This window comes from Phenylobacterium sp. (assembly GCF_037189685.1).
GTDB lineage: Bacteria > Pseudomonadota > Alphaproteobacteria > Caulobacterales > Caulobacteraceae > Phenylobacterium.
In genome coordinates this window covers 1-56,224 of record NZ_JBBCIT010000032.1, presented here as the reverse complement: position 1 = coordinate 56,224, position 56,224 = coordinate 1, and the positions used below count along the sequence as shown (strand labels likewise).

Below are 56,224 nucleotides of genomic sequence, written 5' to 3'. Positions count from 1 at the left end.
TTCGCTGTGAACGCCGCGCCACCCGCCGAACTTTCCGCACCGAACCCCGAAGCCGCCGCCGCCGAGCGTGCGCGGGCGAAGAAGCGCGCGCAGCGGCGCGCCGCTTTCCTGCGCCAGGTGATGCGCTGGCACTGGATCAGCGCCGCCATCTGCCTGGTGGGCATGATCCTGTTCGCGGCGACGGGCATCACGCTGAACCATGCCGGCGACATCAAGGCCGAACCCCGGACCATCACCCGCGACGGCGAGCTGCCGGCCGAGCTTCGGCCGGCGCTCAAGGCCGCCGAGGCCGCCGGCGGCGAACTGCCCGAATCGGTTCGCCGCTGGCTGGCCGAGGGCCTGCAGGTCAAGGCTCCGGCCGGTCCCGTGGAATGGTCGCCCGGCGAGGCCTACGTCGCCCTGCCGGGGCCGGGGTCGGACGGATGGGTCACGCTGGAGACGGAGAGCGGCGCGGTCGCCTACGAGCGGACCGATCGCGGCCTCGTCGCCTACCTCAACGACCTGCACAAGGGGCGCAATACGGGGCCGGCCTGGAGCTGGTTCATCGACGTCTTCTCGGTGGGCTGCCTCGTCTTCTGCATCACCGGCCTGATCCTGCTCCAGCTCCACGCCCATGCGCGGAAGTCCACCTGGCCGCTGGTGGGCCTGGGCGTGGTGATCCCTGTTCTTCTGATCCTGTTCCTGATCCACTGAGGAGTGCGTTGCGTATGCGCGTGAAGCCGTCCTGGACCCTGTTCGCCGCCGCCTCGGGCCTGGCGGCCGCGCCGGCTGCGGCGAACGCCGCCGAGCTCTCGGTCAGCGTCGAGATCCCGCGCCTGTCGGTCGCCGAGTATCACCGGCCGTATGTGGCGCTCTGGATCGAGAACGCCGATCAGGCGGCGGTGAAGACCCTGGCCGTCTGGTACGACATCAAGCTGAAGAACAACGAGGGGAACACCTGGCTGAAGGACATGCGCCAGTGGTGGCGCAAGGCCGGCCGCAGCCTGACGATGCCGGCTGACGGGATCAGCGGCCCCACCAAGGCTCCGGGCAAGCATCAGGTGACGTTCTCCGGCGCCCAGGTCGCGGGCCTCGCGCCCGGCCAGTACGCCCTCGTGGTCGAAGCGTCCCGCGAAGTGGGCGGCCGCGAGGTCGTTCGGGTCCCGTTCACCTGGCCGCCCAAAGGGCCCGCCCGTCCGGCCCAGGCCGCCGGGACGGCCGAGCTCGGCGCCGTCGTCGTCACCGCAAAACCCTGATCCTCTGGAGAAATGCCGATGTCCGCGCTCCGCTTCGCCGCCGTGGCCGCCCTTCTGGGCGTCGCCCTGGCTCCCACCGCCGCCCAGGCGCACCGCTCCTGGCTGGCCCCGTCCGCCACCGTCCTTTCCGGCGCCCAGCCCTGGGTCACGGTGGACGGCGCGGTCTCCAACACCCTGTTCTACGCCGACCATGTGCCCATGCGCCTGGAAGGGGTGAAGGCCGTCGGTCCCGACGGCGCGCCCGTGGCGATCCAGAACGGGGCTACCGGCAAGTACCGCTCGACCTTCGATGTGCAGCTCGCCAATCCGGGCACCTACAAGATCGCCAATGTCTCGGAGAGCGCGATGGCGTCCTACAAGCAGGGCGGCGAGACCAAGCGCTGGCGCGGGCCGGTGGGCCAACTGACGACCGCGCTGCCCAAGGACGCGACCGAGGTCCAGGTCACCTACAGCAGCCGCCGGGTCGAGACCTTCGTCACGGCCGGCGCGCCCAACACCACGGCCCTGAAGGCTGAAGGCAAGGGCCTGGAGCTGGAGCCGATCACCCATCCCAACGACCTGGTGGCGAGCGAGAAGGCGCGCTTCCGCCTGCTGTCCGACGGCAAGCCGGCCGCGGGAGTCGAGGTGGAGATCGTGCTGGGCGGCGTCCGCTATCGCGAGAAGGGGCCCGAGCTGAAGGTGACCACGGGCGCCGACGGGGTGTTCGAGGTGACTTGGCCCGAAGCCGGCCTGTGGTGGCTGGAAGCGACGGTGCAGGGCGCCGACGCTTCGGGCGCGCGCAAGAGCTCGGGCTATGTGGCCACGCTCGAGGTGCTGCCGGATTGACCCCCGAGCCGGCGGCTCCGCGGCGTATCGCCGTCCCACGGGTCCTCGGCCGCGAAACGGCGCGGCCCCGCGAGGGTCGCGACGTCGTGCTCGAGGGGCCGACCATGGGCGTCACGTGGCGCCTGCGCGCCCGGGCGCCCGCCGGCCTGCCGGATGCGGCCATCGCGGCCGCTGTCCGGAGTGCGTGCGACGCCGTGGTGGCGGCCGCCAGCACCTGGGAGCCGGAGAGCGAGATCGCCCGGTTCAACCGCGCGCCCGCCGGCGCCTGGGTCCCCGTGGGGGGGCACCTGATGGCGATCGTGCGCGCGGCGGTGAGGCATGCCGAGGAGAGCGGCGGGGCGTTCGATCCCGCCGTCGGCCGCCTCACCGACCTCTGGGGGTTCGGGCCGCCCGGCGCGGTGGCCCGGCCCCCGTCGGTCACGGCCCTCGCTGCGGTGGAAGCCGGCTGGCGCGGCCTGGGGATCGACGCGGCGGGGATGCGCCTCCTCCAGCCCGGCGGCCTGTCGCTCGACCTCTCGGGCATCGCCAAGGGCTACGGCGTCGACCTCGCCGCGGGCGCGCTCGCGGAGCTGGGAGTCCGTGACGCCCTCCTGGAGATCGGCGGTGAGTTGTCCGGCCGCGGGGTCAAGGGCGACGGCGAACCCTGGTGGGTGGAGGTCGAACGTCCGCCGGAGGCGGCTTCGGACGCCGCGCTGGACGAGCCGCCCGTCGTGATCGCGCTGCACGAACTGTGCGTGGCCACCTCGGGAGACTGGCGTCGCACCTTCGAGTCCGGCGGACGCCGCTACAGCCATACGCTCGATCCCGCCACCCGCGCGCCGGTGGATGGGCGGGTGGCGGCGGTGACCGTCGTCCACGAACGCTGCATGGACGCCGACGCCCTCTGCACCGCCCTCATGGTGATGGGGTCTGAACGCGCGCTGGCTTTTGCCGAGGACCGCGACGTGGCGGCCCTGCTTCTGCTGCGCACGGAGCACGGTCATGCCGAACGCCTGTCCCCCGCGTTTCGCCGGCTTCTCGACTGACCGCGCCCCGCGCGCGGGAGGGGGAGCCGGTTCCCTCCGGGGCCGACAGGCTCTAAGGAGATCGAAACATCAAAGGGAGTCGAGGCGATGGAGTTGAAGCCGGGTTCGCGCTGGAGAAGCGCGGTATGCGAGGCCGAGTTCGTGGTGGTCCGCCCGGCCAAGACGCCCGTCAGCCTCGAATGCGGCGGCCGGCCCATGATCCCGCACGCCGAGGCGCGCGATCCGGCGGCGTCGCCGTCGGCCGACCACGCGGCCGGCTCGGCGGCCGGCAAGCGTTACACCGACGCCGATACGGGGCTGGAGGTCCTGTGCTCGAAGGCGGGCGCGGGTTCGCTGTCGGTGGACGGCCGGGCCATCGGCGCCCAGGAGGCCAAGAAGCTGCCGTCTTCGGACTGATCCGATGCATACGGCACTCCTGCTCGACATGATCGCCGACGCCGCGCCGGACCGGTTGGCGCTGGGCCGGCGGTCCGAGGGGCTGACCTTCGCCGAGACCCGACGCCGGGCGCACCACGCCGCCGCCTGGCTGGAGCAGCTCGGCGGGACGAACGTCGCCTTCGTCGGCCTGAACGGGCCGGCGCTGCCCGTGGCCGTTTTCGCCGCCGGGATGCTGGCGCGGCCGTTCGCGCCGCTGAACTACCGCCTGCCCGACGCCGACCTCCGGAAGCTGCTGGCGCGCACCGCGCCCTCGACCGCCGTGGTCGACGACGACATGGTTCCGCGCCTGGGACAGGTGGACGACGTGACCATCGTCAGCCGCAGCGCCTTCGAGGCGGCGTGCAAGGTCCACGGCGACTGTGACGCTCAGTTCCTCGACGTGGATCACGACATCGCCGTCCTCCTGTTTACCAGCGGCACGACGGGCGAGCCCAAGGCGGCGATCCTGCGCCACCGCAACCTGACCTCCTATGTGATCTCGACGGTGGAGTTCCTGGGCTCGGAGGAGGGAGAGGCGGCGCTGGTCAGCGTGCCGCCCTATCATATCGCCGGGATCTCGGCCGTGCTGACCGGGGTCTACTCCGGCCGCCGTATCGTCCACCTGGACGCCTTCACGCCCGAAGGCTGGGTGCAGGCCGCGGCGGACGAGGGGATCACCCACGCGATGGTGGTGCCCACCATGCTGGGCCGTATCCTCGACGTGCTGGAGAAGACCGGGGAGAGCCTGCCGGAGATGCGGGCCATCAGCTATGGCGGCGGGCGCATGCCCCTGCCCGTCATCGAGCGGGCGCTGGCCCTGCTGCCGCACGTGGACTTCGCCAACGCCTATGGGCTGACCGAGACGTCCTCGACCATCTCGATCCTGGGGCCGGACGATCACCGCATGGCGATCTATGCCGACGACGACGCGGGCAAGCGCCGGCTGGGGTCGGTGGGCAAGCCGCTGCCCAGCCTGGAGGTGGAGATCCGCGATCCCGATGGAAATGTCGTGGGGCCGAACCAGCCGGGGGAGATCTACGTCCGCGGCGAGCAGGTCTCGGGTGAATACGCCGGCAAGAAGGTGATCGACGACGAGGGCTGGTTCGCCACCAACGACGGCGGCTTCATCGACGAGGAAGGCTACCTCTTCGTGGAGGGCCGGCTGGACGACGTGATCGTGCGCGGCGGCGAGAACATGAGTCCGGGCGAGATCGAGGACGTCCTGCGCGAGCATCCGGGCGTGGCCGATGTTGCCGTTCTGGGCGTGCCCGACGACCAGTGGGGCGAGACCGTGGCCGCGGCGATCGTCCCCCAGGGCGCGGCGCCGTCGACCGACGAGCTTGCCCAATGGGTGAAGGCCCGGCTGCGCTCCACCAAGGTCCCCGAGGTCTGGGCGTTCCGCGACGCGCTGCCGTACAACGACACCGGCAAGCTTCTCCGCCGGCAGTTGAAGGCCGAGATGGCCAGGGATCGGGCGTCGGCCTGAGGGTTCGCGGGCGCTCGGGATCACGCTCCGGCATTTGCCGTGGCGGGCCTTTGGGCCTACGCCTCGACGCTCGACCTCCAGGATCCGCCGTCCCGTGCGTGACATGGCCCTCATCGCCGACCTGATCGACCTGGGCGGGGCCGGCGTCGCCGTCGAGCCCTTTGGCCCGCAGGACCCGTTCGAGCGCGGGCCCGGCGTGGTGCGGGTCGGTGTGGACCGCGAGGGCGCGCTGGCCTTCGGGCCGATGGAGGCCTTCGACATCCTGCTGACCACGACGGCGGCCGCGCCACGGCCGTGGGTGTCGGTGAGGCCTCAGCGGCTGGATCCGGCGATTGCGGAACTCGAGGCCGCCGTCGCGGCGCAGCCGGCCGCCGCCGCGGCCCTGATACAGGTGCTGCGGGCAAGCGAGGACCTCGCCTTCGACACCGCACTGGCGATGGAGTCCCTCGCCTATTCGATGCTGCTGGCTTCGGACGGGTTCGGGGCCTGGCGGGCCGCGAACCCCGCGCGGGACCGGCCCGACGACGGCCAGCTTCGGGTGCGGGTGGAGGTGGGGCGCGAGATCGCCGTCCGGCTGACGCGCCCGGCCGCCCGCAACGCCTTCGACGCCCGGATGCGGGACGAACTGGCCGAGGCCCTGGCCTTCGCCGCCGATCATCCCGACGCCCTGCCGCTGACCCTGAGCGGAGAGGGGCCGGCGTTCAGCGCGGGCGGCGACCTGGACGAGTTCGGCCGCGCGGGGGATCCGGGCCTGGCGCATCTGGTGCGCACGCTGCGGTCGCCGGCGCTGGCGCTGCACCGGCTGGGTGGACGGGCGACCGCCCGCCTCCACGGCGCCTGCGTGGGCGCCGGGATCGAGGTTCCGGCGGCGGCGGCGCGCGTCGCCGCGGGGCCGGGCGCCTTCTTCCGGCTTCCGGAGGTGGGCATGGGGCTGATCCCGGGCGCCGGGGGCACGGTGACGATCCCGCGGCGCATCGGCCGGCATCGGACGTGCTGGATGGCGCTGACCGGCGCCGAGATCGACCTGGCCACGGCCGTGGCCTGGCGGCTGGTGGACGAGGTGGCGGCGTGAGCGCGATCCAGCCGGCTCTGGACGCGCTTTGCGTCGAGGTGGAGGGGGCGAGCGCCTGTGTGGGCGACCGGGTGCGGCCGCAGGACCTGGGCGTGCTGGACCGGGCCGGCCACCTGGTCCTGGGGCCGCCGGGCGGCCGGGTCTCGCCCAACGGGGCCTGCCGCCTTCTGCGCGCCGCCGATGGCTGGATGGCGCTGAACCTGGCGCGCGACGAGGACCACGACCTGATCCCGGCCTGGCTGCTGACCGGGGATGTGGGCGACGCCTGGGACCTGGTCGAGGCGCACGCGGCGGAACACCCGTGCGCGGCGCTGGTCGAGCGGGCGGCGTTGCTCGGGCTGCCGGCCAGTCGGGTGGGCGAGGCGGCGGGCGCGCCCGCTGTGAGGACGATATGGCGAGGCGACGGCCGGGCGGCGCGCGCCGGGCTCCGCGTCGTGGACCTCTCGGCGCTCTGGGCGGGGCCGCTGTGCGGCGCGATCCTGGCGGCCACGGGCGGAGCCGTGACGAAGGTGGAGAGCGTGCGCCGGCCCGACCCGACGCGGGCGACAACGCCCGGCTTCCATCGGGCGCTGAACGGGGCCAAGGCCGACCTCGTGCTGGACCTGGCGACCGCGGCGGGACAGGCGATCCTGCGCGACCGGATCGCCCGGGCCGATGTCCTGATCACCAGCGCGCGGCCGCGGGCGCTGCCCTCGCTGGGCCTGGACGCGGACGCCCTGTTCGCGGCGAACCCCGGCCTGGTCTGGGTGGCGATCACGGGTCACGGATGGGCCGGCGAGGCGGGCGCGCGCGTGGCGTTCGGCGACGACGCGTCGGCGGCGGGCGGGCTGGTGGGCCGGGTCGGCGACGCGCCCTGCTTCCTCGGCGACGCCTTGGCCGATCCCGTCGCGGGGCTCGCGGCCGCGGCGGCCGCGCTGAAGGCCCTGGCGGACGGTCGGGCCGCGTTCCTGGAGGTGTCGATGGCCGGCGCGGCGGCGTCCGCGGCCGTCGCCAGCGGCCTGGCGCGCGCGGCGTGAGCCTGATCCTGCGCAACGTGGAGGTCGAGGGGCGGGCGGGCCTGGACGTGCGGATCGAGGCCGGCCGTATCGCCGCCGTCGGCGAATGCCTGCCCCGCGCCCGCGACGAGATCGACGGCCGGGGCGGCGCGCTGATCCCCGGCCTGTGGGACCATCACATCCACATCCTGGCGCTGGCCGCGCGCGACGCGTCCCTGGACCTTTCCGACGTCGACGATCCCGGCGAACTGGCGCGACGGATCGCGGGGGCCACCGCGGCGCGGCCGACAGGGCGCTGGCTCCGCGCCATCGGGTGGCACGAGGCGCAGATGGGCGACCTGGATCGCGCGACGCTGGACCGGCTGGCGCCGGACCAGCCCGTGCGGGTGCAGCATCAGACCGGGGCGCTGTGGGCGCTGAACAGCCGTGCGCTCGACGCCCTGCCGGCCGGCGACGATCCGGCGGGGCTGGACCGTGCGGCGGGCCACCTGTGGCGCGGCGACGCCTGGCTGCGGGCGAAACTGGGGTCGGACCCGCCGCCGCTGGCGCCCCTGGGCGCTCGGCTGGCCGCGATGGGCGTCACCGGCCTGACCGACGCCAGCGTCACCACCGACGCCACGGCCGCCGCCCGGTTGGCCGGGGCGCATCGGGTGGGCGATCTGCCGCAGCGCCTTTGCCTGATGAGCGGCGGACCGCTCGCGGCGAAGGACGACGGCGCCTATGCCGTGGGGCCCGTGAAGGTGCTGCTGGACGACGCCGACCTGATCGACCTGGACGACTTCATCCAGCGCATGGCGACCGCGCGGGCGTCCGGGCGCGCCGTGGCCGTTCACTGCGTCACGGCGGCGGAGCTGGCGTTGACCCTGGCGGCGTTCGCGACCGCCGGCGCGCGGCCCGGCGACCGGATCGAGCACGGCAGCGTGATCCCGGCGGACGCCATCCCGACCCTGCGCGACCTGGGCCTGACGGTGGTGAGCCAGCCGGCCTTCGTCCGCGAGCGCGGTGACCGGTACCTGCGCGAGACCGATCCGGCCGACCGCGGAGACCTCTACCGCCTGGCCAGCTTGCGGGCGGCCGGCGTGCCCCTGGCCGCCAGCTCGGATGCGCCCTATGCCGCGCCTGATCCCTGGGCGGGGATCGCGGCGGCCCGTGACCGGCGGACAGCCGGAGGCCGCGCGCTGGGCCCGGCCGAGGCGCTGCCTGCGCGCGCCGCCCTGGAGCTGTACCTGGGCAGCGCGAGCTGTCCCGGCGGAAAGGCGCGGCGGCTGTCGGCCGGGGCTATGGCCGACCTTGTCCTGCTGGACGGTCCCCTGAGGCGGGTCCTGTCCGCACCCTCGGCGGAGGCCGTGCGGATGACGCTGATCGGGGGTCGCGCCGTTCACGGCGCCTAGCTCCCCGGAGACGGGGAGCATCGACCCTCGCCACCGGTGCGGGCCGTGCGCCGGATTGTGTCGGACGGTGTTCTTCGGGTTGGCCCCAAGGCCAAGCTTGGATAACGTATGGCCGAGCTTGGGGGGCGTCATGAAATTCGTTCTGAGTGCTTTGGGGCAGGACCTTTCCTGGCCGGGTCTGGTCGCGGTGCAGGGCGGGGTCGAGGACGCGGTGCGGGAGGCGGAGGCGCTCCTCGCCCTCGATCCGGATTGTGAGGAAGTCGAGATCTTCAGCCAGGGGCGTTTCGTCGCCGACCTCTGCCGACGGGCGGGATAGCGGTTCTCCGTGCGGGGCGCGCGCCGCCGCCCCTGACCTTCATGGAGAAAGCAAAGGGCCTCGGATCACTCCGAGGCCCTTTGCTTTTCCGACGTATCGGCAGCCCGTCACCCCGGATGGTGTTGGCGTCCTCCTCCATGATCGTCGCCGAGCCGGTGGGGCCTGCGCCTGAGGCAGGCCCGGGTCGGGAGGGACGCCGGGACGGGTGGCGTCCCTCCCGGGGGGCGTCGCTCCGGGTCGGGGGGCGGTCCCGGACCGTTCGGGGGCGCGGAGGCCGCGCTAGCCCGAATGCCCCGCGGGTTCGTGGACGATCGTGGCGCCGAGGCGGAGGCCCACCTCCCGCACGCCAAGGGCGACCACGATGCTGATGGAACTCTCGGTGGAGAGCCCGGTCGTGACGATCTGGGTCCGTTGCTCGCCGGCGTCGAGGATGCAGACGACCTGCTCCGGATTGACCAGGACCTCACGGCCTCCGGAACCGGCGACGGGCAGGGCGACGAACTGCATGTGAGAACTCGAGGCGCGAGGGTTAAGACCTCGGCAACGATCCGGCGGCGCGCCTTACGGAAGCGTTTTCAGGAATGTTTAACTCTCGGGCGTCGCCCACCCGCCGGGAGGATGCGGTTCTCGTGCTGGCGGCGCCCCAGGAATGGCGTTCTCGCGGAACGGACCTCGGGCCGGAACATCGGAGATGATAATCCCGACGGCGTGCGTCACCCTGGGGTCTGGCGATCCGACGGAGGGGAGCACGTGTTCAGGGCCTTCACCGACCATCCGCAGGCGATGGGCGAGACCTACGGAGAGCACCTTGCGAAGGCCTGGAGCTTCGCGGGGCCGCTGGCCGCCGCCGCGGCGGCCTGCGTACTGCACGGCCTGTTCCCGTTCGCGTTCCAGACCTCGGCCAGCCGGCGGGTGCGCGACCTCCACGACCGGATGGTCGTGGAGCGTGCGCCGCGGGACTGACGGACCCCGCCGACGGCCTGGGAGGGCCGCCGGCGAGCAAGGCGCATCACCAGATGTCCGCGCGGTCGGCAGGCGCGACATAGAGCTTGTCGCCCGGCTGGATCGCGAACGCCTCGTACCAGCCGGGCAGGTTCCGGATCGTGCCGTTGACGCGATAGTAGGCCGGCGAATGCGGGCCGGTGACGACCCGCTGGCGCAGGGCTTCGTCACGGATCCGCTCGCGCCAGACCTGCGCCCAGCCGAGGAACACCCGTTGCTGTCCGGTGAAGCCGTCGATCACCGGCGCGGGCCTGCCCTTCAGCGAAGCGAGATAGGCGTCGTAGCCCAGGGACAGGCCGCCCATGTCGCCGATGTTCTCGCCCATGGACAGTGCGCCGTTGAGGCGCAGGCCCGGCAGCGGCTCGAACTCGGAGTACTGGGCGCCCAGGCGGGCGGCCTGGGCCTGGAACTTGGCGTTGTCCTCGGCGGTCCACCAGTCGCGCAGCACGCCGTCGCCGTCGGACTTGCGGCCCTGGTCGTCGAAGCCGTGGCTGATCTCGTGGCCGATGACGCCGCCGATGCCGCCGTAGTTGACGGCCGGGTCGGCGTCGGGATCGAAGAACGGCGGCTGCAGGATGGCGGCCGGGAAGACGATCTCGTTGTTGGCGAAGTTGTAGTAGGCGTTCACCGTCTGGGGCGTCATGCCCCACTCGCGCTTGTCGACCGGCTGGTCGAGGCGATCCACGTCGCGGCGCCATTCGTAGGCGGCCGAGCGGATGACGTTGCCGACGAGGTCGGTCGGGTCGAGGCGCAGGTCCGAGTAGTCTCGCCACTCCTCGGGATATCCGATCTTGACCGTGAACTTGGCCAGCTTGTCGAGGGCGCGTTCCTTCGTCTCTGGGCCCATCCAGTGCAGCTTCTGGATCCGCGCCTGCATGGCCGAGCGCACATTCACGACCAGTTCGTCCATCTTGGCCTTGGACTCGGGCGGGAAATAGCGGGCGACATAGACGCGGCCCACGGACTCGCCGATCACGCCATTGGTGAAGGCGACCGCCCGCTTCCAGCGCGGCCGCTGCTCGGGCTGGTCCATCAGGGTCCGGTTGCGGAACTCGAAATTGGCGTCGACGAAGCGTCGGGACAGGTAGGGCGCCGCGTCGTCGGCCACGCGGAAGGCCTGCCAGGCCTTGAGCGTCTCCACCGGCGTGGCGGCGTAGATCTCGGCGAACTTCGGATAGGCCGACTTGGTGGACACCACGATGCGGTCGGCCTTCGGCAGGCCGGCCGCGGTCAGGTAGCGATTCCAGTCGAAGCCCGGCGTGAAGGCGTTGAGCTCGGCCGGGGACATGGGATTGTAGGTGCGGTCGCGGTCGCGCCTCTCCGCACGGGTCCAGGACACCTCGGCCAGCTTGGTCTCGAACGCGACGATCGCCTTGGCGTTGGCGGCCGGCGAGGGCCAGCCGATCATGGTGAGCATCTGCTCGACGTAGGCCTGGTACTTGGCCTTCTTCTCGGCGAAGGCCGGCAGCAGGTAGTAGTCGCGGTCGGGCAGGCTCAGGCCGGCCGTCGTGGACCCCACCGCGTAGCGGGTGGGGTTCTTGGCGTCGATCGTGACGTAGACCGGCAGGATGCTGGAAAAGCCGGTCGCATTGGCGCGGCCCATCAGGGCGGTGAACTGGTCGCGGCTGCGCACCTTGCGGATCTCGTCCAGGCTGCCGGCGATCGGCTTGGCGTCCAGCTTCTCGATCCGGGCCTCGTCCATGAAGGCGGTGAAGGCCGCGCCGATCTTGGCGGCGTCGAGGTCGTCGAGGCGGCCGGCGGCGGCCTCCTGCAGGATGGCGTGGACCCGGTTCTCGGAGAGCTGGCCCAGGATGTCGAAGTTTCCGAACCGCGTGCGGTCGGAGGGGATCTCGGTGCGCTCGGCCCACTTGCCGTTTGCGAACCGGTAGAAGTCGTCGCCGGGCTTCGCGCTGCGGTCCATGCCCGACATGTCGAAGCCCCAGGCGCCGAACCGGGGCGATTCCAGCGATGTCGAGGCGCCCTCGGGAGTATTGGCCGAGGCGAACAACGCTTGGGAAACGCACGTCGCGTCGAGGCAGTCGCGCTCATGCGCCGTCGTGCTCTGGGCGGCGAAGGCGAGGGCGGCGGCTGTGCCGGCCGACAGCAGGATTTTGCGTTTGCGGAAGATCATGGGCTTTTTCTCGACAGCAATTCGGGCCGTTCCGCATCGGAAGCGGCGTGGCCGCGCAAGAAAGGGGGAATATCGCTCCAAGGCAACCTTCGAGCGACGAGCGGCGCCGATGTCAGCGTTGGGCGGGGTCGCTCCGGGGCCGCGGGGGTCGTTTCGGCGTCCCGCCGAGCAGGCGGTGGTAGTGGCCGCGGACCACGCCGTAGCATTCGCAGGCCACCGCCTCGAGCCCGTCGGGGTCGAGGATGTCGACGACGCCGCGGCGGTAGCGGATGAGACCTCTGGTCTGAAGCGTGCGCGCCACCGCGGTCACGGTCGTACGCTGGACGCCCAGCATGTCGGCCAGAAGCTCCTGGGTGAGGGCGATCTTGCTGCTCTGGACGCGTTCGTGACAGCTCAGCAGCCAGCGCGCGAACCGGGCTTCGACCGAGTGCAGCGCGTTGCAGGCCACGGTCTGGATCGCGTGAGCGTAGACCGCCTCGGTGTGGCGGTCCACGAGATCGCGCATTGCAGGGCTGACGGCGCAGACTTCCCGTAGCCGCTCGGCGGCGATCCGCGACGCCCGCAGGGGCGTCTGCGTAACGGCCCGCGACAGCGACTGACGCGGCGCCACGGCCGCCATGAGCCCGAGCGCCCCCTCGGGCCCGATGATGGCGCTCTCGATGGCCGCGCCGCTTTCCATGAGCGTCATCAGCGAGATGACGCCTTCGTTCGGGAAGTAGACGAATTCCACCGAGTCACCCGGATCGTACAGAACGCGGCCGCGTTCGAGCGTCACAGCGACCAGATGGGGGATGATCCGGGCGGCGTCGCCGGGCGGGAGAGCTTCGAGCAGGCGATTCTGCAACGCGGAGACGGGCCTTTGCATCGGGACCTTGAAACGCCGTTCTCCGGCTCAGGTTTCACGCTAGCGGTCGCGAAGGACAAAAACTGTCGACAACTCGACACTGCGAAGTTGTGTCGCGCCAAAACACGCGAATATCGGGATATCCCTTTCCGTGGAGCCCGTCCCTCGAGGCGGGTGTGCCTCGGCTATCCGCGAGAGGTCCGGGTGTATTTGACGGATGTCAGTCTCGGCCCGGCCGATCGGTGTCGACCGCCATCATCGGCCGTCGGAGGTCCGTCTGGCCCGATCCCGGGCGCGTGGGGTCATTGCGCCTGGTGGACCACCTTGCCGTCCACGACGGTCAGGACCGCCCGACCCTTCGGGATCTCGGCTTCGGGCGCGGTCATGAGATCGACCGAGAAGGCCGAGAGATCGGCGCGCTTGCTGACCTCTATGGTCCCGAGTTCGACCTCGGCGAAGCGGGCGTAGGCCGGCGCCGAGGTGAACATCGCCAGGGCGGCCTCGCGGCTCAGGGCCTCCTGCGGCGCCCAGTTGGGCGCGGAAAAGCCGTTCAGGTCCTTGCGCGCCACCGCGGCGTAGAACTCGATCAGCGGGTCTCCACGTTCCACCGGCGCATCCGAGCCACCGGCCACGACGACGCCGGCCCGCCGCATCGATGTCCAGGCGTAGGCGCCGCGCAGGCGGGCGTCGCCCAGGCGGGACGGCGCGAAGTGCAGGTCGCCGATGGCGTGGCTGGGCTGCATCGAGGCGATGACACCCAGGTCGGCGAAGCGCGGGATGTCGGACGGTCGCACGACCTGGGCATGTTCGATCCGCCAACGTAGGCCACGCGCGTTCTCGGCGGCCATTATGTCCAGCACCTCGGCGTTGCCGCGGTCGCCGATGGCGTGTGCGGCCACCTGTATGCCCGAAGCGCGCGCCCGGGCCATGGACGCCCGCATCGCCTCGGGTGGGGTGACCACCAGCCCGCGGGTGTCGGGCGCATCGGCATAGGGCTCGAACAGCGCCGCGCCCCGTGAGCCCAGGGCGCCGTCCTCATAGAGCTTCACAGCCCGTGTGACGATGAGGCCGTCCTTGGTCGCGCGAGGGCCGCCTTCGAACAGCGGCCCGGCCTGGGCGGCGTCCACGGCGTTGTAGACGCGCAGCGGCGTGACGCCCTCGGCGTTCATCCGCTCCAGAAGGTCGACGTCGGCCCATGTGGCGCTCATGGAATGGACGCCGGTCCAGCCGTAGGCGGTCTCGACCCGGAAGGCGGCCTCGAAGGCGGCGCGGCGGTCGGCCTCGGTGGGCGCGCGGCGCAGGGACGCCACCAGCCGCATGGCGTTGTCCACCAGCACGCCGGTCAGCCGGCCGTCGGGCCCCTTGAGAATCTCGCCGCCGGGAGGCGCCGCGGTGCTCTCGTCGATGCCCGCGGCCTTCAGCGCGGCGGAGTTGGCGACCAGCGCGTGGCCGTCGGCGCGGGTCAGCAGGACCGGCTGGTCCGGGGCGATCGGATCGATGTCGCCGCGCTCGAGGAAGCGCCCCTCGGGCCACCCCGTCTCGATCCAGCCGCGACCCCAGACCGGGCCTTCGGGCTTGCGGGCGTCGAGGTGGGCCTTCACCCGCCGCACCGCCTCGGCCGCGGATTTCGCGCCTTCGAGGTTCAGGGACAACTCGCGCTCGCCGACGCCGCGCAGGTGGGCGTGGCTGTCGGTGAAACCGGGGAACAGCGCCGCGCCGGCGAGGTCCACGACCCGGGTCGCCTCGCCCACCAGGACCTGTGCGTCCGCGCGGGGGCCGACGTGGACGATGCGGCCTCCGCGGACGGCCACGGCCTGGGCTGTCGCCGGTTGCGCGCCGGTATAGATCGGCCCGCCCCAGATCACGAGATCGGCCGGCTGGACGTCGGCGGGTCGCGCAGCGGCGGGCGCCGCGAGGACCGCCGCGAGGGCGGCGGCAAGGAGGGACCTCATCGTCATGGGGCCACGCTAGTCGCGGCTGAAGGCGGAAGCCAGGGCCGTGGCCCGGCGATCGCCTCAATGGGCGTCGCCGTCCAGCGCGTGCTCGTAGACCGCCTTCGCCGTGCCTCCGATGGTGTTGGCGGCGGTGCGCAGCGCGGCTTCGCCGATCAGGGTCTCGGCCTGTTCGGACAGGGCCATCAGCTCCTCCGCGACGGCCGACAGCTTGAGGTAGACATCCCGGTCGTTCATCCCCCGCCTATCGCCCCAACGGGCGCCTTCGGCAAGGCGCGCACGAAAAGGCCGCGGCGGGCGGGAGCCGGCCGCGGCCTCGTTCTTCGGCGCCGGGGGCGTTCCGGCGCGGCCGCTAGTAGGCGTTCGCCACGACGCTGGCGATCAGGCCCGTGGCCAGGGCCATCAGCACGAAGTTGCCGTCGGCGTAGACCCAGCGGTGGCCGGGCGGCGGGGCGCGCAGGCCGTAGTAGTAGGGGTCCTGCACGTAGTAGGTGCGGTAGGCGCGCGGCACGTAGGCGCCTTGACGCCAGGTGTAGCCGCGCATCACCGGCCGGTATCCGTAGCCGGGCGCGTACCAGTAACCGGAGCGGGCGCCGCGATAGTCGCGCCACTCGGGCCGGCCGCGCCAGGTATCGGCGCGATGGCGGTTGTAGCGCACCTCGCGCTCGCTGCGGCGGACCTCGGCGGCGTCGCGGCGGATCTCGCGGGCTTCGCGGGGGGTGATCACGCCGTCGCGGCGGGCGTCCCGCACGGTGTCGCGATAGTCGCGGCGATCCTCGCGGAGCTCGCGGCGGTCTTCCCGGCGCTCCTGATGCCAGCCCGGCTGGGCGGAGGCGACTGCCGGCGCGGCGACGGTCGCGAGGGCGACGGCGGCGTACAGCAGATGTTTCATGACAGCTCCTCGGGTTACATGTCCCATGGCCGGCCATAGTCACGGGCCGGACTGAACCCGTCCTGAACCCCCAGCTTCAGATTCGGTTCATCTTGCGCCACCCGGGCGCGGCGTGTGCTGGCGCGAAGCTTGCACGGAAGATGATCGAACCGGCCTTGAAACTTGACGGACGGCCAGGCCGTACTTCCTGCGAGCGATGAGACTCAGACGCGACAGCCTTTCCGACCTCTTGCGCGCCCGCGCCCCGCGGGGGGCGCCCGTCGAACTGCTGCTCGATTCCTGGTCGGATGTGGAAGACGCGCTGGTGGCGGACGGCGGCCGCGCGATGGAGGCGTTCACGGCGGCCAACCGCGACCTGCCGCCCGTGGCCGGAGCCATCGCCGACCGGCGGGCCCTGGCGCAGGCGGTCACGTCCGCGCACGGGAGCCTGTATTTCGCCGAACCCGCGTTCCGCGCACTCTTCACGGACACCGCCGACCTGCGCCCGCTTCTGAAACGCGCCCTGAGCGAGGGGCCTGTCGTCAGCCTGGCCGAGGGCGCGGACGGCGCGGCCTACACGGTCTGGATCGGCGACGAGGCCGCGGCGGCCCGCTGGCCGCTGACGCCCGACGCCTCCGCCGCGCTCCAGGCCGGCTCCCAGCGGCTGGTCGTGGTGGTGAGCGCGCCGTCGCGCTCGTCCGAACTGGCGCGCCGGGCGGCGCGGGCGCTGGACCTTACGGCGCTGGAGGCCCGCCTGGCGGAAGCGCTTCTGTTCGCGCCGAACCTGGAGGTGGCGGCGGCTGACGCCGGCGTGGGCCGCGAGACGGCCCGCGACGCGCTGCGACGCATCAACGCCAAGGCGGGCGTGCGCCGCGCGCCGGAACTGATCGCCCGGCTGATCGGCGTGATGTGCGAGGTCCAGGCTCAGGGTGAGGACGACGAGAGCCTGGCGGAGGAGGCCCTGGGGCTCACGCCGGGCGAGGCGAGGGTGGCGGTGCGGGTCGCGCGCGGCGCCACCACGCCCGAGGCGGCACAGGCGCTGAGCCTAAGTCCCGAGACGGTCAAGTCGCATATGAAGGCCGTGCTCCAGAAGACGGGGGCCAAGGGGGCGAAGGATCTGGCGCGCCTGTTCGCGGAGGGGCGCGAACTGGTCACGGTCGCCTCTGCGGCCGAAGCCGTGTTCGGGGAGGAGGAGGGCGGCGGACGGCTCCGGATCGTGCCGTCCCTCGACGGGGCGCGGCGCATCGCGCTGATCGACTACGGACCTTACGACGGCGAGCCGGTCTTCGTGTTCCACGGCTCTGCGGCCGGCCGTCGGCTGCCCGACGCCTATCGCCACGGCCTCATCCGCGCCGGGCTGCGGCCTATCGTGGTCCAGCGGCCCGGTTTCGGTCTTTCGGACCCCGCCGCGGGCGACTATGCCGCGGCGGCGGCTGACGACATGGCGGCCGTCGTCGAGCGGCTCAAGTTGAAGAGCGTCCGGCTGATCGTGCGGGACACCGGGGCGCCGGCCGGGCTGGCGTTCGCCAGCGCCTACCCGGGCCTCCTCGGACCGTCCGTGTTGATGAACCCCCATCCGCCCATGTCGCGGACCCAGCCACACTCCACCTTCATCGCTTCCGTGCAGAAGCACCTGCTGCGCAATCCGCAACTCGTCTCGGTGTTCGCAGAGTTCCTGCGGCGGCAACTGACCACGCCGACGATCGAACGCGTCATGTTCCGGGCGCTGAGCGAGGTCGCGGTCGATGGCCGCGCCCTGGAAGACCCTGAGGTGCGGGGCTTCCTGGTGCGCGACATCCAGGCCATGTGCGCGCGTTCGACCTGGGGCTTCGCCGGGGAGCACGCCGTCTATGCCGGAGGCTGGGAGCCGCCCGCCGACGTCGGCGCCGGTGCCGGCTGGACGGTTGCGGTCTCCGCAGCGCTGCCGGACCAGGGCGACTTCTCCTGGCTGCCCATCCCGGGTGTGAGGCGCGCCCGGATCGAGGGCGCCGGCGTCCTCCTGCAGTTCACCCATCCCGGCGAGATCGTGAAGCTGCTGGCCTGACCTCGGTCCCGGAATCCGGGCCGGCGCCGGAAGACGCGCGCAGGCACCCCCAAACGGGGGAGGTTTTCCCGCCCGGCCGGACGTAGCTTGCTTGGAAAGCGAGTTCATGGGGGCAACAGTGAAACGTACAATCATCATGGCTGCCGCGTCGGCGGCGCTGATGCTCGCGTCGCCGGCTTCGGCCCAAGGGCTGCAGGTGAGCTATCCGGGCGACGCCCAGATGGACTGCAACGCGATCGCGAACGAGTCGGCGCGGATGGACCAGATCGTGGCCGAGGCCAACGCCCGGGTGGCCAAGGCCGACGGCTCGGCCCAGGGCGCGGGCCTCGCCTCGACCGTGGCGGTCGAAGGCATGCTTCGGGCCGGGGTGCTGGGCCGCGTGCCCGGCGCCGGGATGTTCGCCAACAACGCCGCCGCGATGGCCAAGCAGCGCGCCGCCCAGGTGCGCGCCGAGGCCGAGGCCCAGGTGCAGACCGCCACCACCCGCAAGGCGGTGATGGTGGGCCTCTATTCCGGCAAGGGCTGCGATGCGCCGCCGGCGTATGAGGCTCCGGCCCCCGCCCCCTATGAAGCCGCGCCGGCGGGTGATGCGGCCGGCGGGGATGCGGCGGACGCGCCGACCGGCTGACGGGCCGCGGCCAGGCTCATTTCGGCCATCCGTGATTCCGCGCAGGTTCTTCCGGTGGGGTGACGCCCCCATGCGAAATTCCGCCGGATCGGCCTTCACGGGTGGCCGAAACCAGCCTGGCCGTCCGCCCGGCATGGCCCGTCTCCGGAGGCGGGTCTTCGCGCCGCTCGTGAAGCCGATTGCCTTCGCCCGCCGCGTCCGACAAAGCTGACGTATGGCCGCCTCGCCGAGACCTTCCGGAAACCGGGCGCTTCAGGCGTTGATCAGCCTGGCGGTGGCCGCGGTCCTGGTGGGGGCGGCCACACTTGTCCGCCTCGTGCTCAACGGCGCCCTTGGCGCGCTCTCGCCCTTCATGCTCTACGTCGCGGCGGTCCTGGCCGCCGGGCTGGCCCGGGGGCCGTTCTGCGGGGTGCTGGTGATGGCGGCGGGGGGCGCGATCGGCTGGCGCCTCTTCCTCAGCCCTGGTGGCGTCATTCACCCGGGTGCGGCGCCGGCGCTCCTGACCTTCTGGGCGGTCTCGTCCCTGGTGCTGGTGACGGCCAATGAGCTGCGGGTCCAGCTCAAGGTCGCGATGGACCGGCTCGCGTCGGCGCTGGAACGGAGCGGCCGACGGCCATAGCGAAAAATACGCTTGATACGCGAAAGTGTCGGGCGCCTGACACAACTTTCCAGTGAAGAACGTATAAGGTCGGACATCCGCGCGGGGACCCGCGCACCAAACGATGAGAGCCTGCGCTCCCGTTCGTCGCCGGGGAGTTGCGTCATGCCGCTGTTCACGTTCTATCCCTGTCGTCCCGACGGCTCGTCCACAGCCTTCGAGACCTTCGAGCATGAGGATGACGCCCACGCTCTCGCCCGGGCCGGCCGGGTGCTGTCCGAGCACGACAGCGCCGTCGAGGTCGTCGTGTGGCAGGGCGAGCGTCAGGTGGGCGCCGTCGGACGGCTCGATACCGCCTGCTGACGTCCACCCCCTTGCCGGACGCCTCGGGTTGCGCGAAAGCCAGCACATGGCTGAGATGCGCCGCCGGACCGGAACACCGCTCGCGATCCTCGTGATGGCGGCGCTCTGCGTGGGCCTCGGCCTGATGTGCGCCTGGCTGGCCTGGGCCTGGAGCATCCAGCGCGAGGAAGCCGCATGCTGGCGGGCGGCGGCCGAGTTCCAGCTTCAGCCGGAGGGCGACTGCCGCCGCTCCGAATGGGCCAAGACCCCACCGTCGGCGTTCCGTCCCGCCCAGGCGGAGTAGGCGACCCCTCTCAGGCGGCGAGGGGAACGCCGTCCAGGGTGATCCGGTGCATCAGGCGATAGTGGCCGTGATAGTCGTTCATGGCGAAGTGCCAGGTGCAGCGGTTGTCCCACACCGCCATCGTCCCGGGCCGCCAAGCGTAGCGCGCGACGAAGCGCGGCTGGATCGCATGGGCGTACAGTTCGCCCAGCAGCGCGGAGCTCTCGTCCGGGGCCAGGCCGAGGATCTCCCGCGTGAAGGCCGGGTTGACGAATAGCGCCTTACGGCCGCTGCCGGGGTGGATGATGACCACAGGATGGACGGCCTCGGGCGTGTCCGCGTGGCCCGAGAGGACGGCATGGTCGGTGGCGGCGTAGGCGCCGCCCTCGCCGAAGACGTGGGCCGAGGCGTGCCGCGCCCTCAGGCCGGCGATCCGGGTCTTCGTCGCGTCGGGCAGGGCCTCGTAGGCGGCGTACATGTCGGCGAACAGGGTGTCGCCGCCGGCGGGCGGAGTCCGCACCGCGAGCAGGACCGAGCCCATCGCGGGGGCGGTGTCATAGCTGTGGTCGGTGTGCCAGCCGCCGCCGATGTTGGACTTCTGGCCCTCGGTCTTCTCGACCTTGGCGATCTCGGGCCAGCGCTCGGTCTTCGGGAAATAGCGGTTGACCACGATGGGCGCGATGCGGCGGGCGAAGGCGATCTGATCGTCCGGGGCGAGCTGCTGGTCCTCGAAGAAGACGACGCCGCGACGGAAGACGGCCTCGCGGATGGCGTCGATCTGGGTGTCGGACGCCTTGCGTACGTCCAGGCCCCGGACCCGGGCCCCACAGCCTTCGACCTCCTCGATATCCAGGATGTCGGCCATCATCTCCTCCCTGTCTTTGAACGGATCAGGCCACGCATGCCTAGACGGAAATGTCACGATCGTTACACTAGGGGAGAATGTCGCCGGATGACCGCACCCTTGCCGAAGCGTGCCTGCGTCGCGCCGAATGGGTGCGGCAGGGCGGGGACGACCTCGTGGGGGCGCTGCTGGCCCACGGCCGAGTCGTGGCGCTGGGGCCGGGCCAATGGGTGCAGGCCGAGGGCGACGACGAGACCGGCGTGCTGGTCCTGCTGGACGGCGTGCTCCAGCTCTACTGCCAGGCGCCGGGCGACCGCGAGGTGCTGATCGGCCAGCTTCCGCCGGGCGCGGCCCTGGGCCAAACGACACGCTTCGGGGGCGGGCCGCGACTGGTGACCGCCATCTGCCGGACGGACAGCCGCATCCTCCAGGTCTCGGATCGTGCGCTGACGCGGATCGCCCATGACGCTCCACGGGTGTGGGAGGCGGTCGCGGCCCTGCTGTATATCCAACTCCGCAACCTGCTGGGGGTGGTGGCCGACATGACGGCGTTGCCGCCGCGCGAGCGCCTCGCGCGCCGTCTGGAGCTGATGGCCCGCGCCGCGCCCGACCGGACGGTCCACGCCACCCAGCAGGCGTTGGGCGAGATGGTGGGCCTGACTCGCAAGACGGCCAACGCCCATCTCGCCGAATTCGAGCGCGCGGGCCTGATCCGGCGCGCGTACGGCGTCCTTACCGTCGTCGACCCGGCGGGCCTGCGCCGCATGGCCGGCGAATGAGGGGAGGGTCGGGCGTCGGGCGCTGGCTGGGGCGGCGGCCGACGCTGTCGCTGGCGCTCGCCCTGGGGGCCGGGCTCCTGGTCTCGCTGGCGCTCAGGATGATGCCGCCGGACGGCCCGGTGCTGACCCGTACGCCCGTGGTCGCTGCGGTGCTGGACGACGCCGGTTCGCCGCGATCGGGGGCGGCGCGACCGGATGTGGTGGTTGTGGTGTTCACGGATTACCGGTGCGGCGTCTGCAAGCGCACCGACCCGGCCCTACGCCGGCTGTTGGCGGATGATCCCGGCGTCCAGGTGGTGTGGAAGGACTGGCCGATCCGCGGTGAAGAGTCGGTGTTCGCGGCTCGGGTGGCGCTCGCGGCCCATCGTCAGGGGCGGTACGACGCGGTCCATGACGCCCTGATGGCGGCCACCGGCGCGCTCACGCCCGAACGGTCGCTGGCGGTCGCGGCGGCGGCGGGCGCGGATCCCCGCCGGCTGGCCACGGACCTCGAAATCCACGCGCAGGCGCTGGACCGGCAGATCGGAGACCATAACGCCCAGGCGTTCGGCCTGGGTCTCCAGGGGACGCCGTCCTATGTCGTCGGCCCCTACCTGCTTCAGGGCGGCCTGGATGACGGCGCTCTCGTCGCGGCGGTGCGGCGCGCCCGGCGGGCGGGGCCGCCGAAGGCGCCCTGAGGCCGGGAGGGCTTCCGAATCTACGCCTGCTGGCTCCGGGTGGGCGTGACGCGGCCGTCGTCGAGATCGTAGCGGGCCGCCACGATGCGCAGCTTTCCCTCGAGGACCCGGGTCCGCAAGGGTCGGCTGCCGGCGAAGATCTCGCCCGCCGCATGGGCGGCGTTCAGCGACACGGCGGCGTCGAGCCGGTCGGCGGCGTCCGACGGCACCGCGCGGGCGGCGGGCGTGATGAGCGCGGCCAGAGCGCCGATGTGGGTGTCGCGGTCCGCCGGGTCGCCACGACCGGCCAGGGCGTCCAGGGTGGCCTTCACCGCGCCGCAGCGTTCGTGGCCCAGCACCATCACCAGCGTCGAGCCCAGGTGCAGGGCCGAGTACTCGATCGAGGCCAGGACGGCGTCGTCCACGACATTTCCCGCCACACGGATGACGAACAGGTCCCCCAGGCCCTGGTCGAAGATCAGTTCGGGCGCCACGCGACTGTCGGCGCAGGTCAGGATGGTCGCGAAGGGACGTTGGGCCGAGGAGACCTCGACGCGCCGCGCCCTGTCGGCGTGGGGATGGGTGGAGAGGCCTTCCACATAGCGCGCATTGCCGTCCATCAATCGCGCCATCGCCGCCTCGGGCGTCAGCGACGGCGGCGAGGCGTGGGCGGGCGGCGCCTCGGACGCGGCGGCGGGCTTGGCCGCCTCGGGCGGCTTGGCCGTTGGCTTGGCGGGCGCCCGGGGGCGTGGCCTGGGCCGTGTTCTGGGGGTGGCCTCGTCCTCGATCCCACCTTCGGCCAGGGCGTACGCGGGCAGGGCGGCGAGGCCGGCGCCCAGCGCCCACATGAGGCGGCGGCGGCAAAGGTCAGCCATCGGTCGGATCCCTTCTGGATCGGTCGTCGTTCGGCGCCGATGAGACCCGGGAAATCCTAAGATGCGGTGTGGGGCCGGCGATTTTCATGGCCAAGCTGCGCCCGAAAAGGGCCGTCTTCCGGCGAAACCGTGCGTTCCGGTGCGAGCGTTTGGGTTGGTGGGGCCGACCGAACGGAGAGGTCCAGACATGATCCACACAGGATCGAAGGTGATGATGGCAGGGGCGCTGATGCTGGGTATGGCCGGCCTGGGCGGCTGCGCCACGAAGGGATTCGTCCGCGAGCAGACGGCCGTGGTCGGAAGCCGCGTCGATGTCGTCGAGACGCGAGTGGCGACGGTGGAGGGCACGGCCCGGGACGCCCTGGACCGGGCGACCGCCGCCGGCAAGCTGGCCGAGGGCAAGTTCCTCTATACCGAGGTGCTGTCGGACGACAGCATGAAGTTCCCGGTCGACAAGGCCACCCTGTCGCCCGAGGCTCAGGCCCGGCTGGACGCCTTCGTCGAACGGCTGATGACCGAGAACCGCAACGTCTATGTCGAGGTCCAGGGCCACACCGATTCCACGGGCGCCAAGGACCACAACTACCGGCTGGGCGAGGAGCGGGCGGAGGCCGTGCGGCGCTACCTGAACCAGAAGGGCGTGGCCCTGAACCGCATGGGGACGATCTCCTACGGCCCGGACGCGCCGATGGCCCCGAACGACAACCGCGACGGCCGTCAGCAGAACCGCCGCGTCGTCCTGGTGGTCCTGACCTGACGCGGGACCGGGCCGCGGCATGTGGGCGAAGGCGACCCGCCGCGGCCCGCGGACCGGCCCGCGTGGCGCCCGCGCGGGGGCGGCGGGGCTGAGCTTGGCCCGGCATGGCGCGCTCCTGGCCGTCGGGGCCTTGGTCGCGCCGCAGGCGCTGCCGGTCGCCGAGCCGCGCGTCGTGGAGGTCGCCCTCGTTCCTCCGCTTCCGAAGCCCGTCGCGGCGGGAGAGGCGGCGCTCGATATGCCGCCTGGCCCGCCTGACGAAGCGCCGGCCGCATCGGCGCGCGTGGTGCCGGCGCCGCGCCCGGCCCCGCCGGCGCAGAATGTAGAGGCTGCCGCGCCGTTCGCACGCGCCGCTCTGTCTGGACCGTCGACCATCGCCGACGCCAGCGGCGTCAGCGCCGCCGAGCTTGCCGGCGCCGCGCGGGCGGGTGGCGGGCGGGCGGGCGGTGGAGGGACCGGCGGCTCCGGCGGGGGCCAATGCGACATGCTGGAGCGGCTGGAGGCGCGCCTGCGCCGCGACGCCCGCGTCCGCGAGGCGGCGGGCCGCGCGCTGGCGGCCCGTCCCGGCGAGGGCGGCACACCGGCGATCCGTGTTTGGGACGGCGACTGGGTGCGCCATCCCGGCGAAGAGGGCGGCGGTCTCGCGGCGGTTCGCGAAGCGATCATCTGGGAAGTGGGCTTCGCGCCCGACGCCTGCCGCGCCCAGGCGGTGCGGGGCCTCGTGCAGATCGCCCTGGGCGAGGCCGACGACGGGCCTCGGCTGGTCCTGGGGGCGGGCGCCTGGCGCTGGTCCGACCTGCTGTCCGCCCGTGGGCGGGCGCGGAGCTGACGCCGGTCAGCGGCGGAGGCGGCTCACGCGCTCTCGTCCGACACGATGCCGTTGAGCTGCCAGCCGACCTCCTTGGCCAGCCGCTGGAAGAAGGCCGGCTCATAGGCGTTCTCGGGGTCGGCGCGGACCAGGGCGTCCATCTTCTGCGCGTCCTCGCCCACCAGGATCCGCCAGCGCTCGGCCTTCACCCCGTCCAGGATGATCGTCGCCGCCTGCGCCGCCGTGGTGGGGGCGTCTTCCAGGAAGCGGCGGGCCCGCTCGTCGGCCAGGGCCTGGATCGCCGCGTCGGGGACCTGCGAGACGTCCACGCCCATGCGGCTCATCTGCTGGCGGGCGCGGGCGAGTTCGTCGGCCGAGAGCGCGTCGTCCTCGGTCCCGCGGATCACCTTGCGCGAATTGCCGGCGATCATGGTGCCGATGTGGCCCGGCATCACCACCGAGCACCTGATGTGCGGCGCGTTCAGCCGCAGGTCGGTGATCAGCGCTTCGGTGAAGCCCTTCACCGCGAACTTCGCCGCCGCATAGGCCGTGTGCGAGACGCTGGGGCCCAGGCTGGCCCAGAAGCCGTTGACGCTGGAGGTGTTGACGATGTGCGCCTCGTCGGCGGCCAGCATCATCGGCAGGAAGGTTCGCACGCCGTAGTAGACGCCGCCCCAGCAGACGTTGAACGTCCGCTCCCACTCGTCCCGGCCGTCGGCCACGATCGAGCCGCCGCCGCCGATGCCGGCGTTGTTGAACAGCAGGTGCAGCTTTTCCGCATCGTGCAGCTTGGCCGCCTCGTCCCGGAAGCGGATCAGGTCGGCCTCGCTGGACACGTCGGCGACATGGGCCGTGATCTTCGCGCCCTGGGGCACGCCGTCGGCCTGGCAGAGCGCGATCGTCTCCTGCATGGCCTTGTCCGAGACGTCGCACATGGCGACGCTGCATCCCTCGGCGATGAGCTGCCGGGCCAGTTCGCGGCCCATGCCCGTGCCGCCGCCCGTCACCACGGCGAATTTGCCGGCGAAGTCCTTCATGGCCGTTCCTCCCGTTCTTTCGCAGGACGATAGCGCCGGGCGCTGGCCGCGTAAGCCGTCACCCGACGTCAAGATGCAGGGCGACGGCTCAGTAGATCAGGTGCGGGGCGCGGGCCTCTTCCCAGGCCGCCTCGTCGGGCCAGGCGAGGGCGTCCAGGTCGCCAGGGTCGGCGGCAGGATCATCCACCCATTCGCGTAAGCCCGGCCCGCCGTTGATCATATCGATGGCCAGGCGGTCGTTGACGTACTCGTAGGGGAAGTCGCGCCAGAGCGTATAGTCGGGCTGCAACTGCCGGATCGCCTTGAAGCCGAGCGCCTGCAGTCGCCAGGGCCGGAAGGCGGCGTGCTCGTAGCCCGGCCCCTCGGTGTGGATCTGCACCCCGGCGCAAAGCTTGCCGACATGCTTGTGGAAGGTGGGCTCGAACCAGCAGTCGCGTAGGGCGCAGCCTTCCAGCCAGCGGGGCGCGAGCGCCCGCATCCCGGCGATCACGGCGCGGGCGTCGATGTCGGGGGCCCCGAACAGCTCCAGCGGGCGCGTCGTGCCGCGGCCCTCCGAGAGGGTGGTCCCCTCCAGCATCACGGTGCCGGCGTAGGCGCGCGCCATCCAGAGGTTCGGCGCATTGGGGCTAGGGTTGACCCATGCCCGTTCGCCCAGCGGCCAGCCCCAGCCGGGCGCGGCCCCGGGGTCCCAGCCGGTCATCTCGATGACGCGATAGTCCACGTCGAGGCCGAAATGGGCGACGAACCAGCGGCCCATCTCGCCCATCGTCAGCCCGTGGCGCATGGGCATCGGGCCGGCGCCGACGAAGCTCTCGTGGCCCGGCATGAGGGTCAGGCCCTCGACGGGCCGGCCGACCGGGTTGGGCCGGTCCAGCACCCACACCGCCTTTCCGTGCTTCGCGGCCGCCTCCAGCACGTAGAGCAGGGTGGTGACGAAGGTGTAGATGCGGCAGCCCAGGTCCTGCAGATCGACCAGCAGGACGTCGAAGCTGTCCATCATGGCGTCGGTGGGCCGGCGGACCTCGCCGTAGAGGCTGAACACCGGCACGCCGTGGACCGGATCGGCGAAGTCCGGGCTCTCGACCATGTTGTCCTGCTTGTCGCCACGCAGCCCGTGCTGGGGGCCGAAGGCGGACGAGAGCATGATGCCGGGACAGGCGGCCAGGGCGTCGAGGCTGTGGGTCAGGTCGGCGGTGACCGAGGCCGGGTGGGCCAGGAGGGCGATTCGACGACCGATCAGCGGCTTGCGCAGTTCGGGCTCGGCGAGCAGGCGGTCGATGCCGAAGTTCATGCGGCCTCCGGTTCGGGCAGGGGGGCGGGCGGGGGGAGTTCGACGACGAAGCTGTCGGCGTGGTGGAAATCGGGCCGGTCCGCCGCATGCGCGACGGCCCAGTAGCCGTGCCGTCCGTCCGCCGTCTCGACCACGGCGGTCAGGCTCGCGCGCCAGGGCCGGTCGGCCGGCAGGCCAGGGGGGAGGGCCAGCCGGGCGTCGAGGACGAGGCGCCCTTCGCCGGCGTCCACGGCGACGGCCGGGGGAGCCATGTCCGGGTCGGCGGCGCGCTCGCGATAGCCCGTGAAGGCGTAGGCGGCCCACTCGCCGGACGGCGAGAGATTGAACTCCAGATAGCCGGTCTGACCGGGCACCCGCAGGAACACCTCAAAGCAGGTGCGACGCCAGAGGTCGTCGCGGCGGGCAGGCGCGGCCGGGGGCGGGATCGCCAGCGCCGCCAGGTCGCCCGAGAGGACGAACCGCACGTCCAGGCCGCCGTTCGGGCCGTCCGGGCGCCGTGTGGCCGTCGCCGCGATGTCCGCCACCGGCGTGTCCGGGGACGGAGCGGCCGAATCGGGATGGCGCCGCAGTGGGAGCATGGCCTGCCGATAGCATCGAGGGCGGAGGGCCGCCTACTGCGGGGATGACGCCGGGGATGACGCTGGGGGCGACGGCGGGGACGAGGTCGAGGAGGGCGGGATCCGGTCGCCCGCGGTGGGTGCGACACGAAGGCCGTAGACCGACTGGCGGCCGGTCGCCAGGTCGATGGTCACGAGGTTGTCCACGCTTTCGGGCCGCCAGCCGCGCCGACGAACGACGGGTGGCTCGTCGCGGGCGCCCAGCAGCACCAGGGTCGTCTCGCCGGGCATGACCGCCTCCAGCGACTCGAGCGGGAGATCGGCGGTCCAGGCCGGCTTGCCGCTGGGGCCGGTGACCCGGGTGAGGCGCAGGCGGCTTCCCTCGCCCAGGCGGTCGCGATGCAGCGCCAGCAGGCTGTCGGGCTTGAACAGGAGGATCGGCGTGTCATGGCAGCAGCGGCCGTCCTGGAGCAGGCCGGCCGTCAGGAACTCGGGCCCTTCGGGCAGGGGAGTGAAGTCGCTGAACGTGGGGCGCGGCCCGAAGAAGGTGCTCCGCGATCCGACCCGCGCCGACCAGACCTGCGTGCGCGGATAGCGCGTGGGGTCCACACCGCCGATGACGCCGGCCTTCTGGAAACCCTCGACCTCGGGTTCGGCCAACAGACCCAGCCAGCGGTCCCCGACCCTGAGGCCGCGGCTGTAGAACGCCCAGGTCCCGTTGCCGCCGGCCGTCCGCGCGGGCAGGAACACGCCGGCCTCGGGGGCCGCGCGCTGGGCGTCGAGGTTCAGGCGCGGGCCGTCGGGCGCTGTTTCCGCGCCCTTTCCGGTCAGCCGCCAGTCGCGTCCGTCGGCGGCCGTGAACGACAGGCCCTTGGGGTCGAAGCGGATGTACCGCGCCTCGGACGGGACGACGCCGCGCAGGGCGGGGTTGGCGGCCTCGAACGCCGCGGCGTCGGCCGTGACGGCGCCGGTCGCGGGGTCCAGCCCCAGCAACTGCCGGCCGTCGAGGAGCCAGAGCACGCCGCCATGAACCCCCAGCAGGGTGCGGCCCATGTTCACGCCTGCGCGGTCGTCGGCGATGCGGCGGCGCCAGACCGGCTGGCCCGTCGCGCCGTCGAAGCCCCAGACATCGACGTAGAGCCGCGTGTAGGAGGTGCGGTTGGTGCGGCCCGCCGACCGGAAGGTATGCCACTGGCTGGTCAGCAGCATGACGCGCTCGCCCGCCGGGGTCGTGGCGCGGACGGGCGGTCCCTGCACGTCCGCCACGCTGGGGATCGCGCCACGGCCGACGATGGCGAAGACGACCACGCCGACGACCAGCAGGGGCAGGCCCACGGCGAGCAGGAAGGCCAGCAGCCGGCGGCGTCCCGCCCGCCCCGGTCGCGTCACGATCGATCCCGCCATGCCAGCCCTCCCCCGGCCCTGCGGAGCGAGGGTCCGCCGAGGCATGAGGATAGCGGAGCACGACGTTCGGCGGGCGGCAATCGCAGGACGCGCACGCTCCCTCTAGCCAAACGTGACTGATCGGCGTTCACTGTCGCTACAGAACCAGGAGGAACGGTATGGCCGACGGGCATGTCGCGGGGATCACCAGGGAACAGGCGCGGGCCGAGGCCTATTCGCTGCCGATCGAGAAGCTGGACCCGGCGCAGCCTGCGCTGTTCCAGGCCGACGCCATGTGGCCGATCTTCGAGCGCCTCCGTGCGGAGGACCCGGTCCACTACACCGAGGAGCACGAGTTCGGACCCTACTGGTCGATCACCAAGTACAACGACATCATGGCGATCGACACCGACCACAACCGGTTCTCGTCCGACTTCATGAAGGGCGGCATCACCATCGCGGGCGGCCAGCAGAACATGGATCCGCTGCCGATGTTCATCGCCATGGACCCGCCGAAGCACGACGTCCAGCGCAAGGCGGTCTCGCCCGCGGTGGCGCCCCACGCCCTGAACGAGATGGCGCCCCAGATCCGCGAACGCGCCGGCAAGATCCTGGACGGCCTGCCGATCGGCGAGGAGTTCGACTGGGTCGACCTCGTCTCGAAAGAGCTGACGGCCATGACCCTGGCCACGCTGTTCGACGCGCCGCAGGCGGACCGTCGCAAGATCACCTACTGGTCCGACGTGGTCACCGCCGCGCCCATGCCGGGCGCCATCGTCGAGACCTTCGAGCAGAAGATGCAGATCTTCACCGAGTACCACGCCTATTTCACCGAGCTGTGGAACCAGAAGGTCAACGCCCCGCCCAGCTTCGACCTGATCTCGCTCCTGGCGCACAGCCCGGCGACCCGGGACATGGAGCCGCGGGAGTATTTCGGGAACATCGTGCTGCTGACGGTGGGCGGCAACGACACCACGCGCAACACCATCTCGGGGTCGATCTACGCGTTGAACAAGAACCCGGACCAGTACGCCAAGCTGCGCGCCAATCCCGACCTGATCTCGTCGATGGTGTCGGAGACCATCCGCTGGCAGACTCCGCTGGCGCACATGCGGCGCACGGCCGTCGAGGACGTCGAGTTCCGGGGCAAGTCGATCAAGGCCGGCGACAAGGTCGTGATGTGGTACGTCTCGGGCAACCGCGACGACGAGGTGATCGAGAACCCGAACGCCTACATCATCGACCGCGAGCGGCCGCGCCAGCACATCTCGTTCGGCTTCGGCATCCACCGCTGCGTGGGCAACCGGCTGGCGGAACTCCAGCTCCAGATCATCTGGGAAGAGATCCTGAAGCGGTTTCCCGAGGTGATCCTGGTGGACGAGCCCAAGCGGGTCTACTCGAGCTTCGTGAAGGGCTACGAGACCCTGCCGGTCGTGATCCCCAGGCGGAACTGACGGACGCAGATCTCCCACCAACCCAAACGGAAAACACGAACGGGCGGCAGCGCCCGGTCCTTCGACGCCGCGAAGCGGCGCCTCTCGAATTGAAGGAACCACGGAAAACACAGAAGGCCACGGAAGGCGAAGCTGCGATTTCCGTGTCCTTCCGTGTTTTCCGTGGTTTCCATGACGGAGCCTCCGCTCGCGCGGAGGCTCGGGCGATGGCCTCCCTACCGCGCCGCGGCGATCCAGGCGTCGACGCGGGAGTCCAGGACGTCCAGCGGCAGGGGGCCGGCCGACAGGACGACCTCGTGGAAGGCCCGCAGGTCGAACTTCGGCCCCAGGGCCTTCTCGGCCCGGGCGCGCGCTTCCGAGATCTTGAGCTGGCCCACCTTGTAGCTGGTCGCCTGGCCGGGGAGGGTGAAGTAGCGGTCGATCTCGCTGTCGATATCGCGGTCCGAACTGATCGTGTTGTGGCGCATGTAGTCGACCGCCTGCTCGCGGCTCCAGCGCTTGTGGTGGATCCCGGTGTCGAGCACGAGCCGGGCCGCCCGCCAGATCTCGAGGCTGAGGCGGCCGAAGTCGTCGTAGGGGTCCTGATAGAAGCCGGCCTCCTTGCCCAGGGCCTCGGCGTAGAGGCCCCAGCCCTCGATATAGGCTCCCTGGAAGGCGTAGCGCCGGAAGAGCGGCAGGTCGGCCTGTTCCAGCGAGCGGGCGATCTGGAAGTGGTGGCCCGGCGCGCCCTCGTGGAAGGCGATGGCGGGAAGCTGCGGCTTCAGCACCTGGTTCATGTCGGACAGGTTGACGTAGAAGATTCCGGGCCGCGAACCGTCGGCCGCGCCCAGGTTGTAGAACGCCACGGCGGCGGTCTTTTCGCGGAAGGGTTCGACGGCGCGAACCTCCAGGGCCTGCTTCGGCAGGGTCGAGAACTGGCGGTCGGCCACGGCCATGTAGTCGGCGATGACCTTCTTGGCGTCGGCCAGGTACTGCTGCTTGCCGGCCTCGGTATTGGGGTACTTGAACTGGGCGTCGGTGCGGATGTGGGTAAAGAAGTCTTCCAGCGAGCCCTGGAAGCCCACCTTCGTCTTGATCGTCTCCATCTCGCCGCGGATGCGGGCGACCTCGTCCAGCCCCTTCTGGTGAATCTGGTCCGGCGTCATCGGTGTGGTGGTGTAGAAGCCCACCATGTCGGCATAGAACGCCGCGCCCTCGGGCAGGGCCCAGACACCGTTCACCGCGGCGGCCTTGGCGGACATCGCCTCCAGCGCGCGGATATAGCGCGTGTAGCCGGACTTCCACGGCCCGGTCAGCGCCGCCCGAGCCGCATCCAGCAGCCGGGTCTTGTCGGCCGGCTCGGCCTTCAGTGTCTCGACCTTCTTCTTGAAGTCGGCCCAGACGGGATGATCGGGGCCGGCATCGAAGGGCGCGCCCCTGAGCTGGTTGCGCGCGTCCGGGATCACGCGGGGAAAGACGAAGGCGGGCGGCAGGAAGCCCCGCGCCGTACGCTGGTCCAGGTCGTCGGCCGCTTCGCCGGCCACCCGCTCGACGGCGCGCAGGCGGGAGACATAGGCCTCGGCGTCGGCGACGGTGTCGACCCGGTGGGTGTTGATGAGGAAGACGGGCACGCCGTCCAGCGGTCCGCCGAACGAGGCGACGGCGTAGGTCTGCCAGTACCATCGGAACTGGGTCTTCTGGTTGGCGACCGACTTCTCGAACAGTGCGAACGACAGCCGGGAGGCCTCGTTCAGTTTGGCCGGATCGAACTCGCGCCGCATCTGGGCGAGGCGGCTTTCGGCGAGGTCCACGGCTTTCTTCTGGCCGGCGAAGGTATAGTCGCCCAGTTCGCCGTAGCGTTCCTTCAGGCCGATCTGGCTCAGGGTCTCGGGACTCAGCCGGGCGACCTCCATGAAGGCGCCCTGGAAGAAGGCGGCCAGGCGGGCGTCCTCGGACTGCGCCACGGGCGTTGCGGACGGCGGCGTCGTGGGCGCGGGCTGGGCCAGAAGCGGGCCGGCGATCAGGGTCGCGGTGAGCGCCAGGACGGAACAGGCTGTGCGGTTCATGTGACCCTCGGAAACGATGTGTTGGTGAGGCTTAGGAGCCGTCGGGGATCGCGCGAAGTGAAATCTGCTCGATCTCGCCCGCAGGGTGAGCGGGATCAGGCGGGGAAGCCGGCGATGTGGTTCAGGCGCGCCCAGCTCGCGCGGTGGCGGGCCGGTTCCCGGACGGACGGGACCAGCATCTGACGCCAGCGGGTCTCCGCCGCTCCGGCCTCGGTCCAGCAGGCGGCGATGGCGGCGTCCAGCGCGTCGCCTTCGGGCGATGCGTCGAGCCGGGCCTGGAACCGGGCCTCCAGGGCGTCGCGCTCGGGCGCGATGGCGGCCAGGGCGGCGGTGAAGTCGGGCAGGGCGGCGCGGTGCAGCGCCTCGTGCCGCCACCACAGCGACGCCGTGTCCGCCCGGTCGGTGGGGGGCGGGCCGAAGGGCGGCGCCGCCGCGCCGAACACGACGGGCTTGAAGACGCTGATGCAGGGCGCCGAGGTTCCGGTGACCCAGTGGACGGCGCGGCCGGGCCGCAGCTCGCTGACCATCGAGGCCACCGACTGGCTGCGGCGCGGGCCGCAGGAGGCGTGCATGCAGATCGTCCGGTGGCGGGTGTTGGCCGGGCTCCAGCCGTGATCGTCGCCGTGATCGCGCAGGATGGCCCGCATCGTCGCCGGGGTGATGGCCGGGGCGGCGCGGTCCAGCAGGGCCTGGCCCCGGGCGCAGCGCCCGCGCCCGAAGCTCACCGCGTCGCGCGCCGCGTCGATCAGGCTGGCGGCGACGTCGTAGCGCTCAGCCCGCGCCAGGCCGGGGCTCAGGGCGTCGTGGTCGTCGCCGATGGAATAGGCGTTGGAGAGCGCCCGGCGGTCGCGCACCCGTCGCCAGGCCCAGTCGCGGCCCACCGTCTCCAGCACATAGGCCTCGGCCGGATCGGCGATGATGAAGCCGTTGTGATAGTAGAACCGGCCCAGGTGGCCGCAGTCGCCGCCCTGGCCGTGCGTCTCCAGCAGGTCGACGATCACCTCCAGCGCCTCGCGCGCGGTGGCGGCGCGCTCCAGGCCCAGCCGGACCAGGTCCATGCCGGTCAGCGCCCGGCGGCGCGGCGCGGGCGTGCGCGCATGCAGCGCCTCGTTGCCGATGACCACGCCGTTGTCGTTGGCGCCCATCTCGGCGCCCCACATCCAGAACGGCCGGCTGAGCAGGCAGGCGTGGGTGCGCGCGACGTCGGGGATGGTGACGTAGGTCAGGCGCAGCGGCGCGCCCGCCGGCCCCGCCCGCGCGGGCGACAGCTCCAGTCCCTGGGCCTCGTTGCGCTCGCGGTCGCTGTTCTTGGCGAACAGCACGGCCCCGCGGGCGGTGGAGGGTGCGAGGCTGACCAGGGTGTCGCACATGTCTCAGGCCGCGGTCTTCAAGGGGCGTCGCACGGCTTGATGTCGGCCGGTTCCGGCCGGTCCGTCGGCGCCTCGAACACGGCCAGGTAGCCGACCCCACCCGTCATCGGCGCGGTGCGGATATGGCGATAGCCCACGGCTTCGAACTCGCACTTCAGCAGGGCGGGCGGGGTGCCGTGCCGGTCGATGGGCCGGTCCAGGTCGATGACGCCCACCTGGGCCCCTGGCTTCAGCGACGTGGCGAGGTTCCAGAGCAGGGCGTAGGGGCTCTCGACCTCGTGGTACATATGGACCATCACCGCGCGGTCGACCGACGCCTTGGGCAGCTTGGGGTCGTCGGGCGTGCCCACGACGATGCGGACGTTCTTCAGGCCCCGGCGCTCGGCCTCGCGGCGCAGGCCCGAGACATAGGCCTCGACGATGTCCTCGGCGTAGACCACGCCCTGCGGCCCCACGGCCGGCGACAGGCGGAGCGTGTGGTAGCCCGAGCCCGCGCCGATGTCGGCCACGGCCATGCCCGGCCGGATGTCGAGCCCGCGGATGAGCTGGCCCGACTCGTCGGCGGCGTCGCGGTCGGGGCCGGACGACCATTCGGGCGCCACGATCCCGGCCACCGGGCGGTCGGCGACGGGGAAGCCGGCCGCGTCGCGGGTCGGCGCAGGCGAGGCCTCCGCCTCGGGCGGGTCGGCCACCGGCGAGCAGGCGGCCAGCAGCGTGGCGGCGATCAGGGCGAAACCGAAATGCATGCGCCATCTTCTCAACCCGAATCCGGGCGAAATTCCAGCCCTGGCGACGTGCACGCCGATGAAACGGAACGGGAACGTGCTATAGCGCCCCGATGCCCGACGCCGCGGGACCCGACACCGACGTGCTGCCGCCCCGGTTCCGGGCGTGGTTCGCCAAGCGTGGCTGGGCGCCGCGACCGCACCAGCTCGAGATGGTCGCCAAGGGCCGGGCGGGGCGCCACGCGCTGCTGATCGCGCCCACCGGTGGGGGCAAGACCCTGGCCGGCTTCCTGCCCAGCCTGGTCGAGCTGTCCGAGCGGCCGCCGGCCAACTCACCGCGGGGGTTGCACACCCTCTACATCTCGCCCCTGAAGGCGCTGGCCGTGGACGTGGAGCGGAACCTGAACGCGCCCATCGCCGAGATGGGCCTGCCCATCGTCGCCGAGAGCCGGACCGGGGACACGGGGCTGGCGCGCCGCCAGCGCCAGCGGGTGAGGCCGCCCGACATCCTGCTCACCACGCCCGAGCAACTGGCGCTGCTCTGCGCCTGGGAGGGCGCGCGGGCCTATTTCGAGGGCCTGCGCTGCGTGATCCTCGACGAGATCCACACCCTGCACGGCAGCAAGAGGGGCGACCTGCTGGCCCTGGACCTGGCGCGGCTGCAGGGGCTGGCGCCGGAGATGCGCCGCGTGGGCCTGAGCGCCACGGTGGACGACCCCGACGTGATCCGGGCGTGGATGGCATGGCATGGGCGTCGCGCCCCCTCCAACGCTTCGCGGTCCCCCTCCCCCATTGGCATGGGGGAGGAGCGGGGCCCCATCGCTCCTCCCCCGCTTGCGGGGGAGGTGTCACCCCGGACTTGGTCCGGGGTGACGGAGGGGGCGCTCGCCGCCATCGACCTCGTCCGCGGCCCGCCAGGGGCCGAGCCGGTGGTGGACCTGCTGCTGTCCGAGGGGCGCGTGCCGTGGGCGGGGCACACGGCGCAGCACGCCATGGCCGAGGTCTATGACGCGATCCGCCGGGCGCGCATCGCGCTGGTCTTCGTCAACACGCGCTTCCAGGCCGAGTTCGCGTTCCAGGAGCTGTGGCGGCTGAACGAGGACGGCCTGCCCATCGCGCTCCACCACGGCAGCCTGGCCGCCGAGCAGCGGCGCAAGGTGGAGGCGGCGATGGCGCGGGGCGAGCTGCGCGCCGTGGTCTGCACCTCGACCCTGGACCTGGGCATCGACTGGGGGGACGTGGACCTCGTCATCCAGCTCGCCAGCCCCAAGGGGGCGTCGCGGATGGTGCAGCGGATCGGCCGGGCCAACCACCGGCTGGACGAGCCCAGCCGGGCGCTGTTCGTGCCGGCGAACCGGTTCGAGATGCTGGAGTGCCAGGCGGCGCGCGAGGCGATCGCCGAGAACCGGCTGGACGGCGACGCGCCCCGGACCGGCGCGCTGGACGTGCTGGCCCAGCACGTCATGGGCTGCGCGGTCTCCGAGCCCTTCGATCCGCTGGCGCTCTACGACGAGATCCGCTCGGCCGGGCCGTATCGCGACCTGTCGTGGGAGGACTTCGAGCAGGTGGTCGATTTCGTCTCCACCGGCGGCTACGCGCTCAAGACCTACGACCGCTTCCGGCGCATCGTCCGCGGCCCCGACGGCCGCTGGAAGGTGCGCGACCTGGCCACCGCCCAGCGCCACCGGCTGAACGTGGGCGCCATCGTCTCCCCGGCCATGCTGGCGGTGCGGATCGCCATGCGCGGCGGCCGCGGCGGGCGCAAGATCGGCGAGGTCGAGGAGGGCATGCTGGAGATGCTGGACCCCGGCGACACCTTCGTCTTCGCGGGCCAGATCTGGGAACTGGCGGGGATCACCAACATGGACGTCCTGGTGCGGCCGGCGCATCACCGGGACCCGAAGATGCCGTCGTGGGGCGGCTCGAAGTTCGCGCTCTCGACCTACCTGGCCCGGCGGGTGCGCCAGCTCATGTTCGACCAGTCGCACTGGGCGGTGCTGCCCGACGACGTGCGCGAATGGCTGGAGCTCCAGCGCGACCGCTCGATGATCGTGCGCGAGGACGAGCTGCTGCTGGAGACCTTCCCCCGCGGTCGCCGCCACTTCATGACGCTCTATCCGTTCGAGGGACGGCTGGCGCACACGACGCTGGCCATGCTGCTGACGCGGCGGCTGGAGCGGGCGGGCGCCGGCCCGCTGGGGTTCGTCTGCAACGACTACGCCCTGGCCATCTGGGCGCTGGAGCCGATGGACGGCCTCGATTTCGACGCGCTGTTCGACCAGGACATGCTGGGCGACGACCTGGAGGCGTGGCTCGACGAGAGCTTCATGATGAAGCGCGCCTTCAAGGGCTGTGCGATCATCTCGGGCCTGATCGAGCGGCGATTCCCGGGCGCCGAGCAGAAGACGGGGCGGCAGATCACCTTCTCGACGGACCTGATCTACGACGTGCTGCGGCGCCACCAGCCCGACCACCTGCTGCTGCGCTGCGCGCGGGCGGACGCCGCCACCGGCATGATCGACGTCGCGCGCCTGGGCGACATGCTGGCCCGCATCCAGGGCCGTATCCGGCACGCCGGCCTGGACCGGCTGTCGCCGTTCGCCGTGCCGCTGATGCTGGAGCTGGGCAAGGAGCGCTCGCCCGGATCGGCCGGCGAGGCGATCCTGGCCGAGGCCGAGGAAGACCTGATCGCCGAGGCCATCCGATGAACGACGTGACCTTGGCCGGGTCCTACATCTTTTCCGCCAGGGCGTGCGGCGGGCTGCACGTTCGCCTGGGCGAGGTCGGCGTGGTGATGCGCGCTTCCGGCGCCCTGTGGCTGGAGACCGAGCGGATGCTCGTCGTCGCGGACCTTCATCTCGAAAAGGGCAGCGCCTACGCGGCGCGCGGCCAGATGCTGCCGCCCTACGACACGCGCGAGACCCTGGAGCGGCTGGCGCGGGAGGTCGAGGTCCTGGCGCCGGCCACCGTGGTCCTGCTGGGCGACACCTTCCACGATCGGCGCGCCGAGGGGCGGCTGGATGGCGGGGACGTGGCGCGCCTGACGGGGCTGGCGTCGCGCCGGCGGCTGATCTGGGTGACGGGCAACCACGACGAAGACGGGCCGGTGTCGCTGCCGGGCGACGTCGTGGACGAACTCGCGACGTCGGGCCTCGTGTTCCGGCACGAACCGCGCGCCGGCTTCTGCGCGGGGGAGGTGGCGGGCCATCTGCATCCCGCCGCTCGCGTGGTGGCGGCCCGCGGAAGCGTGCGGCGACGCTGCTTCGTGACCGACGGGTCGCGGGCGATCCTGCCGGCGTTCGGAGCCTATGCCGGAGGCCTGAGCATCCGCGACATCGCCTTCGCCGGGCTCTTCGCCCGCCCGCCTCTGGCCGGCGTGCTGGGCGCGAGCCGGGTCCGCGCCGTGGGCTGGCGCCGGATTGCGCCCGACTGAAGCCCGCCGCCCCGAACCCGGTCAGGCGGCGAGGTAGAGCGTCGGCTTGGCCAGATGAGCCTCGAAGTCCTTGAACATGGCGACCACCTCGTCCGACGACGCGCGCAGCGGCGCGCCCGGTGGGAACCGGTAGCGCCAGTAGCTGGCGACGTGGGAAATCATGCCGATACGCTCGCCCAACTCCAGGAACAGGTCGGGGGCCGAGAGCAGGAAGTCGCGGAAGGCTATGGCGTCGCCCCGATCGATGAGGCCCGAGTAGGCCTCGTCATAGGTCTGCAGACCCTGGCCGACGTCCCGGCAGCAGCCCTGGATGCTCTTCTGGATGCGTCCGCGGGCGCCTTCGAGGAAGGCCGCCGCCTCCGGGGCCGGATGCTCGTTGGTCTGCAACCGGGCGATCCCGCGGATCACGTCCTGGAGATTGTCGAGCAGCGAGGCCAGGGACCATTTGTAGTAGAGGAAGCCCTTCCAGCTGAAGATCCCCTGCCGATAGGACTTGGGCTCCAGCCGCAGCGTCAGGCGCAGGGGCTCGAGCCGTTCGTCCACGTCGGCCGCCAGCATGATGTCGACCAGCTTGGCCGTGGACGCCCGCTGGCTGCCAGCCCCGCCCCCGCCGTAGGCCCGCTCGATCAGCCGGCCGATCTCGGCCTGGACGAACAGCCGCATCTGCTCGCGGTCCCCCGGCGAGATCGCGAAGTAGCAGTCGGCCGGCCGGAACCCGAGGCGGCCGAGGTGCTCCCGCAGCAGGAAGGGGTCGAACGACGGCAGGGTGTCGAGGCATTCGAGCAGCCGCCGGTCATGGACGCTTTCGTCCTCGGCATCGGCGATCTGGTCCAGCAATTCCAGCCAGCCGGTCTGGCCGATCAGGAACGAGGCTCCGCCGGCCGCCAGATTGCCCGGGTCGAGCGGCACGACGACCTTGGTGGCGGTCCCGCGTCCGCCGTCGAGCATTTCGGGATCGTCCGGCCGCAGGCGATGCTTGAGCACCAGCGAGCGGTTGAGTTGGGGCGCGAGGAAGAACGGGCGGTCGTGGTACTCGGGCAGGTGGGCTGACGTGTCCGCCACGAACGAGAGGTTGAGGACGCGCGTGGTCGAACCGCTCTTCCCGAGCGCGGCCAGACTTCGGTAGGGCTTGATCGCAGCCTTCTTCTTCATCACGCGGGTCTTACGCAGGGCCGGACGCCCTGGCGGGGCCTTAGGGCGCCGGGCGTTACGGTTGTCTGAAGTCGGCGGCGGAAGGACGCTGATTCGGCCGAGGGGTCAGACCCGCATCGCCGTCTCGAGCGCCAGGCCCAGGGAGATGCAGGCGGACACGGTGACGGCCGTGGAGAGGGCGGGATAGCGCGAGGGGGCGTCGGGGGCGTGGTGGTCGAACAGCCACTGGAGCAGGAAGGCGGCCAGGAATCCCCCGAGAATCCAGCTGTCGGGCGCTGCGCCGCGGGCCAGCAGGATGACCCAGGCCGCCACGGCGCAGAGCGCGGAGAACGCCTGGCGCATCCATCGGGGCCGGGGTTCGCGGGTCTCCAGCCCCCAACGGACGCCGCCCAGGAACGACAGCACCGCCGTCGAGCAGACTAGAAGGGTGGTCAGCGCCGGCCGCGAGACATCGGGCGGACCGTAGGCGTACAGCAGCGCTGTGACGGGGAACGGCGCCAACGCCAGCAGGGCGATGGCCCAGAGTGTCGCCGGAATGGACTCCGCCCGCCGGGCGGGCCGCACGTCTTCCATGAGCAATCAGTCTCTCCGGAACACCGCCGAGGCCGCCCAACCGGCCGCCAGCGCGAACGCCATGGCTGCTAGACCGTATGACCATGGCCTGTCATGGGCCCACACGTAAAGAGCCCGTTCGAGGCCGACCTTCTCGACCGTGAGGGTCCGGGCCCGGCTGGAGACCGGCCGGCCGTCCTGGAACAGCAGAATGTCGGCGCGGTATTCGCCCGTGGGCGCGCCCGTCGGCAGGGCGATCTCGGCGCGGAACAGGCCGCGGTCCACGAAGCGCACGCCCTGCTGGTCCTCATGGTAGAGGCCGGCCTTCTCCTTCAGCCGGACGACGGCTCGGCGCCAGTCGTAGTAGTCGGGTCCCAGGCGGCTCACCACCACGTCGCGAACGCCGTATCGGGTCTCGACCCGCTGCTCGGCCGGGGCGTTGATGGTCAGGTGGTCCACCCCGGCGCCCAGGCGGCGCAGCGTGCTGAAGGTCGCGATGTCCTGCAACGGCCGGTTCGAGGCGGCGCGGTAGAAGCCCGGCGCTCCGTGGAACACGACCGGCCGGCTGTTGAGCCACAGGCCGGCGACCTTCTGCTTTCGGGTCAGGCGCACCGCCTGCTCGGGGCCGCGGACCATCACGACCACGTCGGTGGGCTGGTCGCCCGTATCGAAGACGGCGCCGTAGAGCACGATCCGGGCGCCGCGGAAGTCCGATTTCACCTGCACCGTGGTGGTGGTCAGCGCCGCGGAGATGGCCGGCGCCCCGACCGCGGCCGGCGGAGTCGCCACGGGTTGGGCCGGGGGCGGCGGCAGGTCGGTCATCCGTTCGCCCCCGCCATCAGGACGAAGGGCTCCTCGGGCGTCAGGAACAGGCCCAGCCCCATGCGCAGGCCCACGACGAGGACGATCAGCGCGAGGATCGCCCGCAGTTCCTCGGCCCGGAACCGGTACGAGGCGCGCGCGCCGTACTGCGCGCCCACGATGCCCCCGGCGATGAGCAGGATCGCCAGGACGATGTCGACGGTCTGGTTGCGCCCCGCCTGGAGCACCCCGGTCAGCGCGGTGGTGACGATGATCTGCAGCAGGCTGGTGCCGACCACCATCCCGGCGGGCATGCGCAGGATGTAGACCATGGCGGGCACCAGGATGAACCCGCCGCCCACGCCCATGATGGCCGACAGGACGCCGACGAACGCCCCCAGCGCCAGGGGCGGGATCACGCTGATGTAGAGGCGCGAGCGGGGGAACCGCATCTTGAGCGGCAGGCCGTACAGCCAAACCGGCCGGCGGTCGCGGCGGGCAGGGGCCGTGTCGCCCCGGCGCCGGCGTAGGATGGCGCCGACGCTCTCCACCAGCATCAGGCCCCCGATCACGCTGAGGAACAGGAGGTAGGAGACCGAAACCACGAGGTCGGCCTGGCCCAGCAGTCTCAGCCAGCGGAACAGTTCGACACCCGCGATCGCGCCCGCGACGCCGCCGGCCGCCAGCACGGCTCCCATGCGAAGGTCCACAGCCCGCTTGCGGCCGTAGGCGATCACGCTGGACATCGAGGAGGCGGCGACGTGGTTGGCCATCGTCGAGACCGCCACCGCGGGCGGAATGCCGAAGAAGACCAGCATCGGCGTCATGAGGAAGCCGCCGCCGATGCCGAACATGCCGGAGATGAAGCCGACCAGAGCTCCCAGCGCGACGATCATCGGTGCGTTGACCGAGACTTCGGCGATGGGCAGGTAGATATCCACGGCGCCGGCCTAGGCCGCGCGGACCGGCCGCGTCAACGCTGCGCCGGTGAAGCTGGAGCGGGCTTGAGGGCCGCGAGCGCGCGGCGGGCTTCGCCGTCGCCGCGGGCCGCGGCCAGCCGGAACCAGTAGCGGGCCTGGGACTCGTCCTTCGCGACGCCGCTGCCCGACTGGTAAAGGAGCCCGAGATTGTACTGGCTCTCGACCACGCCCGCGGCCGCGGCCTTGCGGAACCACTGCGCGGCGCCCGCGAGATCCTGGGCGCCGCCTTCGCCGCGGAAGAGGTAGACGCCGAGGTTGTGCATGGCCTTCACATCCCCGGCCTCGGCGGCCTGGCCGGTGAGCCGCCGGGCTTCGGCGGGATTGCGCGGCAGGCCGGCGGAGCCCTCGTCGTAGAGCTGGGCCAGGTAGAGCGTGGCCTGGGCGTGGCCGGCCTCGGCGAGAGCGGTCAGCCGGCCCACGGCGCCGGGCGCGCCGGCTTCGATATCGCCGCGCACCTGTTCGAAAGTAGGGAGGGTCGTTCCGGCCGATCCCGTGAGGGGCGGCGGCCCCAGCGCCATCGCCGCGCGGGGCGCCGTCCGGGCGGGGGCCTGCGGGGCTTCGGCGGACTGGATTTTCGCGGCCTGGGACCCGCCGCCGTCCGGCCGCATCAGCGTGAGCCCGGCCGCGCCGACGCTGAGGAAGGCCGCGCCGCCGGCCACCATCAACGCCGTCTGCAACGGCGAGCTGGGTGCGCGTCGCGGTTTGACCGCGAAGCCCTGGAACAGGCGGCCCGACGCCTTGGTCCCGAGGCGAGCCCTCACATCCGCGGCCTGGACGCGCGCGGCCGCCGTATCGATGTCGCGTTCGTCCTGGCCTGTATCCTGAGCGGCGCGGGCCGCCGCGCGGGCGCGCTCGATGACCTCGCGGGTCGAAAGCTGCGGTCCGACCGCAGACGCCGTCGACGACGCGCCGGAGTATTCCTCCGGAGCTTCCTCCAGGGTTGCTTCAGGCTCGAACAGATCGTCGTCGGGGTCTTCGGCGATCGGCGCGAAGTCCGCAGGGACGTCCAGTTCGGGCGCACCCAGGTCGAGCCGCCGCCAGGGCGGATCGATGACGTCGTCCTCGGCGTCGTCCGTGGCCGAGGCGTCTTCCGCGCGCGCCAGCAGTTCGGGGCCGAAAGCCGCCGTCGCGACGTCGGTCAGCGCGGCCTCGGCGTCGCGCGCGGCCGCAGGTCGGGGCTCAGGCTCAGGTTCGGGCGGCGGTCCCAGCGCCGCGATCGCAGCGGCCAGGGGATCGACGGCAGGCGTCAGCGCCTCGTTGGGCCTGGGCGACCCGGCCGGCGTAGCCTCCGCCGGGGCGATATCCGACGCCGCGGCGAAAGCGGCTCCGGGCGTACGAACAGCCCGCGTCAGCTCGGCCTCGAACCGTCCGAACGCCTCGGCCTGGGCCTGTTCGGCGCGGGCCAGGCGCAGTTCGACCGCGCCGGCGATCCGCGCGACCTCGGTCCCCACCTGATCGATCGCCTCGGCCCCGCGGGCGTCGACATCGCTCAGCTTGCGGTTCACCGCCTCGGCCATGGCCAGGACCTGACGGCCGATGGCCTCCACGGCCTGGACGGAACGCCGCTCGGCGTCCTGGACCCGCGCCGCCAGTTCCGCCACCCGGTCTTCGAAGCCTGCGCCGCCCGCCTGGGTCAGCCGCTCCGCGACCTCGGCCCGCACCGCGTCCACACGCCGTCCCAGGGTCTCGGCCAGGGCGGCGAACCGCGGCTCAGGGTCGGCCTCGTGCTCCACCGCGCCGAGGCGCCTGTCGAGCGTGGCGAGCGAGCGCTTCAGGTCGTCGAGGGCGGCGGCGGTGCGCGCCTCAGCGGTCGATAGCCGGTCGCCCAGCCGCTCCAGCACGGTCTCGACCACCGCCTCGGGCTGGACGCGGGCGAGCCGGGTTTCGATCAGGCGCAGCGCCTCGGCCGAGCGTGGACCGGCCTCGGCCTCCAGCCGGCGGATGCGGTCGCCGTTGTAGCCCTGTTCGGCCGAAGCCTCCGCCAGCAGGCCCTCGAGGCGCGCGGCCGAGGCCTGCTGCTCGCGTTCGGCCGCCTCGATGCGGGCCAGGGCCTGGCGAACGGAATGCTCCACGCCGTTGATGGCGAGGCCCGTCCGGGTTTCCGACGCCTCGATGCGATCCGTCAGCCGGTCCAGGGCGAAGGCGATCCGGGCGAACTCGGGCGCGCCGGGATCGGGCACGGCCCGCAGGCGCGGTGTTGGAAGGCCGTGGGCGAGGCTCTGGGAAAGACCCTGGCGCAGCGGCCGGTCGGTCACCTGAGCTTCGCTCGTGACCTCGTCGGGAACGTCGTCTTCGAGGATGACCCGGTTGAGCCACTCGCCGAGGGTCATGCCCGAACGCCGGGCGAGGTCCTTGGCGACCTCGCGGGCCTTCGGGTCGATCCCCTTGACGCTCCAGGGCGCCCCCGCGCTCATCCGAATCGCTCGCTCCGTGCCTTCGGAAGGCTACCCACCGATCCTTGGGGTGTAAACGAAGCCTTAACGCTAGATGTAGTGTGCGGCGATAGTTCCTGTGGATGGCCGCGCGGGACTGGCGTAGGAGGGGCGCATGGACGCCCGGACCTTCTTTGCGCTCAGCGCCGGCTTCGCGGCGGCGGCCGCCTTCTCGGGCTGGCGGGGCGCCCTGCCGCCCAATCCGTTCAAGGGACCGCGGCTGGTTCCCTGGCGGGCGCTGATGCTGGCCGGCGCCACGGCGGCGGTGCTCTGCCTGACCCTGGCGGCCGAGGCGGCTGGCCTCATCCGCTGAAATTCGGGCGTCAGTCCTTCTTCGGGCGCTTGGCGAGCCCGGCCATGCCGCCTGAAGACAGCAGCCCCACATCGGCCATCAGGAGCGGGATGGCCCATTTCTGCGGTGCGGCGACGAAGCGCGGCTGCCAGGTGGGATCGTACTTCGACTTGTAGTGGCGTACGCCCTGGAAGTTGTAGATCTCCTCGCCGCGATCGTAGATCAGGCGGCCGACGCGGGACAGGGCCGGCGCCAGGGGGCGGTCGTCCAGGCCCGACAGCGGCGCCATGCCGAAGTCGAACGCCCCGTAGCCCTGAGCGCGGCCCCAGTTGATCAGTTCGACGAACAGGAAGTCCATGATCCGGGGCGGGCCGTCGGGCACATAGCGCATCAGGTCGATCGAGAAGGCGCTGCGCGAGGCCACCGTCCACAGGGTGGCGAAGGCGATGATCCGCCCTTCCCAGCGCACCAGCGCCACGGGAAACTCCTCGACGTAGCGCTCGTGGAAGCCACCGAGGGCGAAGCCCTTCTCCCCGCCGGCATGGCCCTGCAGCCAGCTGTCGGATATCCGTTTCAGGTCGGGCATGACCGCAGCGACCTCGGCCGGCGGGATGACTTCGAAGACGGCCCCGTCGTCGCCGGCCCGCCGCCAGGCGCGCCGCAGGTTGCCGCGCTTGGTCCCTTCGATGGTGAAGCTGTCCAGGGGCGAGACGGCCGCCTCGCCCATCTTCTGGATCGCGAAGCCCAGTTCGACCACGTCCGGCAGGTCGTCCGGCTCGAGGTTGTAGAATCCCGGCCGGGCGGCGTGTGCGTCGGCCAGTTCGCGGAACCGCCACAGCAGTTCGAGCCGTTCGTCGCGCCGGCCCACGGGCAGGCCCAGGGCGATCCAGCTCCGGCCCCGCACCCCGAACATCAGGAAGCTGTCGCCCGACGCCGAAAAGAGGAAGCGCTTGTCGCCCAGCAGGGCGAGGTTCGACGTGGGCCGGGAAACCTCGGCTCGCGCCAGGATCGCCCGGACCCGATCGAAGTCGGGATCCTCCTCGCCCACGATGGGCGGCTTGGCGGCCGAGGCGAACAGGCGCCAGACGCCAATGGCCAGGAGAACCATCGCCGAGCCGGTCCACGCGCGTATCGATCGGGCGGCGTCCTCGCCGACCATCATCTTCCAAAGTGGGATGTCGGCGTAGTCGGCATTCTGGAACGACCAGATGCCGATCATGCCGGCGCCGACCAGGAAGCACGCCGCCGACAGGAGCCAGCCGGGCGTGATCTCCATGCGGTAGAGGCGCGACTTCCGCGGGAAGGCGTGGTGGAAGGGCGCCAGCGCGGCGGCCAGGGCCAGCAGCAGCGCCGTCTCTTCCCAGACGAAGCCCTTCACCAGACTCAGCGGGGCGGCGATGAGCAGGGTGATGAGCGTGGCGGCCCATGCGCCGTCCAGTCGCGCCCGGAGGCCGAACGCCAGCATCACGAGCACCAGCCCCAGCACGCTGGAGAGAACGTGGCTGATCTCGATCAGCGGCGCCGGCACGACGTCGGTGAGGACGATGAAGCGGTTGGGCAGCGACGGCCGCGCGCCCGAGGCCAGCAGCAGCCCCCCCAGGGCGAGCGTCAGCAGGGCCGCGGTCCAGGGCGCGGCGGCGGTCACGGCCGGATGGCGGAAGAAGCGCATCGAATCGCCTGTATAGGCGAGGTTTCGGGACTTGCGCTCAAACAGATGTTTGGCCGCCCTTGCCCCCGCCCCCGCGGGCGCTAATCTTGCGGCCGATTTCGGAAAGTTTGGGAGATCGGTATGGCCGACTTCGGCGCCACGGACCTGGACGCCTTCGCCCGGGAGGTCAGGGCCGAACTGGAGGCGACGTACCCGCCAGAACTGCGCGAACCCGACGCGAAGACGGATCCCGAGGCCGTCTGGGGCGGGCGCGCCTTCATCGATTCGGACGATCCGCAGATCGTCTGGATGCGACGCATGGCGGCCAAGGGCTGGACCACCCCGACCTGGCCCAAGGAATATGGCGGCGGCGGGCTGTCCGCCGAAGAGGCGCGGGTGCTGGAGCGCGAACTGGCGCGGGGCGGCTACCGCCCGCCGGTGCTGGCCTTCGGCATCTGGATGCTGGGTCCCGTCCTTCTCGAATATGCTGACGAAGCGCAGAAGCGCACGCACCTGCCGCGGATCGTCAACGGCGAGATCCGCTGGTGCCAGGGCTATTCGGAGCCGGGAGCGGGCTCGGACCTGGCCGGTCTCCAGACCCGTTGCGAGGACAAGGGCGACCACTGGCTGATAAACGGCAGCAAGATCTGGACAAGTTACGCCGACAAGGCCGACTGGTGCTTCTGCCTGGTGCGGACGGACACGAGCCGGAAGCACGAGGGCATCAGCTTCGTCCTGATCGACATGGCCTCTCCGGGGGTCGAGACGCGGCCGATCGAGCTGATCAGCGGCGAAAGCCCCTTCTGCGAGACCTTCTTCACCGACGTGAGGGTCCCGAAGGAGAACCTGGTCGGGCGGGTGAACGGCGGCTGGGAGATCGCCAAGCGGCTGTTGCAGTACGAGCGGCAGAACATCTCGGCCGGCTTCGGCGAGGGCGGTTCGGCCGGCGGGGCGTCGGGCGACCTGGCCGAACTGGCGAAGCGGTACGGCGCCGCCGAAGACGTCGACCTGCGGCGGCGGATCACCGAGAACAAGATGGCCTTCGCGGCCCTGCGGCAGACCATCGCCCGCTCGGCGGCCGAGTCGCGAGCCGGAAACGGCCCGTCGGCCGCCACCTCGATCATCAAATATGCGGCCGCCGAGTTCGCGAAGGAGCGGTCGGAACTGATGGTCGAGGCCCTGGGGCACCAGGGCCTGGGCTGGGAGGGGCCGGGCTTCGAGACGCCCGAGATCCTGGCCGTGCGCGGCTGGCTGCGGACCAAGGCCAATTCCATCGAGGGCGGGACGTCCGAGGTGAACCTCAACGTCATCGCCAAGCGCGTGCTGGGTCTGCCCGACCCCAAGTGAAGACAACACCGTCCCGGATGGCCGGCGTGCGATCCGGGGACAGAGGAGGATATGAGATGGCGGACTTCGGCGGCGAGGACCTGGAGGCTTTCCGGGCCGAGGTGCGGGACTGGCTTGAGGCCAATTTCCCCAAGGCGCTGGCCGGCGCGCCCGAGGCGCAGCTCGCCAGGCTCCGGGCCGAGACCGAGAGCGAGGATGCGCTCAGGTGGCGGCAGGCCCTGGGCGCGAAGGGGTGGGGCACGCCCACATGGCCGGCGAAGTACGGCGGCGGCGGCCTGTCGCGGGAGCAGGCCCGCGTCCTTTCCGAGGAGATGGCCAAGGTCGGCGCCCGCAATCCCATCGGCGGCATGGGCGTGTCGATGTTCGGCCCGACCCTGCTGGAGTACGGCAGCGAGGCGCTGAAGCAGGAGCACTTCCCCGGCATCGTATCGGGCGAGGTCTGGTGGTGTCAGGGGTATTCCGAGCCCGGCGCGGGCTCCGACCTGGCCAGCCTCCAGACGCGGGCCGAGGACAAGGGGGATCATTTTCTTGTAAATGGTTCAAAAATATGGACTTCGGGCGCTCAGTACGCGGATCGCTGCTACTGCCTGGTGCGAACCGACACCTCGAAGAAGCATGAGGGGATCAGCTTCCTGCTGATCGACATGAAGGCGCCCGGCGTCGAGGTGCGGCCGATCCTGCTCATCAACGGCACCTCGCCGTTCTGCGAGACCTTCTTCACCGACGTGAAGGTCCCGAAGGACCAGCTCTTCGGCCCGCTGAACGGCGGTTGGACCATCGCCAAGCGGCTGTTGCAGCACGAGCGCGACGGCATCGGCGCCAGCCTGGGCGCGGGCAACATCGGGGGCGCCGCCACGGTGCCGACGGTGATCGAGGCCGCCAGGGCCAACGTGGGGCTGGACGACGGCGGTCGCCTGGCCGACCCGGACCTGCGCCGGCGCGTGACCGAGCACCTGATGGAGAACCGGGCGTTCCAGCTCACCGTGCGGCGCCAGCAGGACGAGGCCAGGGCCGGCAACGGCCCCTCCAACCTGGCCGCGGCGATCAAGTATGCCGGCGCCAAGATCGCCCAGGACCGCAATGAACTGGTGATCGAGAGCCTCGGGCATCAGGGCCTGGGCTGGCGCGGCGCGGGCTTCGGCGAGGGCGAACTGGCCGCCATGCGCAGCATGCTGCGCTCCAAGGCCAATTCGATCGAGGGCGGCAGCTCGGAGATCAACCTGAACGTCGTCTCGAAGCGCGTGCTCGGATTGCCCGACCCGAAGTAAAATTTCGCAGTGCGCGCCGAAACGACATGATTGCGTAACCGAGGGTCCTCAATTCCGCCGCCGCGACGGGCGAGCAAGCGTGCGGGACACGTGAAGGATCGAGGGTTGGGTGGTTCAGGATATTTCGGCGTCGCAGCGCGCGGCTTTCACTTTGGTCGCCTTGCTTCTGGCGGGCGGCGCCACCTCGGCCTACGCCCAGGCGCCTGAGTCCGGGCAATCCGCCCCGGCGCCTCAGGGTGCGTCGGCGGACTTCGCCGAGGACGACGAGTACGCCGTCTCCGAATTGGTGGTGGTGGCGTCGCGCAACACGCCGCAACCCGGCGCCGTGGTCGGGGACATCCAGCCCGAGATCCAGCTCAGCCCGGCCCAGATCCAGTCGTACGGCGTGAGTTCGATCGCCGACCTTCTGAGCGAACTGAGCCCCCAGATCAGCAGCAGCCGCGGGCGCGGCGGGGAAGCGCCGGTCGTGCTCCTGAACGGCCGCCGCATCTCGGGCATGGGCGAGATCCGGGACATCCCGACCGAGGCGATCATGCGCGTCGACATCCTCCCCGAGGAGGCCGCGCTGGCCTACGGCTTCCGCGCCGACCAGCGGGTGGTCAATTTCGTCCTGCGCCGCCGCTTCCAGGCGACGGCGGCCGAGGTGGTGGGCGCCGGGCCGACAGCCGGCGGGCAGGCCACGGGGCGGGTCGAACTGAACCGGATCGAGATCCGCGGCGACAACCGCGTCAACATGGTGCTGAAGGTCCAGTCGTCGTCGGCCATCACGGCTGACGAGCGCGACGTCGGCGACGCCGTCTCGGCCCAGCCGTTCGATCTCCTGGGGAACATCACGGGCGCGACGCGCGGCGGCGAGATCGACCCGGCCCTCAGCGCGCTCGCCGGCGGCCCGGTGACTGTGGCGGGCCTCCCGGCGGCGGTCGCCCAGGGACAGCCGCTGACGCTGGAAGCCCTGACCACGACCGCCGGCGTGGCGAACGCCGGCGACGTGGGCCGCTATCGCACGCTCGTTCCCGAAACCCAGACCGTCACGGGCAACGTCGTGGTGGCGCGCACGCTTCCGAACGATTTCCGCGGCACGCTGACGGCGAACTTCAGCGCCAGCCGCAGCGATTCGATGCGCGGTCTGCCCGGCGCCAGCCTGGCGATCCCAGGGACCGATCCCGCATCGCCGTTCGCCGGCGACGTCACCCTCAATCGCTACGTGGAGGCGTTCGGCCCCCTGCGGCAGACGAACGAGAGTTGGAGCGGCCAGATCGGCGGCTCGCTGAACCGGGATATCGATCAGTGGCGCCTGTCGTTGACCGGCGCCTACGATCACTCGGATTCGTTCACCCGCAGCGACGTGGGGGTGGATGTGGGCGCCCTGCAGGCGGCGGTGGACACCGCGACGCTCGCCTCGCCGTTCGCGGCCTGGCCCTCGGCGCTGATCGCCGAGCGCGGAGGGAACAAGGCCCGCTCGGTGAGTGATGGCGTCAATCTCCAGTTCGTGGCCAGCGGGCCGGCGTTCGAAGTTCCCGCCGGCCCGGTCCGGACGTCGATCAAGCTGGGCGAGGCGGCGAGCTGGCTCTCGTCGGACACGCTGCGCCTGGGTGTCGAGCGCAGCGTGGACCTGTCGCGCAACACCCTGAGCGCCCAGGGCAGCGTCGACATACCGCTCGCCAGCCGGAAGAACGATGTCCTGCCGTTCCTGGGCGATCTGTCGGTCAACGCCAATGCGGCCGTCGACGAACTGTCCGATTTCGGAGCCTTGACCACCGTGGGGTTCGGCGTGAACTGGCGGCCGGTGACCGGCGTCAGCCTGATCGTGTCGCACACGCGGGACGAAGGCGCCCCCAGCATGAGTCAGTTGGGCGGGCCGCAGGTCGTCACCGAGGCGAGCCGCGTCTTCGACTATGTCACGGGCCGGACAGTGGAGGTGCGCCGGCTGGACGGCGGCAACGCGGCGCTTGTCGGCGACGAGCGGAACGTGACCAAGGTGGGCCTGACCTGGAAGCCGATCACCGGCCAGGATCTGACGTTGAGCGCCAGCTACGTCCGCAGCCGCATCGACAATCCGACCGCGAGCCTTCCTGCGGTCACCGCCGAGATCGAGGCGGCGTTTCCCGACCGCTTCACCCGAGACGCCGACGGCGACCTCGTCCAGATCGACTATCGGCCCCTGAACTTCGCCCAGACCCGGACCGAGACGCTGCGCTGGGGCTTCAACTATTCGCGGCCGTGGGGTCCGCAGCCGCAGCGGCGGTTCCCGGGCGCCGGCCCTGGCGCTGGCCAAGCTGGCGGCCAAGGCGGTGGCGCGGGCGCTGGCCAGAGCGTTGGCCAGAGCGTTGACCAGAGCGCTGGGACGGGGCGGGGCGAGTCGTCGGCGGAGCGTCCGGACGTCGGGCCGCCGGAAGCCGCCTCCGCGGGCGCCTCGCCCGGCGCGGAGGGGCGTCCCTCGGCCGAAGGGGCGCAGGCCCAGGGCGGGTTCGGCGACGGACCGCGCTTCGGACCCGGCGGACCTGGCGGACCTGGCGGCCCTGGCCGCGGCTTCGGGCCCGGGCCGGGCGGTATGGGGGGGCGGATCCAGTTCGCCGTCTATCACACCGTCAATCTCGAGAACGAGATCCTGGTCCGCGAAGGCGGACCCGTCTTCGACCTGCTGCGCGGCTCGGCGGCCGGCAACGGCGGCGGGCAGCCGCGGCATCAGGTCCAGGCCCAGGCGGGGATCTCGCGCAACGGGATGGGCGCGCGCCTCAGCGCCAACTGGCAGAGCGCGACGACGGTCGATGCGCCGCCCGCCTCGCCGACCGGGGACCTGCGCTTCGGCAGCCTGGCCACGGTGGACCTGCGCCTGTTCGCCAACCTCGGGGCCAATCGAGACCTGGTGACGAAGCATCCGTTCCTTCGCGGGTCGCGCGTGAGCCTTTCGGTGACCAATCTGTTCGACGCCGACCAGAGGGTGAGGGACGCCGCCGGTCGCACGCCCACCGGCTATCTGGCCGACGAGCTGAACCCCACGGGCCGCGTGGTCAGCCTGAGTTTCCGCAAGCTGTTCTTCTGACGGATCTCCTGACAGGGCGAACGGCCGTTTGAACAGACTCCCGCCTGCCGGATGCGGATGCTACGGTAGAAAAAAGAGTACGAAGGGAGGATGTCATGGCGGATTCCGGCGGCGCGCTCGACGCTTTCCGCGCCGAAGCGAGGGACTGGCTCGAGGCCAACTATCCCCGGTCATTGCGCGACGATCCCAAGGCCGGCGAGCGGGCGCAGCAGGGCGGGTTCAAGCCCACCGGCGACGACCTGTTGTGGAAGCAGCGGATGGCCGAGAAGGGTTGGGGTTGCCCCACCTGGCCGAAGGCGTACGGCGCCGGCGGGCTCTCCCCGGCCGAAGCGCGGGTCCTGCAGCAGGAGATGGACCGGATCGGCGCCTACAACCCGATGGTCGGCATGGGCCTGTCGATGTTCGGGCCGACGCTGCTGGAATACGGCACCGAGGCGCAGAAGCAGCGCCACATCCCGCCCATCGTCCGCGGCGAGCTTCGCTGGTGCCAGGGCTATTCGGAGCCGGGCGCCGGCTCGGACCTGGCAAGTCTTCAGACAAAGTGCGAAGATGTCGGAGATCATTGGAAAGTCAACGGCCAGAAAATCTGGACAAGCGGCGCGCAATGGGCCGACTGGTGTTTCTGTCTCGTGCGAACGGATACTTCCAGAAAGCATGAGGGCATAAGCTTCGTCCTGATCAACATGCATCAACCGGGCGTCGAGGTGCGGCCGATCCGGTTGATCGCTGGATCGTCGCCGTTCTGCGAGACCTTCTTCACCGACGCGCGGGTCGAAAAGGATGACATGGTCGGGCCGCTGAACGGTGGCTGGACCATCGGCAAGCGCCTGTTGCAGCATGAACGGTCGGGACAGGGCGGCTCGCGGATGGCGGGCGGTGGCGCCGTCAGTCTCCAGGCGTTGGCGAAGACCTATGTGGGCGAGGACGAGCGGGGGCGGATCGCTGACCCCGACCTGCGCACCCGCATCGCCAAGCACCAGATCGATCAGCGCGCCCACATGCTGACCGTCGCCCGCGCGGCGGCCGAGGCGAAGGGCAACTCGAACCCCAGCGCCACCACTTCGGTGATGAAGAACTCGTCGACCTGGGTCGGCCAGGAGCGGGCCGAGCTGCTGGTGGAGATCCTGGGACACCAGGGGCTGGGCTGGGAGGGCGAGGCCTTCGAGCGCGAGGAACTCGACGCCGTGCGCGGCTGGCTCTCGGGCAAGGCCTGGACGATCTTCGGCGGCAGCCAGGAAGTACAGTCCAACATCGTCTCCAAGCGTATCCTCGGACTGCCCGACACCACGCAGGCGGGCTGAGCAGGCGGGCTGGAACGTCCGTCGCCTGCCGAGGCGTAGGTCTGTGGCGCCTCCGGATGTGACGGTCGCAACGGATGGGGTGAAGCAAGATGGCTGACTTCGGCGGCGCCGACCTGACCGCCTTCCGGGGCGAGGCGCGGGCCTGGATCGCGGCGAACTTCCCGCCGGCGTTGAAGGGCGCGGTGGCCCCGGAGGGCCGTGAACTGTCGCCCGAGCAGGACGCGTGGCGTCGCGTCATGGGCGAGAAGGGCTGGGGCGTGCCCACCTGGCCGGCTCAGTACGGCGGCGGCGGCCTTAGCCGCGGCGAGGCGCGGGTGATCGCCGAGGAGCTGGCCGCGGCCGGCGCCTACAACCCGATCGGCGGCATGGGCGTGATGATGTTCGGCCCGACTCTGCTGGAGTACGGCGACGAGACCCAGAAGAGGCGGCACATCCCGCCGATCGCGCGGGGGGAGCTGCGCTGGTGCCAGGGCTTCTCGGAGCCGGGCGCCGGCTCGGACCTGGCGGGACTCCAGACCCGGGCGGCGGACGCCGGCGGCCACTACGTCGTCGACGGGCAAAAGGTGTGGACGAGCGGCGCCCAGTGGGCCGACTGGTGCTTCTGCCTCGTGCGGACCGACCCCTCGAAAAAGCACGAGGGGATCAGCTTCCTGCTCATCGACATGCGGACGCCGGGCGTCGAGGTGCGGCCGATCCTGCTCATCAACGGGACCTCCCCGTTCTGCGAGACCTTCTTCACCGGCGTGAAGGTTCCCAAGGAGAACCTGGTGGGGCCGTTGAACGGCGGCTGGACCATCGCCAAGCGACTGCTCCAGCACGAGCGGGAGGGGATCTCGGGGGCGAACCAGGCCGGCGCGCCCGGCGTGACGCCCGGCCCGCCCCTGCCGGACCTCGCCCTTTCGCTGGTGGGGCGCGACGACGACGGGCGGCTGGCCGACCCGGACCTGCGCCGCCGCCTGACGGACCACCTGATGGAGGCGCGCGCCTTCCAGCTCACCGGCCGCCGCGCGGCCGCCGAGGCGCGCAGCAACCAGGGGCCGTCCGCCGCGTCGTCGGTGCTGAAGAACGTGGGCTCGAAGGTGCGGCAGGCCCGCGCCGAGCTGACGATCGAGACCCTGGGACATCAGGGCCTGGGCTGGAGCGGCGACGCTTTCGGACCTGATGAACTGGGCGCCGTGCGGGCCTGGCTGCGAGGAAAATCGGGCACGATCGCCGGCGGATCGTGGGAGGTTCAGCTCAACATCGTCTCGAAGCGCATCCTGGGCCTGCCGGAGGCGACGCCTTCGCGATAGGTGGAAACGTACAAGATATTGAAGATAATGGATAAAATAGAAGGCGCGATCTGAGCCTGGGTTCTGGGTTTTCTCCGCCTTCTGTGGTTTGAATAGGGCGCGCCCGCGGCGCCTTTGAACGACGATTTTCTGACGAGGACGATTTCCAAGATGGCTGATTTTGGCGGTACGGACCTGGAGGCCTTCCGCAAGGAGGTCCGGGACTGGGTGGCGGCGAACTTTCCCGCCGAACTGAAGGGCAAGCCCAATCCGATGGCGCGCGAGGAGCGGGGCTCGGATCCCACGCCCGCGCAGGAGGCCTGGCGCAAGGCGGTGGGCGAGAAGGGGTGGGGCACGCCCACCTGGCCGAAACAGTACGGCGGCGGCGGCCTGTCGGGCGCCGAGGCGCGGGTGGTTCAGGGCGAGTTCGCCCGCGCCGGCGCCTACAACCCGATCGGCGGCATGGGCGTGATGATGTTCGGCCCGACGCTGCTGGAATACGGCACCGAGGCGCAGAAGCAGGAGCACATCCCGCCGATCTGCCGCGGCGACGTGCAATGGTGCCAGGGCTTCTCCGAGCCGGGCGCCGGGTCGGACCTGGCCAGCCTGCAGACGCGGGCGGACGACAAGGGCGACCACTTCATCATCAACGGGCAGAAGGTGTGGACGAGCGGCGCCCAGTGGGCCGACTGGTGCTTCTGCCTGGTGCGCACCGACACCTCGAAGAAGCACGAGGGCATCTCGTTCGTGCTGTTTTCGATGCACCAGCCGGGCGTGGAAGTGCGGCCGATCAAGCTGATCGCCGGCAATTCGCCCTTCTGCGAGACCTTCTTCAACGACGCGCGCGCCGAGAAGAAGGACCTGGTGGGGCCCCTGAACGGCGGCTGGACGATCGCCAAGCGCCTGCTCCAGCACGAGCGCAACGGCCTGACAGGCGCCGGCGGCGGCCTGGGCTCGGGCGGCCGGTCGCTGGAGGACCTGGCGAAGCAGTACGTGGGCGTGGACGGCGAGGGCCGGATCGACGACCAGGACCTGCGCACCCGCCTGGTCACCAACGCCATGAACATGCGCGCCTTCCAGCAGACGGCGGTGCGGGCGATGGTCGAGGCCAAGGGCAACCAGGGCCCCTCGACGGCCACCTCGATCATGAAGAACGCCGGCACCCAGCTGATCCAGGAGCGTCAGGAGATGACGCTGGAGATCATGGGCCACCAGGGCCTGGGCTGGGAGGGCGACACCTTCACGGCCGAGGAGCTGGGCGCGGTGCGCGGCTGGCTGTTCGGCAAGGCCTTCACGATCTTCGGCGGCAGCCAGGAGGTGCAGTCGAACATCGTGTCCAAGCGCATCCTGGGCTTGCCTGACCTGACGCAAGCCCATTGAGAATGGCGGCGAGGCCGGCGCTCCGCACGGTGCGTCGGGCGCGCCCGCATTGAACCGAACCATTTGAACGACAACGCGAATTTGACGAGGAAAACACTGACATGGCCGTTCTGACCGAAGAACAGAGCATGCTGCGCGACGCGGCCAAGAGCTGGGTGCAGGAAAAGAGCCCGGTGACGGCGTTCCGCAAGGTGCGCGACAGCGGGGCCGAGCTTGGCTACGACGTCGCCGCCTGGAACGAGATGGCCGAGATGGGCTGGGCCGGGGTGATCATCCCGGAAGAGTTCGGGGGATCCAACTTCGGGTACCTGTCCCTGGGCCTGGTGCTCGAGGAGCTGGGCCGCACCCTGACGGCCTCGCCGCTGATCGCCTCGGGCCTGGCCGGCGCCTCGGCGCTGATCCTGGGCGGCTCCGACGCGCAGAAGGGCGAATGGCTGCCCAAGCTGGCCGACGGCTCGGCCGTGGCCACCCTGGCGGTCGACGAGGGCCCGCACCATCGCCCGGACAAGGTCGAGGCCAGCGTCAGCGGCGGCAAGCTGAACGGCAAGAAGGTGTTCGTGCTGGAAGGCATGGCCGCCGACGTCTTCGTGGTCTCGGCCAAGGACGGCGGCAATATCGAGCTGTACCTGGTCAAGGCCGACGCGGCGGGCGTGAGCCGCCAGAAGCTGTCGCTGGCCGACAGCCGCGGCGCGGCGAACGTGACGTTCGAGAACGTGGCCGTCTCGGACGCCGACAAGCTCTCGGGCGGCGCGGCGCTGCTGGAGAAGGTGCTGGACCGCGCCCGGGCCGGCCTCTCGGCCGAGATGCTGGGCGCCGCCATCCAGGCGTTCGAAACCACGCTGGACTACCTGAAGACGCGCGTGCAGTTCGGCCAGGTGATCGGCAGCTTCCAGGCGCTTCAGCACCGGGCGGCCAAGATGTTCACCGAGCTGGAGCTGGCGCGCTCGGCGGTGGAGGCGGCCCTGGCGGCCATCGACGCCGACAGCCCCGACGTGCCGGAACTGGCGTCGCTGGCCAAGGCCAAGATGGGTGACACCTTCCACCTCGTCTCGAACGAGATGGTCCAGATGCACGGCGGCATCGGCATGACCGACGCCCACGACGCCGGCTTCTACCTGAAGCGCGCCCGGGCCGCCGAAGCCGCCTTCGGCAACCAGGCGTTCCACCGCGACCGCTACGCGCGGATCAACGGGTATTGAGGCTTTGGGCTGACGGCCCGACGCCGGGTTGACGGAGCCCCGCCGGTCCATAGGCCGGCGGGGTTTTTTTTTACCTCCCCCGCGAAGCGG

Annotated in this window: 52 protein-coding genes; 31 read left to right on the top strand and 21 right to left on the bottom strand. The window is 71.4% G+C overall.

Annotated elements, in window-relative coordinates:
- Window positions 1-6: 6 nt before the first annotated feature.
- From WG212_RS18185 to WG212_RS18140, 10 genes are all read left to right on the top strand, one after another.
- On the top strand, window positions 7-693 hold the full coding sequence (locus tag WG212_RS18185) for a PepSY-associated TM helix domain-containing protein (protein ID WP_337188531.1): 687 nt from the start codon (window positions 7-9) through the stop codon (window positions 691-693).
- Between the two features lie 14 nt (window positions 694-707).
- Window positions 708-1,235, top strand: a complete 528-nt coding sequence (locus WG212_RS18180) for a DUF2271 domain-containing protein (RefSeq protein ID WP_337188530.1) — start codon at window positions 708-710, stop codon at window positions 1,233-1,235.
- A gap of 18 nt (window positions 1,236-1,253) precedes the next feature.
- Entirely contained in the window at window positions 1,254-2,060 is an 807-nt protein-coding gene (locus tag WG212_RS18175; protein WP_337188529.1) for a DUF4198 domain-containing protein, read from the top strand.
- Window positions 2,061-2,164: 104 nt separating this feature from the next.
- The gene (locus WG212_RS18170; RefSeq protein WP_337188528.1) at window positions 2,165-3,085 is read left to right on the top strand and encodes an FAD:protein FMN transferase; all 921 of its coding nucleotides are present in this window, start codon (window positions 2,165-2,167) and stop codon (window positions 3,083-3,085) included.
- An 87-nt stretch (window positions 3,086-3,172) separates the two neighbouring features.
- Window positions 3,173-3,481, top strand: coding sequence for a hypothetical protein (locus WG212_RS18165; protein WP_337188527.1), 309 nt, complete (start codon window positions 3,173-3,175; stop codon window positions 3,479-3,481).
- Window positions 3,482-3,485: 4 nt separating this feature from the next.
- Window positions 3,486-4,988 (top strand): class I adenylate-forming enzyme family protein, encoded by a 1,503-nt coding sequence (locus WG212_RS18160; RefSeq protein WP_337188526.1) that lies wholly within the window; start codon window positions 3,486-3,488, stop codon window positions 4,986-4,988.
- 103 nt (window positions 4,989-5,091) lie between these two features.
- Window positions 5,092-6,060, top strand: coding sequence for an enoyl-CoA hydratase/isomerase family protein (locus tag WG212_RS18155; protein ID WP_337188570.1), 969 nt, complete (start codon window positions 5,092-5,094; stop codon window positions 6,058-6,060).
- Window positions 6,057-7,076, top strand: a complete 1,020-nt coding sequence (locus WG212_RS18150; protein ID WP_337188525.1) for a CoA transferase — start codon at window positions 6,057-6,059, stop codon at window positions 7,074-7,076. Before WG212_RS18155 ends, WG212_RS18150 begins: the two co-directional genes overlap by 4 nt.
- Window positions 7,073-8,446, top strand: coding sequence for an amidohydrolase family protein (locus WG212_RS18145; protein ID WP_337188524.1), 1,374 nt, complete (start codon window positions 7,073-7,075; stop codon window positions 8,444-8,446). The genes WG212_RS18150 and WG212_RS18145 overlap by 4 nt, the downstream gene beginning before the upstream one ends.
- 130 nt (window positions 8,447-8,576) lie before the next feature.
- Window positions 8,577-8,762, top strand: coding sequence for a hypothetical protein (locus WG212_RS18140; RefSeq protein ID WP_293380341.1), 186 nt, complete (start codon window positions 8,577-8,579; stop codon window positions 8,760-8,762).
- 279 nt (window positions 8,763-9,041) lie between these two features.
- Here the strand turns inward: WG212_RS18140 and WG212_RS18135 are convergent, their stop codons facing one another.
- Window positions 9,042-9,269: a hypothetical protein gene (locus WG212_RS18135; RefSeq protein WP_337188523.1), complete on the bottom strand. Its 228-nt coding sequence runs from the start codon at window positions 9,267-9,269 to the stop codon at window positions 9,042-9,044.
- Between the two features lie 243 nt (window positions 9,270-9,512).
- Here WG212_RS18135 and WG212_RS18130 point away from each other — a divergent pair, with 243 nt between their 5' ends.
- Window positions 9,513-9,725: a DUF6356 family protein gene (locus WG212_RS18130; RefSeq protein ID WP_337188522.1), complete on the top strand. Its 213-nt coding sequence runs from the start codon at window positions 9,513-9,515 to the stop codon at window positions 9,723-9,725.
- 46 nt (window positions 9,726-9,771) lie between these two features.
- On the opposite strand, the gene WG212_RS18125 is transcribed toward WG212_RS18130, so the two are convergent.
- The 5 genes from WG212_RS18125 to WG212_RS18105 all read right to left on the bottom strand — a co-directional run bounded on the left by WG212_RS18125 (window position 9,772) and on the right by WG212_RS18105 (window position 15,583).
- On the bottom strand, window positions 9,772-11,895 hold the full coding sequence (locus WG212_RS18125; protein ID WP_337188521.1) for a M13-type metalloendopeptidase: 2,124 nt from the start codon (window positions 11,893-11,895) through the stop codon (window positions 9,772-9,774).
- 112 nt (window positions 11,896-12,007) lie between these two features.
- On the bottom strand, window positions 12,008-12,760 hold the full coding sequence (locus tag WG212_RS18120) for a Crp/Fnr family transcriptional regulator (protein WP_337188520.1): 753 nt from the start codon (window positions 12,758-12,760) through the stop codon (window positions 12,008-12,010).
- Between the two features lie 281 nt (window positions 12,761-13,041).
- On the bottom strand, window positions 13,042-14,697 hold the full coding sequence (locus WG212_RS18115; protein WP_337188519.1) for an amidohydrolase: 1,656 nt from the start codon (window positions 14,695-14,697) through the stop codon (window positions 13,042-13,044).
- Between the two features lie 57 nt (window positions 14,698-14,754).
- The gene (locus tag WG212_RS18110; RefSeq protein WP_337188518.1) at window positions 14,755-14,928 is read right to left on the bottom strand and encodes a hypothetical protein; all 174 of its coding nucleotides are present in this window, start codon (window positions 14,926-14,928) and stop codon (window positions 14,755-14,757) included.
- A gap of 115 nt (window positions 14,929-15,043) precedes the next feature.
- Window positions 15,044-15,583, bottom strand: coding sequence for an RcnB family protein (locus WG212_RS18105; protein WP_337188517.1), 540 nt, complete (start codon window positions 15,581-15,583; stop codon window positions 15,044-15,046).
- Window positions 15,584-15,779: 196 nt separating this feature from the next.
- On the opposite strand from WG212_RS18105, the gene WG212_RS18100 reads away from it, so the two are divergent.
- The 5 genes from WG212_RS18100 (at window position 15,780) to WG212_RS18080 (ending at window position 19,478) form a co-directional block, all read left to right on the top strand.
- Window positions 15,780-17,606 carry a LuxR C-terminal-related transcriptional regulator gene (locus WG212_RS18100; protein WP_337188516.1) on the top strand — a complete coding sequence of 609 codons (1,827 nt, stop codon included), beginning with the start codon at window positions 15,780-15,782 and terminating at the stop codon, window positions 17,604-17,606.
- 136 nt (window positions 17,607-17,742) lie between these two features.
- The gene (locus tag WG212_RS18095) at window positions 17,743-18,234 is read left to right on the top strand and encodes a hypothetical protein (protein ID WP_337188515.1); all 492 of its coding nucleotides are present in this window, start codon (window positions 17,743-17,745) and stop codon (window positions 18,232-18,234) included.
- 259 nt (window positions 18,235-18,493) lie between these two features.
- Window positions 18,494-18,853 carry a DUF4118 domain-containing protein gene (locus tag WG212_RS18090; RefSeq protein ID WP_337188514.1) on the top strand — a complete coding sequence of 120 codons (360 nt, stop codon included), beginning with the start codon at window positions 18,494-18,496 and terminating at the stop codon, window positions 18,851-18,853.
- 144 nt (window positions 18,854-18,997) lie between these two features.
- Window positions 18,998-19,195, top strand: a complete 198-nt coding sequence (locus tag WG212_RS18085) for a hypothetical protein (protein WP_337188513.1) — start codon at window positions 18,998-19,000, stop codon at window positions 19,193-19,195.
- 46 nt (window positions 19,196-19,241) lie between these two features.
- Window positions 19,242-19,478, top strand: a complete 237-nt coding sequence (locus tag WG212_RS18080) for a hypothetical protein (protein ID WP_337188512.1) — start codon at window positions 19,242-19,244, stop codon at window positions 19,476-19,478.
- A gap of 10 nt (window positions 19,479-19,488) precedes the next feature.
- Here WG212_RS18080 and WG212_RS18075 read toward each other — a convergent pair whose 3' ends face one another.
- Window positions 19,489-20,322, bottom strand: a complete 834-nt coding sequence (locus tag WG212_RS18075; protein ID WP_337188511.1) for a TauD/TfdA family dioxygenase — start codon at window positions 20,320-20,322, stop codon at window positions 19,489-19,491.
- Between the two features lie 77 nt (window positions 20,323-20,399).
- Here WG212_RS18075 and WG212_RS18070 point away from each other — a divergent pair, with 77 nt between their 5' ends.
- Window positions 20,400-21,080: a Crp/Fnr family transcriptional regulator gene (locus WG212_RS18070; RefSeq protein ID WP_337188510.1), complete on the top strand. Its 681-nt coding sequence runs from the start codon at window positions 20,400-20,402 to the stop codon at window positions 21,078-21,080.
- Window positions 21,077-21,757 (top strand): DsbA family protein, encoded by a 681-nt coding sequence (locus WG212_RS18065; protein WP_337188509.1) that lies wholly within the window; start codon window positions 21,077-21,079, stop codon window positions 21,755-21,757. Before WG212_RS18070 ends, WG212_RS18065 begins: the two co-directional genes overlap by 4 nt.
- Window positions 21,758-21,777: 20 nt before the next feature.
- Here WG212_RS18065 and WG212_RS18060 read toward each other — a convergent pair whose 3' ends face one another.
- A complete protein-coding gene (locus WG212_RS18060; RefSeq protein WP_337188508.1) occupies window positions 21,778-22,611 on the bottom strand; it encodes a carbonic anhydrase in 834 nt (277 codons plus the stop codon).
- Window positions 22,612-22,798: 187 nt separating this feature from the next.
- Here WG212_RS18060 and WG212_RS18055 point away from each other — a divergent pair, with 187 nt between their 5' ends.
- Window positions 22,799-23,368, top strand: a complete 570-nt coding sequence (locus WG212_RS18055) for an OmpA family protein (protein ID WP_337188507.1) — start codon at window positions 22,799-22,801, stop codon at window positions 23,366-23,368.
- Window positions 23,369-23,462: 94 nt separating this feature from the next.
- Entirely contained in the window at window positions 23,463-24,194 is a 732-nt protein-coding gene (locus WG212_RS18050; protein WP_337188506.1) for a hypothetical protein, read from the top strand.
- 23 nt (window positions 24,195-24,217) lie between these two features.
- Here WG212_RS18050 and WG212_RS18045 read toward each other — a convergent pair whose 3' ends face one another.
- The 4 genes from WG212_RS18045 to WG212_RS18030 form a co-directional block, all read right to left on the bottom strand.
- Window positions 24,218-25,210, bottom strand: coding sequence for an SDR family NAD(P)-dependent oxidoreductase (locus tag WG212_RS18045; RefSeq protein WP_337188505.1), 993 nt, complete (start codon window positions 25,208-25,210; stop codon window positions 24,218-24,220).
- Between the two features lie 88 nt (window positions 25,211-25,298).
- Window positions 25,299-26,501, bottom strand: coding sequence for a DUF1343 domain-containing protein (locus WG212_RS18040; protein WP_337188504.1), 1,203 nt, complete (start codon window positions 26,499-26,501; stop codon window positions 25,299-25,301).
- On the bottom strand, window positions 26,498-27,025 hold the full coding sequence (locus tag WG212_RS18035) for a DOMON-like domain-containing protein (RefSeq protein WP_337188503.1): 528 nt from the start codon (window positions 27,023-27,025) through the stop codon (window positions 26,498-26,500). Before WG212_RS18035 ends, WG212_RS18040 begins: the two co-directional genes overlap by 4 nt.
- Before the next feature lie 87 nt (window positions 27,026-27,112).
- A complete protein-coding gene (locus tag WG212_RS18030) occupies window positions 27,113-28,462 on the bottom strand; it encodes a PA2928 family protein (RefSeq protein WP_337188502.1) in 1,350 nt (449 codons plus the stop codon).
- Window positions 28,463-28,620: 158 nt separating this feature from the next.
- Here WG212_RS18030 and WG212_RS18025 point away from each other — a divergent pair, with 158 nt between their 5' ends.
- Complete coding sequence (locus WG212_RS18025; protein WP_337188501.1) at window positions 28,621-29,895, top strand: cytochrome P450; 1,275 nt, start codon at window positions 28,621-28,623, stop codon at window positions 29,893-29,895.
- Window positions 29,896-30,110: 215 nt separating this feature from the next.
- Here WG212_RS18025 and WG212_RS18020 read toward each other — a convergent pair whose 3' ends face one another.
- The 3 genes from WG212_RS18020 to WG212_RS18010 form a co-directional block, all read right to left on the bottom strand.
- Window positions 30,111-31,940 (bottom strand): DUF885 domain-containing protein, encoded by a 1,830-nt coding sequence (locus tag WG212_RS18020; protein ID WP_337188500.1) that lies wholly within the window; start codon window positions 31,938-31,940, stop codon window positions 30,111-30,113.
- 95 nt (window positions 31,941-32,035) lie between these two features.
- Window positions 32,036-33,310, bottom strand: coding sequence for a C69 family dipeptidase (locus WG212_RS18015; RefSeq protein ID WP_337188499.1), 1,275 nt, complete (start codon window positions 33,308-33,310; stop codon window positions 32,036-32,038).
- A gap of 17 nt (window positions 33,311-33,327) precedes the next feature.
- Entirely contained in the window at window positions 33,328-34,056 is a 729-nt protein-coding gene (locus tag WG212_RS18010) for a class I SAM-dependent methyltransferase (RefSeq protein WP_337188498.1), read from the bottom strand.
- A 92-nt stretch (window positions 34,057-34,148) separates the two neighbouring features.
- On the opposite strand from WG212_RS18010, the gene WG212_RS18005 reads away from it, so the two are divergent.
- Window positions 34,149-36,743, top strand: coding sequence for a ligase-associated DNA damage response DEXH box helicase (locus WG212_RS18005; protein WP_337188497.1), 2,595 nt, complete (start codon window positions 34,149-34,151; stop codon window positions 36,741-36,743).
- The gene (pdeM, locus tag WG212_RS18000; protein ID WP_337188496.1) at window positions 36,740-37,468 is read left to right on the top strand and encodes a ligase-associated DNA damage response endonuclease PdeM; all 729 of its coding nucleotides are present in this window, start codon (window positions 36,740-36,742) and stop codon (window positions 37,466-37,468) included. Before WG212_RS18005 ends, pdeM begins: the two co-directional genes overlap by 4 nt.
- Before the next feature lie 21 nt (window positions 37,469-37,489).
- Here the strand turns inward: pdeM and WG212_RS17995 are convergent, their stop codons facing one another.
- The 5 genes from WG212_RS17995 to WG212_RS17975 all read right to left on the bottom strand — a co-directional run bounded on the left by WG212_RS17995 (window position 37,490) and on the right by WG212_RS17975 (window position 43,367).
- Entirely contained in the window at window positions 37,490-38,620 is a 1,131-nt protein-coding gene (locus WG212_RS17995; protein ID WP_337188495.1) for a hypothetical protein, read from the bottom strand.
- A gap of 105 nt (window positions 38,621-38,725) precedes the next feature.
- Window positions 38,726-39,193 (bottom strand): DUF3429 domain-containing protein, encoded by a 468-nt coding sequence (locus WG212_RS17990; RefSeq protein WP_337188569.1) that lies wholly within the window; start codon window positions 39,191-39,193, stop codon window positions 38,726-38,728.
- Window positions 39,194-39,199: 6 nt separating this feature from the next.
- On the bottom strand, window positions 39,200-39,994 hold the full coding sequence (locus tag WG212_RS17985; protein WP_337188494.1) for a TIGR02186 family protein: 795 nt from the start codon (window positions 39,992-39,994) through the stop codon (window positions 39,200-39,202).
- A complete protein-coding gene (locus WG212_RS17980; RefSeq protein WP_337188493.1) occupies window positions 39,991-40,914 on the bottom strand; it encodes a sulfite exporter TauE/SafE family protein in 924 nt (307 codons plus the stop codon). The genes WG212_RS17985 and WG212_RS17980 overlap by 4 nt, the downstream gene beginning before the upstream one ends.
- Before the next feature lie 32 nt (window positions 40,915-40,946).
- Complete coding sequence (locus tag WG212_RS17975; RefSeq protein WP_337188492.1) at window positions 40,947-43,367, bottom strand: hypothetical protein; 2,421 nt, start codon at window positions 43,365-43,367, stop codon at window positions 40,947-40,949.
- Window positions 43,368-43,500: 133 nt separating this feature from the next.
- Between WG212_RS17975 and WG212_RS17970 the strand changes: the two genes are divergently transcribed.
- Window positions 43,501-43,698 (top strand): hypothetical protein, encoded by a 198-nt coding sequence (locus WG212_RS17970; protein ID WP_337188491.1) that lies wholly within the window; start codon window positions 43,501-43,503, stop codon window positions 43,696-43,698.
- 10 nt (window positions 43,699-43,708) lie between these two features.
- Here the strand turns inward: WG212_RS17970 and WG212_RS17965 are convergent, their stop codons facing one another.
- Window positions 43,709-45,346, bottom strand: a complete 1,638-nt coding sequence (locus WG212_RS17965; protein WP_337188490.1) for a phosphatidylglycerol lysyltransferase domain-containing protein — start codon at window positions 45,344-45,346, stop codon at window positions 43,709-43,711.
- Window positions 45,347-45,466: 120 nt separating this feature from the next.
- On the opposite strand from WG212_RS17965, the gene WG212_RS17960 reads away from it, so the two are divergent.
- The 7 genes from WG212_RS17960 (at window position 45,467) to WG212_RS17930 (ending at window position 56,134) form a co-directional block, all read left to right on the top strand.
- Complete coding sequence (locus WG212_RS17960; protein ID WP_337188489.1) at window positions 45,467-46,672, top strand: acyl-CoA dehydrogenase family protein; 1,206 nt, start codon at window positions 45,467-45,469, stop codon at window positions 46,670-46,672.
- 56 nt (window positions 46,673-46,728) lie between these two features.
- Window positions 46,729-47,940, top strand: a complete 1,212-nt coding sequence (locus WG212_RS17955) for an acyl-CoA dehydrogenase family protein (RefSeq protein WP_337188488.1) — start codon at window positions 46,729-46,731, stop codon at window positions 47,938-47,940.
- A 151-nt stretch (window positions 47,941-48,091) separates the two neighbouring features.
- Window positions 48,092-50,983, top strand: coding sequence for a TonB-dependent receptor (locus tag WG212_RS17950; protein WP_337188487.1), 2,892 nt, complete (start codon window positions 48,092-48,094; stop codon window positions 50,981-50,983).
- Window positions 50,984-51,078: 95 nt separating this feature from the next.
- Window positions 51,079-52,284 carry an acyl-CoA dehydrogenase family protein gene (locus WG212_RS17945; protein WP_337188486.1) on the top strand — a complete coding sequence of 402 codons (1,206 nt, stop codon included), beginning with the start codon at window positions 51,079-51,081 and terminating at the stop codon, window positions 52,282-52,284.
- 89 nt (window positions 52,285-52,373) lie between these two features.
- The gene (locus tag WG212_RS17940; RefSeq protein ID WP_337188485.1) at window positions 52,374-53,576 is read left to right on the top strand and encodes an acyl-CoA dehydrogenase family protein; all 1,203 of its coding nucleotides are present in this window, start codon (window positions 52,374-52,376) and stop codon (window positions 53,574-53,576) included.
- Between the two features lie 150 nt (window positions 53,577-53,726).
- Window positions 53,727-54,935 (top strand): acyl-CoA dehydrogenase family protein, encoded by a 1,209-nt coding sequence (locus WG212_RS17935; RefSeq protein WP_337188484.1) that lies wholly within the window; start codon window positions 53,727-53,729, stop codon window positions 54,933-54,935.
- A 101-nt stretch (window positions 54,936-55,036) separates the two neighbouring features.
- Window positions 55,037-56,134, top strand: coding sequence for an acyl-CoA dehydrogenase family protein (locus WG212_RS17930; RefSeq protein WP_337188483.1), 1,098 nt, complete (start codon window positions 55,037-55,039; stop codon window positions 56,132-56,134).
- The last annotated feature ends 90 nt before the right edge of the window (window positions 56,135-56,224 follow it).

Coding starts and splice junctions, on each gene's coding strand:
- WG212_RS17930 (WP_337188483.1), top strand. CDS start 55,037: ATGGCCGTTCTGACCGAAGAACAGAGCATGCTGCGCGACGCGGCCAAG.
- WG212_RS18045 (WP_337188505.1), bottom strand. CDS start 25,210: ATGAAGGACTTCGCCGGCAAATTCGCCGTGGTGACGGGCGGCGGCACG.
- WG212_RS18175 (WP_337188529.1), top strand. CDS start 1,254: ATGTCCGCGCTCCGCTTCGCCGCCGTGGCCGCCCTTCTGGGCGTCGCC.
- WG212_RS18065 (WP_337188509.1), top strand. CDS start 21,077: ATGAGGGGAGGGTCGGGCGTCGGGCGCTGGCTGGGGCGGCGGCCGACG.
- WG212_RS18095 (WP_337188515.1), top strand. CDS start 17,743: ATGGCTGCCGCGTCGGCGGCGCTGATGCTCGCGTCGCCGGCTTCGGCC.
- pdeM (WP_337188496.1), top strand. CDS start 36,740: ATGAACGACGTGACCTTGGCCGGGTCCTACATCTTTTCCGCCAGGGCG.
- WG212_RS18100 (WP_337188516.1), top strand. CDS start 15,780: ATGAGACTCAGACGCGACAGCCTTTCCGACCTCTTGCGCGCCCGCGCC.
- WG212_RS18120 (WP_337188520.1), bottom strand. CDS start 12,760: ATGCAAAGGCCCGTCTCCGCGTTGCAGAATCGCCTGCTCGAAGCTCTC.
- WG212_RS18160 (WP_337188526.1), top strand. CDS start 3,486: ATGCATACGGCACTCCTGCTCGACATGATCGCCGACGCCGCGCCGGAC.
- WG212_RS18005 (WP_337188497.1), top strand. CDS start 34,149: ATGCCCGACGCCGCGGGACCCGACACCGACGTGCTGCCGCCCCGGTTC.
- WG212_RS18020 (WP_337188500.1), bottom strand. CDS start 31,940: ATGAACCGCACAGCCTGTTCCGTCCTGGCGCTCACCGCGACCCTGATC.
- WG212_RS17940 (WP_337188485.1), top strand. CDS start 52,374: ATGGCTGACTTCGGCGGCGCCGACCTGACCGCCTTCCGGGGCGAGGCG.
- WG212_RS18165 (WP_337188527.1), top strand. CDS start 3,173: ATGGAGTTGAAGCCGGGTTCGCGCTGGAGAAGCGCGGTATGCGAGGCC.
- WG212_RS17990 (WP_337188569.1), bottom strand. CDS start 39,193: ATGGAAGACGTGCGGCCCGCCCGGCGGGCGGAGTCCATTCCGGCGACA.
- WG212_RS17985 (WP_337188494.1), bottom strand. CDS start 39,994: ATGACCGACCTGCCGCCGCCCCCGGCCCAACCCGTGGCGACTCCGCCG.
- WG212_RS18075 (WP_337188511.1), bottom strand. CDS start 20,322: ATGGCCGACATCCTGGATATCGAGGAGGTCGAAGGCTGTGGGGCCCGG.
- WG212_RS17975 (WP_337188492.1), bottom strand. CDS start 43,367: ATGAGCGCGGGGGCGCCCTGGAGCGTCAAGGGGATCGACCCGAAGGCC.
- WG212_RS17960 (WP_337188489.1), top strand. CDS start 45,467: ATGGCCGACTTCGGCGCCACGGACCTGGACGCCTTCGCCCGGGAGGTC.
- WG212_RS18105 (WP_337188517.1), bottom strand. CDS start 15,583: ATGAAACATCTGCTGTACGCCGCCGTCGCCCTCGCGACCGTCGCCGCG.
- WG212_RS18135 (WP_337188523.1), bottom strand. CDS start 9,269: ATGCAGTTCGTCGCCCTGCCCGTCGCCGGTTCCGGAGGCCGTGAGGTC.
- WG212_RS18170 (WP_337188528.1), top strand. CDS start 2,165: ATGGGCGTCACGTGGCGCCTGCGCGCCCGGGCGCCCGCCGGCCTGCCG.
- WG212_RS18080 (WP_337188512.1), top strand. CDS start 19,242: ATGGCTGAGATGCGCCGCCGGACCGGAACACCGCTCGCGATCCTCGTG.
- WG212_RS18125 (WP_337188521.1), bottom strand. CDS start 11,895: ATGATCTTCCGCAAACGCAAAATCCTGCTGTCGGCCGGCACAGCCGCC.
- WG212_RS18115 (WP_337188519.1), bottom strand. CDS start 14,697: ATGACGATGAGGTCCCTCCTTGCCGCCGCCCTCGCGGCGGTCCTCGCG.
- WG212_RS18030 (WP_337188502.1), bottom strand. CDS start 28,462: ATGGCGGGATCGATCGTGACGCGACCGGGGCGGGCGGGACGCCGCCGG.
- WG212_RS18110 (WP_337188518.1), bottom strand. CDS start 14,928: ATGAACGACCGGGATGTCTACCTCAAGCTGTCGGCCGTCGCGGAGGAG.
- WG212_RS18180 (WP_337188530.1), top strand. CDS start 708: ATGCGCGTGAAGCCGTCCTGGACCCTGTTCGCCGCCGCCTCGGGCCTG.
- WG212_RS18070 (WP_337188510.1), top strand. CDS start 20,400: ATGTCGCCGGATGACCGCACCCTTGCCGAAGCGTGCCTGCGTCGCGCC.
- WG212_RS18010 (WP_337188498.1), bottom strand. CDS start 34,056: ATGCATTTCGGTTTCGCCCTGATCGCCGCCACGCTGCTGGCCGCCTGC.
- WG212_RS17935 (WP_337188484.1), top strand. CDS start 53,727: ATGGCTGATTTTGGCGGTACGGACCTGGAGGCCTTCCGCAAGGAGGTC.
- WG212_RS18015 (WP_337188499.1), bottom strand. CDS start 33,310: ATGTGCGACACCCTGGTCAGCCTCGCACCCTCCACCGCCCGCGGGGCC.
- WG212_RS17945 (WP_337188486.1), top strand. CDS start 51,079: ATGGCGGATTCCGGCGGCGCGCTCGACGCTTTCCGCGCCGAAGCGAGG.
- WG212_RS18060 (WP_337188508.1), bottom strand. CDS start 22,611: ATGGCTGACCTTTGCCGCCGCCGCCTCATGTGGGCGCTGGGCGCCGGC.
- WG212_RS18085 (WP_337188513.1), top strand. CDS start 18,998: ATGCCGCTGTTCACGTTCTATCCCTGTCGTCCCGACGGCTCGTCCACA.
- WG212_RS18140 (WP_293380341.1), top strand. CDS start 8,577: ATGAAATTCGTTCTGAGTGCTTTGGGGCAGGACCTTTCCTGGCCGGGT.
- WG212_RS17965 (WP_337188490.1), bottom strand. CDS start 45,346: ATGCGCTTCTTCCGCCATCCGGCCGTGACCGCCGCCGCGCCCTGGACC.
- WG212_RS17995 (WP_337188495.1), bottom strand. CDS start 38,620: ATGAAGAAGAAGGCTGCGATCAAGCCCTACCGAAGTCTGGCCGCGCTC.
- WG212_RS18055 (WP_337188507.1), top strand. CDS start 22,799: ATGATCCACACAGGATCGAAGGTGATGATGGCAGGGGCGCTGATGCTG.
- WG212_RS17970 (WP_337188491.1), top strand. CDS start 43,501: ATGGACGCCCGGACCTTCTTTGCGCTCAGCGCCGGCTTCGCGGCGGCG.
- WG212_RS18040 (WP_337188504.1), bottom strand. CDS start 26,501: ATGAACTTCGGCATCGACCGCCTGCTCGCCGAGCCCGAACTGCGCAAG.
- WG212_RS18155 (WP_337188570.1), top strand. CDS start 5,092: ATGGCCCTCATCGCCGACCTGATCGACCTGGGCGGGGCCGGCGTCGCC.
- WG212_RS18025 (WP_337188501.1), top strand. CDS start 28,621: ATGGCCGACGGGCATGTCGCGGGGATCACCAGGGAACAGGCGCGGGCC.
- WG212_RS17955 (WP_337188488.1), top strand. CDS start 46,729: ATGGCGGACTTCGGCGGCGAGGACCTGGAGGCTTTCCGGGCCGAGGTG.